Annotated in this window: 48 protein-coding genes and 4 pseudogenes (1 of these 52 running past the window's edge); 16 read left to right on the forward strand and 36 right to left on the reverse strand. The window is 56.4% G+C overall.

Annotated elements, in window-relative coordinates; genetic code table 11:
• Window positions 1-438: 438 nt before the first annotated feature.
• From BN903_RS05710 to BN903_RS05740, 7 genes and pseudogenes are all read right to left on the reverse strand, one after another.
• Window positions 439-975: pseudogene (locus BN903_RS05710) on the reverse strand (ABC transporter ATP-binding protein); the annotation flags it as partial.
• Window positions 976-1,034: 59 nt separating this feature from the next.
• Window positions 1,035-2,147, reverse strand: a complete 1,113-nt coding sequence (locus BN903_RS05715; RefSeq protein WP_048076820.1) for an iron ABC transporter permease — start codon at window positions 2,145-2,147, stop codon at window positions 1,035-1,037.
• A gap of 5 nt (window positions 2,148-2,152) precedes the next feature.
• Window positions 2,153-3,358 carry an ABC transporter substrate-binding protein gene (locus tag BN903_RS05720; protein ID WP_048076821.1) on the reverse strand — a complete coding sequence of 402 codons (1,206 nt, stop codon included), beginning with the start codon at window positions 3,356-3,358 and terminating at the stop codon, window positions 2,153-2,155.
• Between the two features lie 106 nt (window positions 3,359-3,464).
• A complete protein-coding gene (locus BN903_RS05725; protein WP_048076822.1) occupies window positions 3,465-4,331 on the reverse strand; it encodes a winged helix-turn-helix domain-containing protein in 867 nt (288 codons plus the stop codon).
• Between the two features lie 151 nt (window positions 4,332-4,482).
• Window positions 4,483-5,280, reverse strand: a complete 798-nt coding sequence (locus tag BN903_RS05730) for a polyprenyl synthetase (protein WP_048076823.1) — start codon at window positions 5,278-5,280, stop codon at window positions 4,483-4,485.
• Between the two features lie 4 nt (window positions 5,281-5,284).
• Window positions 5,285-6,766, reverse strand: a complete 1,482-nt coding sequence (locus BN903_RS05735) for an MATE family efflux transporter (protein WP_048076824.1) — start codon at window positions 6,764-6,766, stop codon at window positions 5,285-5,287.
• Complete coding sequence (locus BN903_RS05740; RefSeq protein ID WP_048076825.1) at window positions 6,766-7,365, reverse strand: TetR/AcrR family transcriptional regulator; 600 nt, start codon at window positions 7,363-7,365, stop codon at window positions 6,766-6,768. Before BN903_RS05740 ends, BN903_RS05735 begins: the two co-directional genes overlap by 1 nt.
• Window positions 7,366-7,537: 172 nt before the next feature.
• Between BN903_RS05740 and BN903_RS05745 the strand changes: the two genes are divergently transcribed.
• Window positions 7,538-8,155, forward strand: a complete 618-nt coding sequence (locus BN903_RS05745) for a TetR/AcrR family transcriptional regulator (protein ID WP_048076826.1) — start codon at window positions 7,538-7,540, stop codon at window positions 8,153-8,155.
• Window positions 8,156-8,878: 723 nt separating this feature from the next.
• Window positions 8,879-9,181, forward strand: a pseudogene (locus BN903_RS05750) (helix-turn-helix domain-containing protein); the annotation flags it as partial.
• A gap of 243 nt (window positions 9,182-9,424) precedes the next feature.
• Here the strand turns inward: BN903_RS05750 and BN903_RS05755 are convergent.
• From BN903_RS05755 to BN903_RS05800, 10 genes are all read right to left on the reverse strand, one after another.
• Window positions 9,425-9,799 (reverse strand): RidA family protein, encoded by a 375-nt coding sequence (locus BN903_RS05755; RefSeq protein ID WP_048076827.1) that lies wholly within the window; start codon window positions 9,797-9,799, stop codon window positions 9,425-9,427.
• A 90-nt stretch (window positions 9,800-9,889) separates the two neighbouring features.
• On the reverse strand, window positions 9,890-10,549 hold the full coding sequence (locus BN903_RS05760; RefSeq protein WP_052334921.1) for a carbohydrate-binding family 9-like protein: 660 nt from the start codon (window positions 10,547-10,549) through the stop codon (window positions 9,890-9,892).
• Window positions 10,546-11,388, reverse strand: coding sequence for an SDR family NAD(P)-dependent oxidoreductase (locus tag BN903_RS05765; RefSeq protein WP_048076828.1), 843 nt, complete (start codon window positions 11,386-11,388; stop codon window positions 10,546-10,548). Before BN903_RS05765 ends, BN903_RS05760 begins: the two co-directional genes overlap by 4 nt.
• 100 nt (window positions 11,389-11,488) lie before the next feature.
• Window positions 11,489-12,655, reverse strand: a complete 1,167-nt coding sequence (locus BN903_RS05770) for a mandelate racemase/muconate lactonizing enzyme family protein (RefSeq protein ID WP_048076829.1) — start codon at window positions 12,653-12,655, stop codon at window positions 11,489-11,491.
• A gap of 42 nt (window positions 12,656-12,697) precedes the next feature.
• Window positions 12,698-13,837, reverse strand: a complete 1,140-nt coding sequence (locus BN903_RS05775; protein ID WP_048076830.1) for a hypothetical protein — start codon at window positions 13,835-13,837, stop codon at window positions 12,698-12,700.
• 64 nt (window positions 13,838-13,901) lie between these two features.
• On the reverse strand, window positions 13,902-14,747 hold the full coding sequence (locus tag BN903_RS05780) for a carbohydrate ABC transporter permease (protein WP_048076831.1): 846 nt from the start codon (window positions 14,745-14,747) through the stop codon (window positions 13,902-13,904).
• Window positions 14,744-15,682, reverse strand: coding sequence for a carbohydrate ABC transporter permease (locus tag BN903_RS05785; protein WP_048076832.1), 939 nt, complete (start codon window positions 15,680-15,682; stop codon window positions 14,744-14,746). The genes BN903_RS05780 and BN903_RS05785 overlap by 4 nt, the downstream gene beginning before the upstream one ends.
• Window positions 15,683-15,690: 8 nt before the next feature.
• Complete coding sequence (locus BN903_RS05790; RefSeq protein ID WP_048076833.1) at window positions 15,691-17,043, reverse strand: sugar ABC transporter substrate-binding protein; 1,353 nt, start codon at window positions 17,041-17,043, stop codon at window positions 15,691-15,693.
• Window positions 17,044-17,115: 72 nt separating this feature from the next.
• Window positions 17,116-17,919 (reverse strand): creatininase family protein, encoded by an 804-nt coding sequence (locus tag BN903_RS05795; protein WP_048076834.1) that lies wholly within the window; start codon window positions 17,917-17,919, stop codon window positions 17,116-17,118.
• Window positions 17,920-17,929: 10 nt separating this feature from the next.
• Window positions 17,930-19,027, reverse strand: coding sequence for an ABC transporter ATP-binding protein (locus tag BN903_RS05800; RefSeq protein ID WP_048076835.1), 1,098 nt, complete (start codon window positions 19,025-19,027; stop codon window positions 17,930-17,932).
• A 153-nt stretch (window positions 19,028-19,180) separates the two neighbouring features.
• On the opposite strand from BN903_RS05800, the gene BN903_RS05805 reads away from it, so the two are divergent.
• Window positions 19,181-19,957 carry an IclR family transcriptional regulator gene (locus BN903_RS05805; RefSeq protein WP_048076836.1) on the forward strand — a complete coding sequence of 259 codons (777 nt, stop codon included), beginning with the start codon at window positions 19,181-19,183 and terminating at the stop codon, window positions 19,955-19,957.
• Between the two features lie 871 nt (window positions 19,958-20,828).
• On the opposite strand, the pseudogene BN903_RS05810 reads toward BN903_RS05805, so the two are convergent.
• The 3 genes and pseudogenes from BN903_RS05810 to BN903_RS05820 form a co-directional block, all read right to left on the reverse strand.
• Window positions 20,829-21,564: pseudogene (locus tag BN903_RS05810) on the reverse strand (IS630 family transposase).
• A gap of 564 nt (window positions 21,565-22,128) precedes the next feature.
• Window positions 22,129-22,410, reverse strand: a complete 282-nt coding sequence (locus tag BN903_RS05815) for a helix-turn-helix transcriptional regulator (RefSeq protein ID WP_048076838.1) — start codon at window positions 22,408-22,410, stop codon at window positions 22,129-22,131.
• 154 nt (window positions 22,411-22,564) lie between these two features.
• Entirely contained in the window at window positions 22,565-22,798 is a 234-nt protein-coding gene (locus BN903_RS05820) for a hypothetical protein (protein ID WP_048076839.1), read from the reverse strand.
• Between the two features lie 226 nt (window positions 22,799-23,024).
• Between BN903_RS05820 and BN903_RS05825 the strand changes: the two genes are divergently transcribed.
• The 3 genes and pseudogenes from BN903_RS05825 to BN903_RS15610 form a co-directional block, all read left to right on the forward strand.
• Window positions 23,025-24,197 carry a tubulin/FtsZ family protein gene (locus BN903_RS05825; RefSeq protein ID WP_079890588.1) on the forward strand — a complete coding sequence of 391 codons (1,173 nt, stop codon included), beginning with the start codon at window positions 23,025-23,027 and terminating at the stop codon, window positions 24,195-24,197.
• The gene (locus BN903_RS18425) at window positions 24,194-24,349 is read left to right on the forward strand and encodes a zinc-ribbon domain-containing protein (RefSeq protein WP_154018052.1); all 156 of its coding nucleotides are present in this window, start codon (window positions 24,194-24,196) and stop codon (window positions 24,347-24,349) included. The genes BN903_RS05825 and BN903_RS18425 overlap by 4 nt, the downstream gene beginning before the upstream one ends.
• Window positions 24,350-24,439: 90 nt before the next feature.
• Window positions 24,440-24,782, forward strand: a pseudogene (locus tag BN903_RS15610) (hypothetical protein); the annotation flags it as partial.
• 215 nt (window positions 24,783-24,997) lie between these two features.
• Here BN903_RS15610 and BN903_RS05830 read toward each other — a convergent pair.
• Window positions 24,998-25,498, reverse strand: a complete 501-nt coding sequence (locus tag BN903_RS05830; RefSeq protein WP_048076840.1) for a hypothetical protein — start codon at window positions 25,496-25,498, stop codon at window positions 24,998-25,000.
• A 240-nt stretch (window positions 25,499-25,738) separates the two neighbouring features.
• On the opposite strand from BN903_RS05830, the gene BN903_RS05835 reads away from it, so the two are divergent.
• Window positions 25,739-25,969 carry a hypothetical protein gene (locus tag BN903_RS05835; RefSeq protein ID WP_048076841.1) on the forward strand — a complete coding sequence of 77 codons (231 nt, stop codon included), beginning with the start codon at window positions 25,739-25,741 and terminating at the stop codon, window positions 25,967-25,969.
• A gap of 76 nt (window positions 25,970-26,045) precedes the next feature.
• The gene (locus BN903_RS05840) at window positions 26,046-27,041 is read left to right on the forward strand and encodes a hypothetical protein (protein ID WP_048076842.1); all 996 of its coding nucleotides are present in this window, start codon (window positions 26,046-26,048) and stop codon (window positions 27,039-27,041) included.
• Window positions 27,042-27,135: 94 nt separating this feature from the next.
• Here the strand turns inward: BN903_RS05840 and BN903_RS05845 are convergent, their stop codons facing one another.
• Entirely contained in the window at window positions 27,136-28,881 is a 1,746-nt protein-coding gene (locus BN903_RS05845; RefSeq protein ID WP_048076843.1) for a hypothetical protein, read from the reverse strand.
• Complete coding sequence (locus tag BN903_RS05850) at window positions 28,874-29,689, reverse strand: ABC transporter ATP-binding protein (protein ID WP_048076844.1); 816 nt, start codon at window positions 29,687-29,689, stop codon at window positions 28,874-28,876. Before BN903_RS05850 ends, BN903_RS05845 begins: the two co-directional genes overlap by 8 nt.
• Window positions 29,690-30,073: 384 nt before the next feature.
• Here BN903_RS05850 and BN903_RS05855 point away from each other — a divergent pair, with 384 nt between their 5' ends.
• Window positions 30,074-30,748, forward strand: coding sequence for a sigma-70 protein (locus tag BN903_RS05855; RefSeq protein ID WP_048076845.1), 675 nt, complete (start codon window positions 30,074-30,076; stop codon window positions 30,746-30,748).
• On the forward strand, window positions 30,745-31,440 hold the full coding sequence (locus BN903_RS05860; protein WP_048076846.1) for a nucleotidyltransferase domain-containing protein: 696 nt from the start codon (window positions 30,745-30,747) through the stop codon (window positions 31,438-31,440). The genes BN903_RS05855 and BN903_RS05860 overlap by 4 nt, the downstream gene beginning before the upstream one ends.
• An 87-nt stretch (window positions 31,441-31,527) precedes the next feature.
• On the opposite strand, the gene BN903_RS05865 is transcribed toward BN903_RS05860, so the two are convergent.
• The 8 genes from BN903_RS05865 to BN903_RS05900 all read right to left on the reverse strand — a co-directional run bounded on the left by BN903_RS05865 (window position 31,528) and on the right by BN903_RS05900 (window position 40,175).
• Window positions 31,528-31,800, reverse strand: a complete 273-nt coding sequence (locus BN903_RS05865; RefSeq protein WP_048076847.1) for a hypothetical protein — start codon at window positions 31,798-31,800, stop codon at window positions 31,528-31,530.
• Between the two features lie 256 nt (window positions 31,801-32,056).
• The gene (locus tag BN903_RS17955; RefSeq protein WP_052334922.1) at window positions 32,057-32,806 is read right to left on the reverse strand and encodes a DUF6339 family protein; all 750 of its coding nucleotides are present in this window, start codon (window positions 32,804-32,806) and stop codon (window positions 32,057-32,059) included.
• Between the two features lie 31 nt (window positions 32,807-32,837).
• Complete coding sequence (locus BN903_RS05875; RefSeq protein ID WP_048076848.1) at window positions 32,838-33,908, reverse strand: hypothetical protein; 1,071 nt, start codon at window positions 33,906-33,908, stop codon at window positions 32,838-32,840.
• Window positions 33,908-35,797 carry a hypothetical protein gene (locus tag BN903_RS05880; RefSeq protein ID WP_052334923.1) on the reverse strand — a complete coding sequence of 630 codons (1,890 nt, stop codon included), beginning with the start codon at window positions 35,795-35,797 and terminating at the stop codon, window positions 33,908-33,910. The genes BN903_RS05875 and BN903_RS05880 overlap by 1 nt, the downstream gene beginning before the upstream one ends.
• Window positions 35,798-35,935: 138 nt before the next feature.
• Window positions 35,936-36,409 carry a hypothetical protein gene (locus tag BN903_RS17250; protein ID WP_195155727.1) on the reverse strand — a complete coding sequence of 158 codons (474 nt, stop codon included), beginning with the start codon at window positions 36,407-36,409 and terminating at the stop codon, window positions 35,936-35,938.
• 1,049 nt (window positions 36,410-37,458) lie between these two features.
• The gene (locus BN903_RS05890) at window positions 37,459-38,235 is read right to left on the reverse strand and encodes a hypothetical protein (protein ID WP_048076850.1); all 777 of its coding nucleotides are present in this window, start codon (window positions 38,233-38,235) and stop codon (window positions 37,459-37,461) included.
• Between the two features lie 538 nt (window positions 38,236-38,773).
• Window positions 38,774-39,007, reverse strand: coding sequence for a hypothetical protein (locus BN903_RS17960; RefSeq protein ID WP_228841030.1), 234 nt, complete (start codon window positions 39,005-39,007; stop codon window positions 38,774-38,776).
• A gap of 52 nt (window positions 39,008-39,059) precedes the next feature.
• The gene (locus tag BN903_RS05900; RefSeq protein WP_048076851.1) at window positions 39,060-40,175 is read right to left on the reverse strand and encodes a DNA cytosine methyltransferase; all 1,116 of its coding nucleotides are present in this window, start codon (window positions 40,173-40,175) and stop codon (window positions 39,060-39,062) included.
• Between the two features lie 192 nt (window positions 40,176-40,367).
• On the opposite strand from BN903_RS05900, the gene BN903_RS05905 reads away from it, so the two are divergent.
• Genes BN903_RS05905 through BN903_RS05915 form a run of 3 tightly spaced genes read left to right on the forward strand, consistent with a single transcriptional unit; the run spans window position 40,368 to window position 43,997 of the window.
• Window positions 40,368-42,272: a hypothetical protein gene (locus BN903_RS05905; protein ID WP_048076852.1), complete on the forward strand. Its 1,905-nt coding sequence runs from the start codon at window positions 40,368-40,370 to the stop codon at window positions 42,270-42,272.
• Window positions 42,269-43,306, forward strand: coding sequence for a hypothetical protein (locus BN903_RS05910; protein ID WP_048076853.1), 1,038 nt, complete (start codon window positions 42,269-42,271; stop codon window positions 43,304-43,306). The genes BN903_RS05905 and BN903_RS05910 overlap by 4 nt, the downstream gene beginning before the upstream one ends.
• 1 nt (window position 43,307) lies before the next feature.
• Window positions 43,308-43,997, forward strand: coding sequence for a DUF6339 family protein (locus BN903_RS05915; RefSeq protein WP_048076854.1), 690 nt, complete (start codon window positions 43,308-43,310; stop codon window positions 43,995-43,997).
• Between the two features lie 335 nt (window positions 43,998-44,332).
• Here the strand turns inward: BN903_RS05915 and BN903_RS05920 are convergent, their stop codons facing one another.
• The 4 genes from BN903_RS05920 to BN903_RS16520 form a co-directional block, all read right to left on the reverse strand.
• Entirely contained in the window at window positions 44,333-45,220 is an 888-nt protein-coding gene (locus BN903_RS05920; RefSeq protein ID WP_195155728.1) for a phosphatidylserine/phosphatidylglycerophosphate/cardiolipin synthase family protein, read from the reverse strand.
• Window positions 45,217-47,166 carry a DUF1998 domain-containing protein gene (locus tag BN903_RS05925; protein WP_052334924.1) on the reverse strand — a complete coding sequence of 650 codons (1,950 nt, stop codon included), beginning with the start codon at window positions 47,164-47,166 and terminating at the stop codon, window positions 45,217-45,219. The genes BN903_RS05920 and BN903_RS05925 overlap by 4 nt, the downstream gene beginning before the upstream one ends.
• A 2-nt stretch (window positions 47,167-47,168) precedes the next feature.
• Window positions 47,169-50,876 (reverse strand): helicase-related protein, encoded by a 3,708-nt coding sequence (locus tag BN903_RS05930; protein WP_048076857.1) that lies wholly within the window; start codon window positions 50,874-50,876, stop codon window positions 47,169-47,171.
• 165 nt (window positions 50,877-51,041) lie between these two features.
• Window positions 51,042-53,507 carry a DrmE family protein gene (locus BN903_RS16520; RefSeq protein ID WP_154018054.1) on the reverse strand — a complete coding sequence of 822 codons (2,466 nt, stop codon included), beginning with the start codon at window positions 53,505-53,507 and terminating at the stop codon, window positions 51,042-51,044.
• A 294-nt stretch (window positions 53,508-53,801) separates the two neighbouring features.
• Here BN903_RS16520 and BN903_RS05940 point away from each other — a divergent pair, with 294 nt between their 5' ends.
• Window positions 53,802-54,830 (forward strand): Cdc6/Cdc18 family protein, encoded by a 1,029-nt coding sequence (locus BN903_RS05940; RefSeq protein WP_048076859.1) that lies wholly within the window; start codon window positions 53,802-53,804, stop codon window positions 54,828-54,830.
• A gap of 18 nt (window positions 54,831-54,848) precedes the next feature.
• On the opposite strand, the gene BN903_RS15615 is transcribed toward BN903_RS05940, so the two are convergent.
• Entirely contained in the window at window positions 54,849-55,316 is a 468-nt protein-coding gene (locus BN903_RS15615) for an SOS response-associated peptidase (RefSeq protein ID WP_255331276.1), read from the reverse strand.
• A gap of 95 nt (window positions 55,317-55,411) precedes the next feature.
• On the opposite strand from BN903_RS15615, the gene BN903_RS05950 reads away from it, so the two are divergent.
• Window positions 55,412-56,602 carry a restriction endonuclease gene (locus BN903_RS05950; RefSeq protein WP_048076860.1) on the forward strand — a complete coding sequence of 397 codons (1,191 nt, stop codon included), beginning with the start codon at window positions 55,412-55,414 and terminating at the stop codon, window positions 56,600-56,602.
• 67 nt (window positions 56,603-56,669) lie between these two features.
• A protein-coding gene (locus tag BN903_RS05955) for a DUF2254 family protein (protein WP_052334925.1) crosses the window boundary here: on the forward strand, window positions 56,670-57,671 show its 5' portion. 726 nt of this gene lie beyond the right edge of the window; 1,002 of the gene's 1,728 nt are visible here — the first part of the coding sequence; its start codon is at window positions 56,670-56,672; the stop codon falls past the right edge of the window.

A 57,671-nucleotide genomic window follows, 5' to 3' on the forward strand; every position in this document is an offset into this window, starting at 1 on the left:
GTTGGTTGGTCCGTTCCGTTCCGTCCCCTACCCGAACCGTAACGTACGGTAACGTTAAAACTTTAACCGTTTACGTTAAGTACGACTAACTAACTTAATTTAACGTAAACGGTTAAAGTTTAACGTAAACGGGAACGGGGCCCGGGGCCCGTCGGTCGGGTCGGGTAGGTACGTACGGACCCGTCCCCTTTTCGTTTAGGTAGGTCGAACCAAAACTAAGTTTAGTTTACGGTCCGGACTAAGTACGGTCGGTCCGGCCCCGTCCGTCGGACGGAAGTAATTACGTTCGGGTAGGGTAACGGTAACGGACGACCAACCCGGTTACCGGTTTGGTTCGTACCTACCCCGTTCCCCGGTCCGGAACGGTAAGGTCCGTCCCTTACCGTAACCGGACCGGCCGACTACTACCTACCTTACCGTAGGTTGTAGTGGGCGGGGGTCAAGGAACGTCGTCGGCTCGTCCAATAGGAGGACGTCGGTATCCTGAGCAAGTGCCATCGCGATCCAGACGAGTTGCGTCTGTCCACCGCTGAGCGTTCCAACCTCCCGGTCGCGGAGATGCTCGACGCCAGCCATCGAGATCGCATCGTTTACGGCTTCCTCATCATCCTCTGTCTGGGATTCGAAGAACCCTCGATGTGGGTAGCGGCCACGCTCGACAAGTTCTTCGACGCTGATGGTATCCGGTGCGGTGTTCTGTTGGGAGAGTCGGCCGAGTTTCCGTGCAAGTTCCTTCGATTCGAACGATTCGATGCGGCGACCGTCCACCAGCACATGACCGTCATCGGGTACCAGCCGGTTCGCAAGTCCCTTCAGCAGTGTCGACTTCCCGCTGCCGTTCGGGCCAATGAGAGCCGTCACCTCTCCCTCGGGTACGGCAAGCGTTTCCCCATCGATAACTGGCTCGTCGGTACTGGGGTAGCCAACCACGAGGTCGTCTGCATCGAGGGCTGTCTTTGATACCGTCTCGTCCATACCGTCACCCGGCAATTTGCGGCTCCTTTTACGCTCACGTGACTTCCCATTTCCCTGCATCACACTTCACCCAAATTTTCGGTCTTCCGCATCAGATAGAGGAAGTACGGGCCACCAACCAACCCCGTAATGATGCCGACTGGGAGTTGGATGGGGTTGAGTACAAGGCGCGCGCCGACGTCCGCACCGACGAGCAAGGCCGGTCCGAGAAACAGACACCCAAGCAGGAGTCGCCGCGAGTCGCCACCGACGACGTTTCGTACCATATGCGGAACAATGAGTCCAACAAAGCCGATAAGGCCCGCAACCGAGATGGCGGCCGCCGTCGACAGTACCGCGATGCCGGCGACCGCGAACCGCATTTTCTCGACGGGCATTCCGAGGGAATCTGCGGTCTCCTCGCCAAGCGCTAGCACGTCCAACTCTTTGGTCACTACGAACGCGAGCGCGAGTGCCAGCACCGTGAACGGAAGCGCGATACGGACCTCCCCCCAGTCCGTATTCAACAGCGATCCGGAGAGCCACGCCTGCGCGGACATCACAGTACTAAGATCGTCGATGAAGAAGAACAGCGCGCGCTGTACCGACCCGAAGACCGTGCCGACAATAACGCCCGCTAACACGAGTCTGACGGGGCTGGTGCCGTTCTTCCACGCGATGACATACACCAGCAGGAATGCCGCACCGCCACCTAATGCCGCGAGCACAGGCACGAACGGCAGCAGTTCGGAGAATGCTGTCAGCACGACCAGCACCACGAGGCCGGCACCGTCGCTGACGCCGAGGATGTATGGGCTCGCGAGCTCGTTCCGTGTGATGATTTGGAAGATAGCGCCCGAAACAGCGAGATTCGCGCCGACGAGCACGCCGACGAGGATGCGTGGAAGGCGGATGTTCCAGACAATATGCTGTTGCTGGGTGAACCACTCAGGGTTGGCAGAGCCGAGCAGGAATGCCCGCCACGCCTCGAGGCTGAACAGGATTTGGGGATCGAAGACAGCACCCCACGCGTCACCGAGTGTCAGCGGGAAAGCGCCAAAGCTCACTTGGAGGAGTGTTGCCCCGACCAACACCGCGAGACTCCCAAGCGCGACGCCTGCGAGCGTGGAGTCAGCGTACCAGCGGCTAGCCGCCGCTCGCCGCTCTCCAAGTCTGTCGAACAGTTCCGCCATCGGTCCTACAGATCCCCGTTGACAATGTCGAGGAGACGCTGGCGGTCGAAGAGCTGCTCGCTCTCCGAGACCTCGCCGACCGGGCCTGGCCACTCGCCAAATTCATCGGAATAGACCTGCTTCGCAACGGCCTCAGTAGAGAACATATCGACGATGGGACCCATGTACTGGCCGCCGCTCCGGACGACATTACCATTCTGGACGGCGCTGAGCTGCTGGCCGTTCTCGTTGTTCTCGAACGGCTCGATGACGTTCGTGACGAACTCCTCGTGTGTCGAGGAGGTGAGCGCGCCGACGGCACCGATGTAATCCGGATCGGCCCGGAAGAGTTCTTCGTAGCCGACCGGGCCGTCCGGGTACTGGCCCTCAAAGGCATCCCGCATACCGAGGCGGTAGTAGGACTTGGTGTTGTTTCCGAGGCGGTGAAGAGGTGCGATACGGAACCGGCCGGAGTCAGGGGCGACGCCGCGCCAGATGGCAGCGACCGTGGGCCGTTCGTCCTTCGGCGGCAGGCCGTCCTCGATGGTACTCATGAGGTCGTCATGGAATGACTGCCACGCCTCGAACTGCTGTTGGCGCTGAAAGACCGTTGCGACCTTCTCGAAGGCCTCGTACATCGTGTACGGATTGGGTTCGTCCTGGACCGCGGACTGGGGGGCGAAGCGCAGCGTGGTGCCAAGGAAGGGACCGGTCTGTGATTCGACATCCTCGAAGTCGGAGTCGTCCCAGCTGACGTAGCGACCGATGTTGTTTCGCGAGATGAGCCAGACGTCGGCGTCTGCGGCGTAGAAGTTCTCCTTGTCGTAGCCGGACTCGGCGTCGCTAGCAATCTTTGTGATTTGACTCTCGTCGAACCCGAGGTCAAGGAGATCGTAGAACTTTAGCGGGGCGCGTTCGAGACCGGTAGTTGCTGTCGGGTGGATGCCGAGAGCCATGCCCATGTCGATGAAAGGGCTGGTTCCCACACCGTACGTCTCAGGAATCTCTTCGAACGTGTACGAGTCGTTTGGTTCGATTTCAACCGTGTACGGCGTCGAATCCGATGTCGTAGATTCAGGTTCCTCCGTCTCGTTCGCGGTTTCTGTGTCAGTCTCAGTACTCGTCGACTGAGATGTACTATCCGTCCCATCGGCGGTGTTTCCAGCACAACCGGCGAGTCCGACGGCGATGAGACTAGCACTGCCTGTAATTATCTGGCGTCTGCGTGCCATATTGTTAGGTTGGCCTAAAACATTTTATTGATTCCCGCTGTTCAACTCGCGGAGGTGCGTACGATGTTCATGGTGTGTACAGAGAACACGCCGTGTTCACTTGCCGTCAATCCGCGTTGAGCATCCGCCGGCTGAGTGGGACCGCCCGATTACGGTGCTCGCTGATCACTCGGTCGGCCCACGCCACTACGTCGGGATGTGAGCACGAGATGATATCGAAGCCGGTCTCTTGTTCCCTGTCGATAGTGAGGAATACGGTCTCGTCGTCGATGAGATCGACGGTACAGGGGACCCGCTCGTCGAGGCTGTAATAGACCGTCGAGTCCGTGGCACTTTCGATCTCCTGCCACTCGGCCCGTAGTGACTGGTCTTCAAGCATCGTTTCGGTAACGCCCGAGTCGAAAACGACGCGTACGTCAGTGTCACCCCCAGCGCGGACGTCCTCCTTATACGCGTGCATTGGAAGCGAGGTAAACGTCCCGACGAGCGACTCACACGAGGATCCGTCCCTGACGGCGTTCGCGATAACGCGGGCTGCTGCGAGCGGGTCCGCGCTATTTCCGTGGACGTGCTCACCGTCAACGAGGCACTGAGGGTCGAAATCGAACCAGTCGGTCGGGAGTCGCGAGATCAGTTTGGGGTAGGTCTGCCCAATTGATATCGTGTCCAGTAAACAAGAGAGATCTCGGTGAACGAGTTCACCGAAGGTAGACAGCTCGTATTCGCTATCAGCGTTTCGTTGCTGAATGAACCCTCGATCTTCAAGATCGCTGAGGATGCGGCTCAGCGTTACTCGAGTTGCGTCCGTTCGGTCGCGCAACTCTCCACGGGAGTAACTGTCGTCGGCCAATAGATCGAGTATGTGAAGACGGTGCTCCGAACGGGCGAGGAATGCCACGGATTCAACTGCGCTCGTGGCCAGTCGGTCAGTCTTCCCGTCCGCCGTCTTCTTCTCTGAGTACTTGGCCACCATGATATGCTTATTTTTAGGCTGACCTAAATCACTTTCCAATCCAACATTTCCATAGTTCAGAGTGAACCGGCCGGATCGTGATCCGATCCTGACGCATTCACTGGATTTAACAGGCCAGAAGAGTCTGTAATTGGGCGTTACCTGTATTCAGCTAGTCTTGTTTCGAGACACCAGTCTCGACGAATGCTCGCAGAGTCGTCACGTCAACCGTCGCTGACAGTGTATCGAGAGCGTGGTCAGCGTCGTCCTGGCGCTGTTGGGCGTGCGTGCGAAGATGTGACTCCTTGAGTGTCGGTGGGATGACAAGCGCGCCGCTCGGGTCCGTTTCGAGGACCCAGTTAATCTGTCGAACGGTACTGAGTCCGTGTCCGAGTCGCTCGAAGTGTTTTCGATTCGATTCATCGACGCCGGCGAGTGTGGCTCCCAAGACAGCAGCGGCTTCACCGAGACTTCCTGCCGTCTCGTCGAAAAATACAGTCGAATCGCTGTCTGCCGACCCGGCCGACGTGTAGGAACGGGCAAATGCTTCTGTGATAGATTCGAGAACCGTCGTCAGTATCTCGAAACAGTCGCTGGATGAGGTTTCGGGTGCCGAGTGGAGTGAAGAGAACGCGGCGGTATACAGGTAGTTACCGCCGAGTAGTGCCGGTGTCGGTTCCAGCGTGAGTGAGTGCGGGTGTGTGTCCGCGAGTGTGGCGAGTAATCGACTCCGAAGGCGAACGTATCCACGGAGCAGTTCGGCACCTGCAGCGACGGGGAGGACGATCTCAAGGTCCGGGGTGTCTGTCAGTGAGACATACGAGTTCACCACCAACTGTCCATACCACCGATCGTCTGGTTCGTTTACCGTCTCACGGATAAGTGGTAGTCCGACCCCGTCTGTGTCACTGAGGACATTCTCTAGGTGACGGTCGATCTGCGACGAGGAGATCGTGTCTGGTTCAGTCATCGTGTTAGTCATCACCTGCTGTTTCAACACTGGTTTCGTCGAGATCAACTCTGGACTCGGTTAGGTCGCTTTCGCGCCACGTTCCACGGCGGTACCACGCGTAAGCGATGATCGCTCCCGCGACGTTCGAAATTGCGAACGACAGCCAAATACCCACTTCACCGAGCGGGCCCGCACTGATCCATGCGATCGGGAAGCGGATAATCCCGAGTGTCAGTACAGAGATCGCTGCTGCGGTGAGCGTCTTCCCAGCACCACGGAAACTGCCCGTGTATGCCCGCATGATGCCGATGAATCCGAACGTCAGTGCAACGTACCGGAGGAACTGCCCTCCAATTTCAACCACCTGGGCGGCATCGGCCTGGTCGGCACCGACGAACACAGAGACGATTGGCTCCGGGAACAGGAAGACGACAACTCCTGCGACTGAGAGGACGCCAAAGAGGAATTTCGCTGCAAGCCCCGCCGCCTGTTCGGCTCGGTCTGGTTTATCCGCCCCCATATTCTGTCCAGTCATCGTTTCGACCCCACGAGCGACGGCAATAGCGGGGAGGAAGACGACTGAGAAGACTCGCGTCCCGATACCGTACGCAGCGACGACCGTATCAGGGAACATCGCAACGATGACCAACAGGAGGTTCATCGACAGCGCTCGGCCGGTGCCTTCGATGGACGCTGGCAGGCCAATGCGGAAGAGCCGACGAAGGTACGAAAGGTCCGGCACCATGTCGCGAAGGTGAATCTGGACCCCACGGTTGCCACGGAACATGATCGCCAAGCCGACGACCAGTGCGAGCGCGCGTGAGAACACAGTAGCAATTGCTGCGCCCTGAATGCCGAGTTCGGGGAATGCGACCGTGCCGACGAGCGGGGCGTTCTCGACGACTGTCCACCCGAAGATCAGGAACGGGTCAATGATGATGTTCAGCACGACGGACCCGAACATCACGAGCATCGGCGTGATGGTGTCGCCGTATCCGCGCATCAGCGCGATGAAGACAGCGAACCCAAACATGAACAGTAGCCCCAGCGAGATGACTTCCATGTAGCTCGTCGCCAGTGGGAGCACGTCCTGAGATGCACCCATCAGGCTGAGGAATGTGTCGACACCAAAGTACCCGACGACACCAAGGACGAGTGAGGCAATGGCAGCGAACGTGACCGTCTGGGAGGCGGCGTACTCAGCCTCGCGTTCCTCGTCAGCGCCGGTGTACTGGGCAACGAGGACACTCCCGGCGACTGAGATTCCCATTCCCAGAGAGATGAGCAGGAACACCATCGGGAACGCGAAGCTGATCGCCGCTAGTGCGTCCGTACTGTACTGGCCAAGCCAGAACGTGTCCGCGAGGTTGTAGGCGGTCTGGAAGAGATTGGTGACGACGATCGGCATCGCCAAGAAGAACAGCGGCTTCCCGATTCCACCTGACGTCAGGTCGAACTCCTCAGGACCCTTGAAGAGCGACCTGATGCGACTGAACCGCTCCATTACTCTGCGACCTCCGTGTACTCGTCAGCGAGCAGATGTCTCTCGATGTATCTAGTCATCGTATCGTAAAGCCAATCAGAGGATTGGTTGATGGCGACGTGTCGCGTGTGTGCGCCGGTAATCACTGTTGTGAGGTACTCTGCAGCCCGAGGTGGGTCGATAGTTTCGTCAAACTGGCCGGTAGTCACACCCTTCGCGAGTACCTCTCGGAATTGTTCGAACAGGAACTCGTCAAATTTCGTGAGCCGTTCCTGAAGCGCAGGATTGTATGGTGCCTGTGCCTTCAGTTCGAGCATCGCGGTTCGGAACTCCCTTACATCCGGATGAGTGTCCGAAGTGAGTAACACCTGCAGAAGCGTGTCGAGCTGTTCATGTGGCGTCTCACCCTCAGGAGTGTCAATTCGGTTGATAAATCGGTCGAACAATTCATCGAGAAAGGTAACGAATAACTGGTCTTTGGAGTCGTAGTGGTAGTGAATTGACGACTTACTCATGTCTGCTTCAGCAGCGATATCCTGGAGTGTAAGATCTGCGTAGCCGTACTCGCAGAGTGTGCGATGCGTTGCATCCAGGATATCGCTAGCTGGTTCGTCCGCCATATGGTCGATATCGTACTTACTGACTAGTTAGTCAAAAGACTTCGGAAGCGCGAACCAGTCGAGGAACACCCGATATAACGGTCCGATATCCACGCTAACGGGGGATAATTCGACAGACGTTCTAACGCATAGGTCAAAACAATTATCTGGCACAGGGCGAAGATACGGGGTAATGGCCGAACCGCCGAAGGGGAGTTCCTCGGATCCCGACGAAGAGATTATGCGAGCGACCTATCGTGCGCTTCAAAAACACGGGTACGCCGACCTCACGATCAAGCGTATTGCCGAGGAATACGGAAAGTCGACTGCCGCTGTCCATTATCATTTCGACACGAAAGACGACCTACTTGCGGCATTTCTGGACTATCTCCTCGATCAGTTCGTCGATACGATACACAACATAGAGACAACCGATCCCGAGCAGCGACTTGAACTGTTGCTCGACAAATTACTCGTCGACCCGCAGGACCACCACGACATGTTGATCGCAATGCTGGAGATGCGGAGTCAAGCGCCGTACAAGGAGGCATTCGCCGACCGGTTCCAACAAAACGACGAGTACATCAGGTACATGCTCCAGACCCTGGTCGATCACGGTATCTCTGAGGGAGTATTCACTGACGTCGATTCTAAACACGTGGCACGAGCCCTGATGACTATCGTCGACGGAAGCCGCGCTCGAGCTGTCGTTCTGGACGAACCAGACTCCCTCGAAACGGCCAGACGAGCCGCTGACGAATACGTAAATGCCGTCCTCAGAGCAAACACAGACGAAGAAACAGACAACTAGTACGGGTATTGTATCACCCATATACATCGGTAGAATCGGGGTGATCTGTGACCTCAGGCAGCGGTTAAGACGGAACGGGAATCTCGTTCACTGCGATCGTCCATTGACCGGCAAACAGTATCGCGTTGTCTATTCCGTGGACGACAATCGGGACGAGGATATTATTCGTCAGTTCTGGTCAGTTTCGAGAAAGCACGATTCAGCCGGGATCAGGTCCATTTTGGGGAGATTATTTAAGAAAGTTAGACTTCAAAGAATCGCAAGACGGCTAGCCACCAACAATCTTCGCCACAAGAGTGTACGCTCGGAGCTGTTCTATGTTACATCGTTCCTAAATGTCAGGTACAGATAAAATTCGGCCTTGAAATCCATTCCACTGAGTGCTGTGTAAGCAGGAGACAATTATTCAGCCGAGATCATTGGACACAGAAGTCTCTTGACCGGAGGTGTACTTTCTACAGCAGACATCTTGTATATAAAAGAACCCATCTTTTTGCTGAGGCGCAAAAAGCAGTACCTTCTCGGCGCACTTTGAGATCAGTTTGTACGCGCTGAGGACAAGGATATATTCTCGATTTGATGGGTCAGCTAGTAAGACTTAGTGACCCAATCCCGCTCCTTCTGTGGATCCTCCTCTGAAAACGCTGCTACCCGGGTAAACCACGTCTAACAATAAAATATGGTAGCCAACAGAATTTTTTACTCAAAATTCTGTTGCTTGTAATGGATTACCTCAACGAGATCGCCGTCGAAGAGCTCCAAGAGGCGCTTAACAATGTTGACGAAAACAAGCCGACACAACGGTTGTTAGCTGCGATCGCGTACAAAAACGACGTCGCGCAAACCGAACTTGCCGAGTGGTACGATACAGAACGAAAAACGATCTATAACTGGCTCAAGCGGCTCGATACGGATGACCCACTCGAACAGGCCGTTACTGATGCTCACCGATCTGGACGAAAGCGAAAGCTCTCAGAAACACAGCAACGAGAGTGTGAGCAAACAGTCCACGAATCACCCCAAGAGAGTCGAAGAATGCTGGAGAGATCTCCAAGTAGCTCTCACTAACCGCTTCTTCGACTCACTCGAGGAACGTACAACAGCAATCGACAGTGCTCTTGAGAACTCTATTAGAAGAGTGAGTAATTATTTCTAATGAGTAGTACAAGTGAGTGTGGGATTGTTGACTAAAGAAGACGTTGAGAGATCGGGATTGGGTTATTGGGCTCTGTTGAAATAATCAGGAAGTGATATATTCGAACCGTGTGGTCACAGGCTTGCGACGACTTCGATCTCGACCGCGATCTCGATCGGCAGCCGGGAAACCTCCATGGCGGCCCGTGCGGGATACGGCTCGCTCATGTATTGGGCGTAGACCTCGTTGACAGTCTCGTAGTCGTCCATGTCGGTGACGTAAACATTCGCGTGGACAACGTTCTCAAGCGACGAGCCGGCCGCCTCCAGGATAGCATCGACGTTCTTCAGCGTCCGCTCTGTCTGCTCGGTCACGTCGTCGGAAACAACCTTACCCGTCTGCGGATCCACAGGTCCCTGCCCCGATACGTAGACCTGTCCATCGTCGATGACCCCCTGCGAGTACGGTCCGATCGCGTCCGGTGCGTCGTCGGTACTGATTTCTTCCATAATGAAGATAACTCCCACCAGTTGCTTGTATCTTTCGTCAGCGTATCAACGTTCGGTGGAGGGGAAAACCGTCGGAATCCAGATAATCCGTCACCGGAACCGGAGCTCTCCGAATGCCGCTGGACGGTGAAAATCTGGTTCCGACGCCTCTACCGGGTTCCAAGCCGCGTAGAACGTCTCGGGGCGCTTCCGGATCCGATAGAAGTTCCCGCGCCAACGCGTTCTTGGGGACGGGCGTACCTGGACACCTACAAGATCGGACAATATGTCGAACGGGAGTTCCACGGCGACCCACCAGCGCTTGTCGTCCGACCGCGGCCGCTTTGTGGGCCCGCCGATCGAGCCGCGAACCCGGATGTCGGCAGCGGCGTCCGGTGTCGCGAGCGTTCGGTTCGTTCGACCCGTTCCGTATCCGAGGTGGAACGTCCCGACGCAGTTCACCTCGAAGTTTAGGTACGCGTCGCTAATATCCGGCCGCGGGCTCGCAAAGAATTCGACGCAGCTGTCCTCCCACACCGGCCCGTTCAGCGTCGTCGTCTCTGCGTGGCTGTGTCCATCGTCGACCGTGTAGTGCAGGTACAGCGTCTCGTCGTCGTACAGTGCTCGAACGGTCGTACGCGGTCGGGAATCTGGTTGGGTCCAGAGGAATCGGTCGATCGAGACGCGGTCCGCACGCTCCCACGCAGTCCCCGCCGTCTCGCCGACCAGTGGGACTGAGTCGTCAACCCGCTGGATCCCCGTCCTCTTCATCGACCGGCCGGCGGTTCGTCTGCCTGGTAGATCTCATTCTCGAACGACTGCGGCAGGCCAGCCGTCAGGCCGCCGTCGACGACGAGGTTCTCGCCGGTGATGAACCCAGAATGCTCACTGGCCAGGAACAGTGCGGTGTCCGCAACCTCTCGCGGGCGCCCGAACCTCCCGAGGGGGTACTGGTCGAGCCATCGGTCACGGACGCTGGTCTCGCCCGACCGTTCCTCCGTGCTCTCCATCTCGTCCCGCCGGTTCTGGGTTTCGATGGTCCCCGCCGAGAGGACGTTTGATCGGATCCCGTACTGGCCGTAATGCGTCGCGATGTTCCTAGACAGCGCGAGGAGCCCGCTCTTGGCCTCCGAGTAGCCCGTTAGCCCGATCCCGAAGAGCCCGTTCACGGAGCCGACATGGACCATTGAGCCGCCATCGCCAGCGATCATCGCGGGCAGGACCTCGCGGGCGAGCAGGTAAGGCGCCTTGAGGTTCAACTCGAGCATCCACTCGAACTCCTCCTCGCTACACCGGTGTAGTAAATCCGCCGACTCTACTGAGCCGCCCGCGTTGTTGACGAGAACGCGGATGTCACCGAACTCCTCAATCGTTGTGTCCACGAGGTTGCGGACGGCTTCAGAATCGGTTACATCACACTCCACAGGAATCACCTGGCCATCGTGAGCGGCGTCAAGCTGGTTCGCGACGGCCGCGACGTCCTCGTACGTGCGTGAACAGATTGCCACGTCACCGCCGGCTTCGGCGAACGTCGTTGCGATCTCCTTTCCAATACCGCGTGATGCGCCAGTCACGATCGCCGGACAGTCCGTTAGGGACAACTCGACCATGTCAGGTGAGTCCACTGTAGGAGCGATAAAGAAGGTTCCGGCGTAGACAGCGACGGGAGGAGGATGTTGCGACCGGACGCCGAACGTGACATCCGCGCCACTAGACTTCGTACTGGTCGATCATCTCGCGATCGATCTCGATCCCGAGTCCGGGCTCCTCGGGCACCCGCATGTGCCCCTCCGTAACCTCGAAGGGGTCGGCGATGATGTCATCCTGCCACGCGTAGTAGGTCGTGTCCGGCGGGAGCGAGAAGCCCGGGATCCCGTGAACAGACTGGAGAATGGCCGCAGTCCGAATCCCCAGATCGAACGCGCAGTGGTGAGTGAACGGAACGCCGGCATCCTCAACGATAGAGGCCTGCTGCCGGAGTCCGCTGATCCCGCCTGCAGGCGTGAGGTCAAGCACGGCGACGTCCATCGCGCCGGCATCGGCAAGCGAGCGTAGATTGTTCGGGATGTAGGTGTCCTCATTCGGCGCGATCGGTTGCCGGAGGCGCTTCCTGAGCGTGGCCAGTGAGTTGTGTGCGTTGACCCGGATCGGCTGCTCCATATACTGGAGGTAGATCCCCGAGTCCTCGAGTGCCGCACCGACGCGGACGGCCTGATCGAGCGACCAACCCTGATTCGGGTCGAGCCTGAACTCCAGCGCTCCGTCGACCTCGTCGTGCATGGCTTCGATCCGCGCTACGTCTTGTTGCCAGTCGCGGCCGGCCTTAGTCTTGAGTACTGAGAAGCCGGCGTCGAGCGCTTCCTGGGCTTTAGCACGGGACTCGGCGGGTGAAAGGATGCCCAAACAGAACGCGAACTCGATGTCGCGGTCGGGCCCGAATTCGTGATCGGCCGCGTCCGCGTTCATCGCGGTGGTCTGTTCCGGCGCCGTCGAGCCGCCAAGAAGTTCGTAGACGGGCTTTCCGAGAGCTTTCCCCGCGATGTCCCAGCACGCGGTCTCGACAGCAGCAAAGAACAGTTCGACGTTCGTGTACTCGATGAACACCTGCCGGCGGAGGCGCTCAACTTCGAAAGGCGACTGCCCCTCGATCAGGGGGCCGATTCCGTCCTCGATGACGGACTCCGTGGCGTCCGCCGTCAGGAACGTCCGCATCTCGCCCCAGCCAGAGATCCCCTCGTCGGTCTTCACTTCGACGATAACGCGCTCCATCGAGTCGACCTGCCCGTGATTCGTCACGTACGGCCCGATCCCGAGCGGTTCATCGAGATCGACAAGTGGTACGTCTACAGTCGTAGCTGTCACGCCCGTAATTTCCATGTTATCTTGTGTACTGCCCCCGTAAAAGAAGCTACCGTCTCCTCACTGAATCGCCGACGCGATCCAGTCGAGGGAGCGATCAGGAAGCAACCCGTAGTTGTAGAAGGAGACGCGGGGGACGCCCTCCTCTCGGAGCCCGTCGACGATCCGCGAGAGCGTATTCGGGTCGTCGATCGCGGGGTGGCCGGGGAGCAGTCCTACATGAATTGGTACGTCGATATCGAGACTATCAACTAGCCGGTATGATCGGAGGACATCCTCGCAGGACGACTCGTACGCCGGGAGACAGAAGTAGTCGACATGATCAGAGAGCTGAGTAAGGTCGGCGCCGGCCATCCACTCGCGGCCGGCCTCCGGCATTCCGACGTAGTAGCCGAGCTCTGTCTCCCCCCCGGCCGACGCCAGGTCAGCGTAAAGATCCGTGAGCGTCCGCTGGCGTACGTCCACGTAGTCGGCGACTTCCGGAGACTGTCGGAGCCACTGTTCCGGAACGATGTCGCTCGGGAGACGCCCAGCGATGATATCGTCAAGCGCTTTGACGGACGCCCGCCGCACCCGGTCGACATCGACTCCTCGGTTCGTGGCGATATTGCGGCAGTGATCACAGAAGCAGAGGCCAAACAGGAACTCACCGAGCGTCCCGAGCTCCGCGTGGATCTTCTGGTGGTGCCAGCCGAAGCCGGTCCCGTAAAAGTAGTCGAACGTCTCCAACTCAATCCGGTCGAACGTCTCGCGAGATGCGAGGTCGGTAACGAGTGACCGCAGATACTGCTGGGTGTCGGGGTGTGACGGACAGAGTCCGAACACCAAGTCGTCGTCGTACGGCGATGTGAGTGTCAGATCAGGGTGGGCCATGCCGAGTCGAGAGTTGTGACAGCCGATCGTCCACGACGTCAGCTTGAGGTCGTCGGTCGCAGTCGCGATCGAGTCAACCCAGTCTTCGTCCATCCCTTCGTACGGTTGCGGTCGAAGCTCGCCGTACTCGCCGTCCGGGTAGAAGTACGAACTGGCGTGCGCGAAGTGGGTCTTCCGCACCGGGTTGTGCGGAGAGAACGCCTGGACAGAGTGGTAGTTCGTCGCCAGGTTCATCTCACCGATCCCGATCTCTCGAAGGCGCGACGAGACCGTGTCAATCCCCTCGTCGCGAACGTCCCAGGGATACGCCCAAGTTGCAAACTCCATAGCTACACAGACGTGGCGGGGCAATTAAAGCTCCGGTTGCGCTGAAACCCCCCGCGAGAAGCGGTTACTCCTTCACCGCGCCGGCCGTCATTCCTGCGACGATGTACTCCTCGAGGAACGCGAAGAGGATCAACAGCGGAATAATCCCGACGACCGAGGCCGTCAGCATCATCCGCCAGTCCGTCTGGAGCGCGCCCACCATCGAGAAGACACCCCTGGGAACGTTGTACTTCCCGGCGTCGGTGAGGAAGGTCAGGACGAACAGCAGGCGGTTCCAAGCGTACAGGAACGTGTAGGTGACGCTCGCGACGAGCGCCGGCTTGGTCAGAGGCAAGACGATCTTCGTGAGGATCTGCCACTGTTCGGCGCCGTCAATCCGTGCTGACTCCTCCAGCGAAACCGGGATCGTCTTGAAGTAGCCGTACAGCATCCAGACGTTGAACGGGAGCGTGAACGCGGCCGCCGGGATGATGACAGCGAGGTAGCTATTGAACAGTCCGACGGTCGTGATGACGTCGAAGAGCCCGACGATGAGCACGACAGGGGCGAACATTTGCACAACGAGCACGGACAGCAGGAATGTCCGCTTCCCGATGAAATCGTTCCGCGCACACGAGTAGGCGGCTGGGATAGCTAACGCAAGCGTGAGGACGACGGTACCGATAGAAATCAGGAAGCTGTTGGCGATCCATAGGAGGATGTCCGTCTGGCTCCACACCTGGAGGTACGCCTCGACCGTGAGATCCTCCGGCACGAGCGTGGCCGGACTCGAGAAGAGCTCCGACTCCCTTTTGAGCGTGCTCGAGAACATCGCGTAGAACGGGAACATCATCACACCCAACAGCGCAATGAGTACACCGTAGAGGCGAACTTTCCGGAGCCACGTCCGCTGTTGACCCGCCATCGTCATAGTTCCTCACCCCCACGTGTGTAGACACGCAGATACACGACTGCGAACACTAGGAGAAAGAGGAACCCAATGACGCTGAACGCTGCGCCACGGCCGAGGTTCCCGTTTTCTAGACCTACCTTGTAGATCCATATCACGAGCGTCGATGTGGTGTTGATCGGACCCCCGCGGGTCATCGTCCAGATCGTGTCGAAGCTGACGAACGTCCAGATAGTCGATAGCAGCGTCGCAATCAGGATGACGGACTTCAGCTGGGGTAGGGTGATGTACCGGAACTGGTGCCACCGCTCGGCACCGTCGATCGCTGCCGCCTCGTACAACTCCTGAGGGATGGACTGGAGCCCTGCCAGGAAGATAATCGCCATAAACGGCGTGCCGATCCAGATGTCGGCCACCACAACTCCGAGCCACGCAATGTCCGGGTTCCCAAGGATACCGATGGCCTGATCGGTGATTCCGAGCTTCAGCAGGACGGCGTTGATGTAACCGTACTGCGGGTGCTCGATCCAGCGGAACACGACCGCGGAGATAGCGTAAGGGATTCCCCAAGGGATTAGGAACGCTGTCCGGAAGAACTTCCGGCCCTTGATGTCGCCCTTCAGGTGAACGGCGATCAGCAGGCCGAGCAACGTCTTTCCTGCCACACCGATGACAACCCAGCGGCCGGTCTGCCACAGTAGCTGGTAGAAGATGTCGCTGCCGAGTATCTCGACGTAGTGTTGGAGACCGACGTACGTCTCGATCGACGAGTCGGCGGGCGATTCGTACAGCGACAGCCGGAACGTCTCAATGATCGGGTAGCCGACGATGCTCAACAGGAAGATTGCGGCGGGGGCGATCAGCAGGTACGCGCGGCTGTTGTGACGGAGGTAGTTCATTCCCCGCTCAAGGCGTGAATCGGCCGGCGTCTCGGCGTACTCTTCTGCAGTGCCCATTTGTGTAGTCACTCCATCGCGTCTTCGAGATCGGACTGCGCGTCGTTGAGAGCCTTCTGCGGGGATTTCTGTCCACCGAGGGCCTCTTGAATCGCTTGAACCATGCGGTTGTTAAACTCATTAAAGTTCGAGATCTTCGGTCGCGCACGAGCGTACTGGCCGGCCTCGATATAGGGCGCCCAGTTCGACGACTCCTGGAAGTAGTCGCGCTCACCGACCTCCTCAATGGTCGGCATGAACCCCTTGTTGGTCGCGTACTCGAAGTGACGGTCGGGCTCGAAGTAAAACCTCAGGAGGTCCTCCGCCAGATCCTTGACCTCGGTCTGGGCGAAGATCGACACGGCGTCGATCGTGTTCAAGCTGTAGCGACCCTCAGGGCCGGCAGGCACCTGAACGATGCCATAGTCGAAGTCGACCTCATTGTTGTCCTTCGCGGCGTCAATGTTGATACCCGTATAAACGTGGGCAATAACCATCCCGAGCTCGCCAGACTCGAACAGCTGACGGATATCCTGTCGAGTCGACGAGAGCGGCGAGGTCTGGGTGATCCCGTACTCCTGGTGCAGGTCGGAGTAGAGAGTGAGCGCCTCAACGCCCTCGCTGGAGTTCACGACAGGAAGCCCCTCGTCGTCGATCAGGTCCGCGCCGTGTGACCAGTGGTAGTGGTAGTACTGCGAACCCGTCTCAATGGCGGCCGCACCGGCGAGTCCCAGCGCGGGCGTGTCTGTCTCGTCTCGGATCTGTTCGCCGGCCGCAACCATGTCGTCCCACGTGTCGAGCTGAGGATTCTCGGGGTCCAGCCCGGCTGCCTCAAATACGTCCTTATTATAGTAGAGGCACTTATTGGAAGCGGCCCACGGGGCCCCGTAGTACGACCCCTGATACATACAGCCGTCCGCCATTCCCTGGTAGAACCGGTCACCGAACTCGCTTTCCATGAGTTCGTCGACGGGCTCGAGTTCGTCCTTGCCGACGAGCTGGGGGATCCACCGCGCGGGCCAGCGAGCGACATCCGGCGCCTCGCCGCCGTCGACGCGGTTGTTCACTGTCTGCTGGGCGTTATCCCAAGTGACGCTTGTGAACTCGAGGGTTATGTCATGTTCCTCCTCGAACTGCGCGTTGTTCTCTTCGAAGAACTCTTGGATGTTATCCCCGACGCCCATCGTCAGGAATTGAATTGTCTGTCCGCTGCTGCCGCCGTCGCTGCCGTCGCTGCCGTCGCTGCCGTCGCTGCCGTCGTTGGAGCCGCTATCGCCGCTAAGACAGCCGGCGAGAGCGATGATACCGCCGCCGCCCATCGCCTCGAGAACTTTCCTCCGCTCGATGCTTTCATCAGTGCCAGTAGTTTTGTCTATCGACATCTATGCTTGACAATCACTTACAATTATTAATACCTTTGGGTAGTCACAACTTCTCAGCCATCTAGTCCCATCTCATCTGTTATGCTCGTGGATAGCAGTGAACATTGCGCCCAACTCGTCGGTGACAATGTCGTAGATCAGTTCGCCCTTACCCCTACTAGCGAGTTCCGGGGCACCAATATCGCCCGTGTCGGAGTACTCTTCAAACGGCCGGTAGACCGAGAGCTGCCCACCTTCAAGAAGGTCCCCCCCACCCCAGTCATAATGCTCGTCCCAGCGCGTCCCATCCTCGATCATCGGCTCCGCCACGAGATCCGGACGGAGGTACAGCATGAGTGATGTCTCGTACTCACCCCCATGAGCCATACCACCCGGCTCGCTGTCACGGAGGTCCCCGATCTCTGGTGCCGCAAGATTAAAATAGGTTGTCCCGAGCACCTCCGCGTCTGTGGTCTTCCCGAGCGTGCTTACCGTCGCATCAATGAGGGAGGCGTTCCCGCCGTGACCGTTCACGAAGCAGACTGCATCGAAACCGTTCTCCAGTCCCGTCCGGCCGATGTCCTCGAGCACACGTCTGAGATGCTCGAACTCCAGCGAGAGCGTCCCGCCGAATGAGAGGTGGTGCGGCGAGAAGCCGCTCCAGACTACCGGCGTGACAAGCACCGGCACGTCGTCCCGCAGTGACTCCGCTCCGCCGTGGACGATCGCATCCACGAGGAGCGTGTCAGTGATGACTGGGAGGTGATGGCCGTGCTGTTCCACGCTCCCGACGGGGACAACAAGGACGGACCCGTCCCTCTGAGCGATGTCCCGGATCGCTGCGTACGGTTTTCCAGCCCATTCCCACTCGTTCGTACCGATAGTCTCGTAGATCATTGAGTCGTCTTCACGCCGTCCGCTCCGCGGTCGCCTCAATCGAAACTCGGTCGCCCGACTCGTCGAAGAAATGAATATCCGCGACGTCGAAATCGAGCGTGACCCGTTCGCCGGGATCGGGTCGGAACTCGTTGTCGACCCGAGCGATGATCTCCTCGTCTCCATCCGTGGAAGGTTTGAAGTAGAGGTAGTTATCCGCCCCCATGGGTTCGACGACGTCCACAGTGACCGAGAGCCGACCGGTACCGTTGGCCGTATACAGGTCCTCGGGGCGGACGCCAAGCGTGTAGCGTCCCGGCGGAAGCGACACGTCGAGGTCGGTCTCGAAGCTATCCCCCTGGACGGCTATCCCGTCGGAAGTTGACTCGACATCGACCTCAAAGAAGTTCATGCTGGGAGAGCCGATGAACCCGGCGACAAACCGGTTGTTCGGTTCGCTGTAACAGATTTCAGGCTCCGCGATCTGCTGGAGCTCCCCATCGTTGAGGATCGCGATCCGGTCACCCATCGTTATCGCCTCCGTCTGGTCATGCGTAACGTAGATCGTTGAGACTCCGAGCTCCTCGTGTAGGCGCTGGAGCTCCGTCCGCATCTGTGAGCGGAGCTTCGCGTCAAGGTTGGAGAGCGGCTCGTCCATCAGGAAGACGTCCGGATCGCGGACAATCGAGCGACCGAGGGCGACTCGCTGTTGCTGTCCGCCGGACAGCTGCTTCGGGTACTGGTCGAGCAGTTCCGGGATTTCAAGTAGTTCGGCCGCATCCTCGACTCGCTCATTGATCTCGGCATCCTCGAATTCACCCGAGAGCCGCAGGCCGAAGGACATGTTCTCCCGCACGGTCATGTGTGGATAGAGCGCGTAGTTCTGGAACACCATCGCTATGTTCCGGTCCTGTGGCCGCACGTCGTTGACAACCTTCGAGCCGATCCGGATTTCGCCGCTAGAGATTGTCTCTAGACCCGCGACCATACGGAGCGTCGTTGACTTCCCACACCCGGACGGGCCAACAACAACGAGGAACTCCCCGTCGCGGACGGTTACGTCGATCCCCTTGACCGCGCGGAGGTCGTCATACATTTTTGTAACGTCTGACAGCTGTACTTGACTCATATTTACCTGTCGGCATCTTTCCAGCAGGATACAAAAATTTATCGGCGGAGGACGCGACAGGTGACTCAGTCCTTGTTTACAAACACTCGCATTGGGTCGCGAGATATTTGACAATACCAAAATATAAGCCGACAGAGACACGCATTGGTGTACATGACCGAAAATCGAACTCCGAGGCGGATCAAATCGGTGGGTATAGCGTTTGACATACTCAAAATTCTTCGAGACGAGGAAGGTGCGACAGTAACCGAGGTCTCCGAGGCGATAGATCGTTCCCCAGGAACGACACACACGTACCTCGTGACGATGGAAGAGAAGGGATACGTGCGGGTCGAGGACGGTGAGTACCAGGTGGGGCTCTTCGCGCTCCCGTTGGGGGAGTACGTCCGGGCCACTTCCCGGTTATACCAGATTGGAAAGTCTGAGGTTGATAAACTGGCACAGGAGACCGGGGAGGCGGCACACCTCGTGGTGGAGAGTCACGGCCATGAGATCCTCCTGTACGAACAGTTCGGACACAACGCTGTCGGTGAGGACCTGTACACACAGATCAAAGGCTACCCGCGTCGAAATCTCCACTGCTCGGCCGCTAGCAAGGCGATCCTCGCACACATTGACGAATCTCGCCGCACCGAGATCCTGAACGGCTACGAGTTCGTCGCACGTACGCCGAACACGATCACCGACGTGGGTACGCTTCGCGCGGAACTAGAGAGGGTCCGGCAAAACGGCTACGCGATAAACGACGAGGAACAGATCACGGGTGTGCGCGCGGTTGCCGCACCGATAATTCACGAGGACACGATCTACGGAGCGATCAGCCTTTCGACACCGGCGAGTCGGATGCAAGAAGACGAGTTTGTGAACACGGCGCCGGAACGAGTCCTCGACGTTGCAAACGTCATCGAAGTGAATATTCAGACGCCTTAGCTATCTGAATGAATTATTCACTATATATAACAATAAGTAAAATTAAAATCGATGATTTAGTATAGTTGAGGGAAAATAATATTTGTCTCAAATTGTAGTTTGGTAAATATAGAGAAATCATCCGAATAATAATGTGCTGTTCTCAGAACTAAATACCGATTTTCCGAGACATGCGGTTGACATTGTCAAACTATAGGGTCGGTGGCCAGAAATGGAATTACACTCGTACGTTTGTAATTTGGTGGTTGGTAAATAGGTCGCGTAAAGTTAGAGAATGAGGCGCTCAACTTCAGTCGACTAGCACAGACGGTGACGCCCACAAAGAGTTCAAGCAATTGGTCGCCAAGGCTTTCTCTCGGCTCGGATATACGGCGAGCTGGATAGAAAGGGGTGGCAACACCGACATGGAGGTTCGATCATCCGAACACATCGTCGTTGATGTGAAAGCTCGAAGTAACGGCAGGTAAACTCCCTCGAAGTCACTAATGTCGATAAACACCGTCGGTAACGCGGGGCTGACAACGCTATTGTCGTCGCCCCAGGATTTGCCCCGAAGGTCATCGGAAACGCCGAGACGACAGACCTGATCACTATTGCCGTCAACAAACTCGTTGAACTCTTCAACCGTGCGACCAATATGGGGTCGCCCGCAAAAAGACACTGGATGGGTACGTTAAGTTGCGAATGATACGAAACGTTCATACATTCTTCTAATAAATTAGAAGAGAAAATTAACGTACTGCGTTCTTCCGGGTCCGAACTCGTCGTGAAACCGCTTGAATTGCGCTTCCATATTCCTTTACCACACTGCCCCAACTGCCGTATGAGGCGTGGTGTGAACACGCCGATCACTTTCCCGGCTACAGTAACATTAGAAATAATTACTCAATACGTGTATCGAGAGTTGGTCAAGAACGGTGTTGATCGCTATTATAAATTCGTTGAGCGAATCGAAGAAGTGGTTGCTGAGACCTGCTTGGAGCTGTCTCCAGTATATCTCAACTTGGTTCAACTCCGGTGAGTATGAGGGAAGAGTCACGAAGGCGAGACTTGGACAGATCTCTTGGTTTGATCGATACACACTACTGTGGCGTCCATTTCCCGCCGCTTTTTTTGACCTCGTCGTAGAACTCTTCTTGTTCATCTACGTCGGATTCAGCGGCTGAACGGCGTGGTTTCTGATAACTTAATCCTACCTCTTTTAACAGCCGCCGACAGCTCGGGACTGAATACTCGACGCCGTACGTTTCTTCAAGATATTCTTGCGCGAGCGCCGGCGTCCACGCCGGCGCGTCGAAGCCGATCTCTTGGGGTGATTCGTGGACTGTTTGCTCAAACTCTTGTTGCTGTGTTTCTGAGAGCTTTCGCTTTCGTCCAGATCGGTGAGCATCAGTAACGGCCTGTTCGAGTGGGTCATCCGTATCGAGCCGCTTGAGCCAGTTATAGATCGTTTTTCGTTCTGTATCGTACCACTCGGCAAGTTCAGTTTGCGTGACGCCGTTTTTGTACGCGATCGCAGCTAACAACCGTTGTGTCGGCTTGTTTTCGTCAACATTGTCAAGCGCTTCTTGGAGTTCTTCGACGGCGATCTCGTTGAGGTGATCCATTACAGCGAACACAAGTCTCTGAGTAAAAAATTCTATCGACTACTATAGTTTTTCGAAGAACTTCTGTGCGAGATACGCACTCAATATCTTGTACGACAAACCCTCATAATATCCAAGCTGATAGCCGTTTCACCAGATGAGGCAAGATCTCTTAACAACCCAGCGAGTGGATCCGAAGATAACCACTGGTTTCGGCGCACCGACTGCGTCGATCGTCGGACACATGTTGCTGAACCAACTCTCATCGGGTGATCGATTGTAGTGCCCCATTTCAGGGTTGCGGCCCCTATCTCGACATGTGGTCCGGCCGTCCCAAAGATATGATTGCCGGGACGTGTACGCCGGCGTCAATAGATAGATCACGACGACCAACGCAGAGAGCCGAATGAGCTACAAAGATCCCAGAGTGTATGTTGTGCCGGTCTGATCACTTTCCCTCAGACTTGTATCTACGCCTCTGTCGAAACCATATTCTTCAGACATGGGGTGAAGAGGGTGTCAATCACTCAGAGCCGCACTACAGCCCCAGATGTTACAGTCGGACTATGGAAACTGCCGTGGGTGTCAGTTGGCGTGATCGATGTACTGTTGTTCCCACTCGCTTCGAGCATCAATCTCTCTGGTACCACGGCGAGTAGTAGTGTACTCGTTAGTCCGTCGATCACGTTGACTTTTCTCGACCAGCCCCTTCTCCACGAGAGTGTCGAGATTGGGATAGAGCCGACCGTGATGGATTTCTTTTTCGTAGTAATCTTCGAGCTCGTCTTTGATCGCGAGCCCGTGTGGGTCCTCAAGCCCTGCAATAACATACAGGAGATCGCGCTGAAAGCCAGTGAGATCGTACATCGTTCTCGTTTCGAGTTATATTCATGAAATACTATCGATTTCTGGCATATCGGAAGTAACGATCCACCTGGCGGGAGACTGTTGTATTTGGTACAAGCGTGAGCTATGCGATAGTAGAGAGAAGAGTCCGATAGACAACAGACGTATCAACTCGTCACGAGCGTGGTGGAATCCGAATTTCGTCACCAACCTCATACAGATAGCCCTTCAGGAGTAACTGTTCGATAATATCGCGCGCATCAGCAGGCCTGATTTCCTGTTCTGCCAAGTATGTGATCGCCATCTCACGGGTAAGCGGATCGGTATCGCCCAGCTCCTCGAGATACGCCTCAAGATGATCGAGGACATCTTCTTCAGCTGGTGCGATGGGCCGCCGCGAATTCGCCATTGCCAGTACCTATGAAACGCAGACAGTAGGATATTGGGGTCCTCACCAGACCCCCATCCCCACACCGTTTTTCCAGTGTTTATCGTGCTAACGACTCGCAGAGACACCACACCGATTTTCCAGTGTTCTCACCAGATTTCACTATTCATCGACCCCCACACCGGTTTTCCAGTGTTCTTCGAACCTTTATCTATCCTCCTCGTGTAGTGACACGTGGACTATTCACATGAAACTCGCATTGATCGGGGTTGGACAGGCGGGCGGGAAGGTGGTCGACGAGTTCTTGGCCTACGACGCACGGACGGGTGCAGATATTGTTCGTGGAGCGATCGCCGTCAACACGGCAAAAGCAGATCTTCAAGGCATGGACCACCTCTCGACAGACCGCCGGATCCTGATCGGACAGTCGCGAGTGAAGGGCCACGGTGTGGGTGCCGATAACGAACTGGGTGCAGAGGTTGCCGAAGAAGATATCGGCGAGATCCTCGGAGCGCTTGACTCGGTACCAACCCACGAGATCGACGCGTTCCTCGTTATCGCAGGGCTCGGTGGCGGGACCGGATCAGGTGGGGCGCCCGTGATCGCCAAGAACCTCAAACAGATCTACACCGAACCCGTGTACGGGCTCGGAATTCTCCCCGGCAGCGATGAGGGTGGGATCTACACGCTGAACGCCGCCCGATCGCTCAAAACGTTCGTCGACGAGGTGGATAACCTCATGCTGTTCGACAACGATGCGTGGCGCAGCTCTGGCGAGTCCGTTGAGGAAGGGTTCGACGCGATCAACGAGGAGCTCGTCCAGCGGTTCGGCGTGCTCTTCAGTGCGGGTGAAGTGGTCAAGGGAAGCGACGTCGCCGAGAGTGTGGTTGACTCCTCGGAGATCATCAACACGCTCAAAGGTGGCGGGATTTCCTCGCTCGGCTACGCCGACGTCGCGGTGGACGAGCCAGAGCGGAAGGGGTTGCTCTCGCGGCTCCGCGGTGATTCCGATGACGGGATCGACAGTACAGAGGCTACTAATCGTATTACGAGTCTCGTTCGGAAGGCGACCCTCGGTCGGCTCACGCTGCCGTGTGAGGTGAACGGTACCGAGCGGGCGCTGCTTGTCGTCGCTGGCCCACCGGCGTATCTCAACCGAAAGGGGATTGAGCACGGGCGCAAGTGGCTCGAAGAGCAGACCGGATCGATGGAGGTCCGCGGTGGAGACTATCCACGACGTGGGGGAGGAACGGTCGCAGCGCTCGTGTTGCTCGGCGGTGTGACGAACGTTCCACGGGTGAAAGAGCTTCAGCAAGTTGCGATCGAAGCACAGCAGAATATCGGTGAGATCACCGGCGAAAGCGAGGACAAGTTCTCGGAGCTGATAGATAGCGACGGGGAGTTGGAGTCGCTGTTTTGAGACGTAAACAGTTCATTCAGCAGATCGTCAGACTTGAGCCGTCATCGACAACGCACCACGAATGTCGTCACTGTGGATACACCGTGGAGAATAACGCCAATGAATGTCCACAGTGTGGCTCTCACGAGATTGCAGCCTACGATCTCGAGTAATTTCTGAAGCGCTCACGGTTGGTATAGTGAGTTCAAATTCTTATGTATCAACCGAGCGCTCAGATGGCTCCAACTGTCACATAAGGGACGGAGCAGCCGTCACCACCCACCTCACTACCGACGTATCTCGCAGAGGGGCTTCCAAAACGAGATACGAAACACTCGAAGAGGTACAAAGCTACGTCGAGGCGCTCATCGAATACCGTGACCAGTCGGTCGACACTGATGACCTCCCCGGGACTGCTGAGCTCGTCGACGAGCCCGATAGCATAGGTAACGGAACCGTCGTCAAAGAGAATATCACCTGTGGCGACGGCAGCTGAAGTGCGCCAGTGGGAACCTCGCTGATATGCACGGGCCGTATCTCTATCGCTACTCTCGTGAGAACGGGACGATAAAATCTGAGTACGTCGGCAAGCCGGGAAGTGAGTAGTGGTGAGTCAGTCGACATAACGAGGAGAATAGACACGCCACGGTCGACGTCGACTAGCGAGCATCTCGGGGAGAGATACGCTTTTCACTGTACGCACACCTAGATAACAGTATATGATGAACTGGGACAGTGAGCGAGAGATGGCGAAGGACGTCGAGGAGAACGAGGAACTGTACGAGGCGCTCGCAGACAACGACAACGACGACGACGAGTAGTCAGCGATACTCTTCAGGAAGGACCTCGCAGAAGAACTGAAGCCAGACGCGATACAGTTCGTCCTCTTCGTACAACCCGTCGAGATGGATCGGTGGTATCTCTCTTCGAACGTCGTGTGACTCAGACCGTACCCGTTTGACCCGCTCCGTCGGCCATGCTCCCGGTTTAATCCCATTGTCACGGAGCAGCTTCCGCAGCGTGACGATCGCAGTACGGTGATTCGCATCCGGAAAGAAGTGTTTCCCTACGAGCGCGTGTATCCAGAGCGCGCATTGTTCGGGAAGCGGTCGATCGGTTGGAAACTCTTCGAGAACCCGTTCGATATCTCCATTTCTCACTCGCCAGATCTCCCTTCTCTGTTCAAGGAACGACTCGTCGTGTGGATTATCGTAGTGATGACCATCCGCTCTCAGAAACTGCGTATTCCGGAATTTGAAGTTCTCCGGCTCGATCGACGAAAGATCCGTGATACGAGGGTCTGGATCCGTCGAGTCTACCATTCGTTACACCCCCCAACTCACTCGATCTACATTACTTGTGGGGAGTGACGTGCGCATTCGACTCCTCTTCAGACCAGATCAAGATGGTCGTAGACTCGCTCATTCGTTTGGATCGTCGCGTGTCGCAGCCAATTCTGTACGTCGTAGAACGTGTTCCTCCCTGACGTTGAAGTTGAGAAGAATGACGTAGTCCGCGTTTTTTGGCATACTCACTTCCGTAGCCGGAACAAAGCTGTTCGTATGAGCAACGACGTCTCAGATGAACAAACAGCGAGAGAACTCGCAAACACGTACGCTGACAGCGAGTGTGTCGGTCAACTTGGAGACATTATCGATATTGAAGAATACGACACTGAATGGCTTGTCGAGTTCGAGACCCACACACTCTCTGACACCTATACACACCACGTTCGGATCACGAAATCCGTCGGGAACGTGATTTCACACGACCGCTCAAGTCGATTCGAGTAAGCTACCACGCCCTGAAGGGCGTGGCATTCAGCGTGGACTCCCGAACACATTTCCTCCACACGCCTCTAGTCGGACTATGGCTCACGAGTGCGACGATTGCGGGGAGTCGTTCGAGACACTCACTCGTCTCCGCCTTCACGACTGTAGCGATGTCCAATCGGACACGTTCTCTACCCCAACCAATTCAGATCGGTCTGAATCCACAGATTCATCACCAACTGAAGAACGAAACGCAGCCGTTGCCGAACTCGATAACCTGCTTGACCGTTTCTCGGATGGTAACGTGGATGCCCTCCACTACGCAGTCGTCGAATTCGAAGCAGCACTCTCGGCCGCAGTCGAGGAAGACAGCAGTGGAGATACGTTTCGGGACGTGTTCTGGCCATACTATGAGCGCGTCAGCGACAAACTCGATGACGTAGCGAGAGTACACGGTTGGCCATTCCTTGCGGATATAATCGATGCGCATGAGCCAACTGAGAAGGACGAATTTCCGCTCGTCACGCCCACAATAGCAAACGCTGTCGGGCGATATCTCATTCGAACGCGGATAACCGATGGTGTCGAAGCGATTCCGGTCAAGGCACTCGAATACCTGAACACTGTCGCGGTCAACGCCCCCGAAAGCGACGACGTCGCACGCGAGGAAGTCCACGCGTACGGATGGGGAATCGGACATCCAGACCACTCGGTCGTCGACCGACTCTGCGCTCGCGCGCCGGAGGATATCTTCTCGGTCAACCCAACAGTCGAACACGCCTTCTACGCTGACCAGTACGCTGCCGTCGACCTGCTCGAACAGCTGGTACGAGACGAATCGATCAATGGGACGCTCCCTCGCGTCACCCGTGACGATATGCCATATCGTCGCTACCTGCTCGACTGCGTCTACGGACTGAAAACAGACGACTACTGGCCGGGGATGCCACGGTACTACGACTGGTACGATGAGTTCGAGTATGCCTTCGAGCTCGACGAGACAGTCGAACAGCGTATCCGCGACATCGTCGAAGAGATGGGCTTCGATGCCGATCTCTCGAATGACTGGACGTTCCGCGATCTCGGTATTTGAGGGAATTAGGCTTTGTTGAAATCCTCACTAGTTGATATTTTTACACCGCAACTACTCAGTACAGCGGTGGCACCTGTCCATATCTCACGCATGATCAGTGTAGTTCGTGGGTTTCGAACCGTCGTAGCGCTCCGCGATAGGCACGTTGAGCAACCAGTAGTCCAGCGACAATCAACAGCCCGCCGAATCCACCCCGGAAGGCAGTGGGCGGGAGTCCCTGGATTGTCGTGCCAGTGTCGTTCAACGACGACGCGAAGGTGGTGAGCACGCCGCCATTGGCGATCGACTCAAGGATAAATCCCGGAACGTAACCGATCCCCGAAAGCGCCAGCCGCACCAGCTCCGGTGCTGCCACGAGTCCAACCAGTGCCGCGCCGGGAAGCCACACCAACACAACGTGAAGTACGCCCGCGATCAACCTGGGCGGTCGTACTTCGTCGCTGTTGCCGATCCGGATGGCGCTGTAGCGCGGGAACCACATCCCGATCATTGGCGCGAGTGCCGCCCCGACGACGGTGAGGAAGCATCCGATTAGTGTCAGTGCTATCGCCGATAGTAGTCCGTAACCCCCCACCAGTGCCGATACAAGCGTGACGACGGCGACGACAGGCGCGAACAACAGACTCGGGGCGATGAGTCCGCTGACGAACGCCCGACCCGACACGGCGGTCAGGGTCGCCGGCAGGACGGCCCCCTCATCGCCGAACGGGTTGAGACCGAACGCCGCACCGGCGATCCAGCCCAGCAACACGGCAACGGCTGGTCCCAGTATCGTGAGCGAACCGGATCCCTGTAGCATCATATTCACCAATGCTGAGCCGCCACCGAACACCGGGATCAGCAGGAAATTCAATCGCTGGGGTTCCCGTCGAGCCCGCAAGAGAGACCACTCCGCAACGGACCGAGTGGAGCCGGTGACGAACGGCACGCTAAGGGGGCTGATGGCCCGCGTGAGCGCTCGCTGATCACCCCTCGTGTGGGTGGAGACAGTGCTCTCGTCGGTGTCCGAGACGTTGACCGGCTCGCCGAACCAGAGCGAGGCGGCAATGCGCTCGGCCAGCCAGCCTCCACCAACGATCGCTACGCCAACCGCGGCCACTCCCCCGAGAGCATGTGTCGACGACCAACCGATGGGTGTGCCAACTGCCAGTAGGTCGGCAAGCCACCCGATCGGAATCACTCCAAGTGTGGCTGGACTAACCGAAATGGGAAGCTGTGGTACCTGAAATATGAAATACCCCCCGAAAAACAGCATCACAACCGTCCCGCCTAGCACGCCCTTGTGACGAGCAACGAACGGCACGGTGGCCACAAGCCATGCGGCGATGTATCCCAACACCCGACCGGCCGTGACCGCACTAGCGACGTACAGACTGCCGACCAGTGGGACTGCCAGCAGGGTCAGTGGCGAACTAAATGCGTACGTCCCGGCAATGGCGAGTAGGAGTCCAACCGGGAGCGCATACGTTAGCGCTCGCAGGCTCTCTGCGACGATGCCCCCGATGACGGCGGTTCTAGGTGAGACGGTTGTCAGCACGAACGTATCGGCGACCGGTTTGCTGTGGGCCGTCGTCGTCCGCTGTGCGAGCATAAACACCCCGAACACCCAGAGCATGGCGAGCGTTCCTCTAACGATCCGATTTATTGAGAACTCGGGATCAGTCCCACGGAGTTCTGGAACGAACAGGGCTGTAAGTCCAGCTAGCAGTAATGTCGGGAGCAGCACGCCGCCAGCCATCAAGACCAGTCGACCGGTATCCTCCCGAATCGCTCGAACGGAACGCCGGTAGTCGAACCAGCCCATCCGAACGGCGTGCCCGAGCCAGCCGGACTCAGCCATCGGTGTTCTCCTCGACAACGCTTTGGTTAGTGGTGTCGGCGGCGCTGACCTCACCGTCCGACTCTCCTGCGCCACCGAACTCGTCGGTCGTGAGTTCAAGGAAGGCATCTTCCAGCGAGCGCGTCTCGCCAGTCTCCGCGCGGCGTTCGAGGTCAGCGGGCGACCCTTCAGCGACCAACTCACCGTCGTAGAGGATCCCCACGGTGTCGGCAATCTCCTCGACGACAGGGAGGATGTGCGTCGAGAGGAAGACGGTCGTCCCCGCATCGGCGAGGTCCGTAATCATCTCCCGGAGCGTCCGCGCAGCGCGTGGGTCCAGTCCGGATGTGGGTTCGTCGAGGAAGACGACGTCGGGCTTATGGAGGATGGCCTGAATGTAGGCGGTCTTCTGGCGCATTCCTTTAGAGTAGTCCGCAATCCGTGTGTCGGCGTCTGCCGTGAGATCGAGTTCGTTGAGGAGTCCATCAATTCGTTCCCGTGTCGCTTCCTCAGGGAGGTCGCGGAGGCCGGCGGCGTATTCGAGTTGTTCGTAGGCGGTCGCTTGTTCGTACAGCGGTGGTTCCTCGGGTAGGTACCCGATGTGCGTGCGAAGGGCGTCCCGATCTGTGATCGAGATGCCGGAGACGGAGCCGGTGCCACTGCTCGGCCGCGTGAGCCCGGTCAGCATTCGCATCGTTGTGGTTTTCCCCGCGCCGTTGGGGCCGAGGAAGCCGTAGACGACCCCCTCCGGAATCGAGAGGTTGAGATCGTCGACGGCAAGTGTATTTTCGTAGCGCTTCGTCAGGTCGGTGATGTCGATGGCAGTCATGGTGGAATTGAATTGGATCGGAATAGGACGCCATCTCGCCTGACGTTCCGCTCTTGTCGCTCAATCATATGTCACTATTAGAAAACTGCTTGAATAGCCTTTGCCACTCAATCTGTTCAGTTCGCAATCCTTCCTAGCGGTTGTTTCATACGTAAAGTAGTGAATAGAATATGTGGGTCAAATCCATCCCCAGAGATTCTGAGTAGTTGTGACAGTACAATCACCCATCCTGTTATTTTGATTTAGCACCAAAAATACCAATAGTAGCTAGTAGGACCTCAGTTGTGATCTACTGAGTTACCTTCAAGACGAGTGGAGAGATCGTGGCTCCATGACTGATCGAGTAAGATTTTTATCTGTTACCAGATTATTGGTAACCATCAAATGAATGAGATAATTGACGACACGGCGGCACAGGTCATCCTCGCTATCGAGAGTGGTGACTCCATCCGTCGTGTCGCACAGCACCTCCACACACCGTACGAGACGGTGAGGCAGGCCGTGAACCGTCTCGAAGACGCAGGGTATGTCAGCTATGACGACGGCCTCTCTGTCGTCGACGAGCGCGTAAGGGACGCGGCAAGGGAGCTCCTCGCTGCCAGCGCCGGCGTCAGTCCGCCTTCGATCGAAGAGGCGTATGTCCTCCCACAATTCGGTGACTGGCCGTTCGCATTTACGCGGATCGACGCCGTCTACGTATGGACCCAGGGCGGCTATCAAGTCGGTCGCAACCCCGATGACTATCCGCTGTTCCTGGCCGTCCACGAGCAAGACGTCAACGCCTGGGAGACGTTTTTCGAGTTGTTCAACCTCCCCACCGCATTCGAGCGACAGCCCCGACACGAGTTGGACGGACCGCTACAGATCGTGCTTGAGCCACGCCCGTCACTCGACGTCAATCACGTCGAAGGGTACCCGGTAATCCCGAGAGCTGAGACAATCGAGTATATGTGCGAGAACTACGCCCAGTTCCAATCGGCGCTGGCGATGCTCAACCGGATGTACGAGGACCTTGACCTCGGCGTCACGTATCGAGAGACTGAACGGGCACAGACATGAGCTTCAACAACCGGAGTGACGCACTCATCGAACTCCTCGAGGAACTCACGCAAGCGGGGCACGAGTACGTCCTTGTCGGCGGCTACGCTGTTTCGGCGTTTAACGCACGCTTCTCGACAGACCTCGATATTGTCGTCGCACCGGACTCCAAGGCTAAATTCGCCGAATTCCTCGAAGGACAGGGCTTCGAGGAAACGGACAGCCACACCAAAGAATGGTTCTACGATACCGAAGTGATCGAATACGAAAAGCGACTCACGCCGCAACAGCCGATCGGCTTCGATCTCTTGGTGAATGGCCTCGGGTGTCGCCAGACCGAGGCACAATGGTCGTTTGACTACCTGTACGACCACAGCCACCAGCAGGAGGTGAGCGGGGGGACAGTGACGACGAGGGGCAGAGTCATCGATGGGGCGGTCCTCGTCGCGGCAAAGCTCCACAGCGGCCGTGAAACGGACCTTCGGGACGTCCTGGCAGTGGCAGAAGAGATCGACCTCGACGCTGTCACACCCCACCTGCGGCGAGGAGACGACGATGCGCTGCGAGATCAGCTTGAGCGCGGACTGGAAATCTTGGAGAGCGACGAACTCAAGCACGGGTATCGGAGTGACTTCGGGGCCTCAGCTGTCTCAGAAGGAACGGTCACCGCCCTTCAAGAGTATCTATCTGCGCAGATTGACCACCTGGGCTGAAGCGGTCGGAATGCCGTTGATCGGAAGCAAATATACGGCTCGCTTCAGCGGTGCTTGCAGTCGGTCAAGAAATTGGAGGGGACGGTATTAGTCAACCGTCGCTAACACGCGGACGTCCGTATCTGAGTGACGTTCCCGTTCGGTTCGCGCACCGCGTTCACGAAGGAACTCATCGATACGGTCGGCAAGGGATTCTACATTCTCCCTGTCAACGTGGACGATCAGCGTCGGATGCTCCTCGTCGCTGTTCTCAATAACGAGTGAGACATCCTTGAACTCGTCCGGTTGTCGATACGCCTCGAACTCATCTGCAACCTGGTCTGCCAGGTCGTCAAGCACCTCAATTGGTTCCTTTGTCATAGATTGAATTTCGAGCTTCGAAGGTTGTGCCATCACGAGCGGTGGAGAAGACGTACCTTTCAGAACCACCTCAACAGACTAACTCGAACGGAGCCTTCTCACACCGATGGTTTACCGAGAAAGAAGCTTGCTCATCAAGAACAGTTAGGCCACACGCGGGTCGCTATTAACGTACTCGCAAACCTGACATTCACCTGAACTTGTTTAATTTCGACGGTTGGGTCATCGCCGGTTCGACTCCGCGCGCTTCTTGGCGCTAAGACCAGCCGGCCTCTCCACGCATCACGTCGTCACGTAGATCCTCAATCGTCTCTACGATATCGTCTTCTTCCATCATCTCCACACGTCGGACCGTCAGTTCCTCTCGGAGCAGTGTCGTCGTACGGCTCGCGATGTTACTATTCGATGGTGGATCATCATACGTGTCCTCTTCCTTGATCTCGTTGAGTGTGTCGTGGCAAAGGAGATCGCCGCAGGCGTGAGTAACAGGGATATACCGTGCGAAATCGTGATCAAGGATATCGTTTGCAAGCTCCTGGAAACCGAGAACCTGCTTCGTTCGACTGTAGTCCCGATCCTCAACCTTCCCTGATTCACCCTCCTCATAGGTGAGTTCAGCACCCCACCATATCCGGTGTAGTGCATTGGAGTAGGCGTCCGTACCAGCCTTTAGGAACTTCTCCTCCATGTTGCTCGGGCTCTCCGGATCGAAAACATGATCCCACCGGTAGTGAACGAACTCTGGGAATCGGACGACGCAGAGGAAATGCCACAGCCCAGCGTCTGCCGCTTCATTACGTGTCAGATCGAGAGTACGGTGGAGTGTAGGTGCTAACTCAGCATCGATCAATGAGTCCTGAGCATCAATGTCATCGTCAGCCCGGATCTCCTCAATTCGCTCGTCTACTGGACTTAGGTCTATAGAGCGACCTAGCGGCTGTAGGTACGGACGGAGATCATCCTTCGTGAGCTCACGGTCACCCGCGAGAAATCGGTTGTCAATCATCGGATGGGCTGCACTCTGTAAGTGGTAAAGCTCAGTTGTCACTTTGGATCGCCTCCTCAATTAGATTCGTGGTGTCCGACGGGATATCGTACTGCTGGTGGACCGTACGTTCGATCCGTTGAACAAGATCCGGGATATCAACGTGACTCCGAACGTCCTCCGCAAGCTGAATCGCCGCCTCGTCATCACCAAGATTCGGATACAAATCCTCTAAGAAGATATCTAATATGTCTTCCTGCCAGCCATACTCTGGTTCGCCGGTGTCTGGGCTCGTATCGCGTGCTGTCTGCAGCAGGAGCTGCGTCCAAACGGAGTGCTCAATGTAGTCATAAAGTACGTCTCGAAGTCGAGGAGGTCCACCCGTGTATCCCGTATTGTTCAGAACCTCGACTACTTGTGGATGTTCCCTGTTTAGGTAGAGCTGCGGATTCCGAGGCGCCTCTAGGCTGAGATAGTGGATGTGATTCTCGTCGGGGAAGCTGTCGTAGTCGCTGAAATCCTCAATAATCGGCATGAGAAGGCTTCCTCCGTCATCCCTTTCATCAAGTCGGACGATCCACGAAATGCCGTCAGCGACTCGCGCCCCAACCTTAGACGCGTGTTTTGATCCACCAGATCCACCTTCCTCAGTTCTAGTGAGGAACGGCTTAATCTTCACCCGCCCACGGTAGTGGTCACGATTGATGGATAGAGTGAACTCGTAGGTACCTCCATCAAAGGGCGAGTCAGTGAGTATCTGCCGATCTCGATTCATTGCGAGGGGGTTCTCTGTCACTAGTGCTAGGCGACCTGGCGTCTCCTCCCACTCGTCAAACGGGAAGACTTCCTCAACAGTATCCTGATCTACGGTAACCGTACCTTCCAACTCCAACGTCTCCCAGCTACCCTCGTCCACCAAAGATAGGAACTGATCATCCTTGTCCAGCTCCCCTCTATCACCGAGAGGAGATCCATCTAAACGAAATGAATCAACGTTGAATTCAAGCGCATCTTCTTGGTACTCATGCGGGAGAGACTGGCTGACTAAGCTACCAGTCCGGACATCATCTTCTCCTTCTTCGTCCGGTTCTGCTCCTTCAACTCCCTCGTTGACAGTCGCCATTATTCCTCCCTCCGTTCTGCCACGTCAACCGAAACTTTCAATCTGGTCTCGACCTGTCTGTAGTCTTCTATCGAAACGCCCTCAAAGGAAATTTTTGATGTGCCAGGGGCTGGCTCCAACCGGCCCACTTGGACTCCATTCTGCTTCGGGAGCGATATCGAAACACCGGCCGTATCTGAGGAAATATTCTGTACTGGAAGGCGGTCCGATGTCGCTCTTTCCTCAGCCATCCGAATCAGTGAGACGGTGACAGCCCGTATCTCGTTTCGGTCACTCAATGGCTCTACTTCACCATTAAACGACCAATGTGTGTACACTTCGTCAAAGGAGATGTTCGTGTTTCCGGTAACACGCTGACTACTGGGTGACTCACGATCAGCTCGACCACCTCTAGCTTCGTTTCCAATTTTGAACCGGTTACCCAGCCGCTGAGGTCCAGTCGTGCCTCGATCAACGTCCGGTGCGACGAGTCCACGTAATGTCTCGGTCACATCGGATTTGATACCCTCCACTGCAGTCCGGAAACCTCGAGAGTAGGAGTTCGCCAGTGTCTCCGTCCGCACCCACTCATCGTGCTGAGGCGGCTCTGCAGCGGTCAAGAATTCCTCTACGATAGCGTCTGCATCTCGGGGGCTTTCATCAGTTCCCCACGAACGCGCACGGCCACCGAAGAGAACGGCGTGGAAGTCTTGGTTTCCGACCACAACTCGATCTCGGTCGTAGTACTCAACGACCATACCCGCGCCTCGGACGAATGCTACCTCGTTCCGATGCTGATACTCGCCCGAATCTGCATATCGAACTAGCAAATCAAGTTGGCCGTCTGCACCGTCACCGCCGTCACTCTTTTTGGGCACGTTCAGCGAGATAGTCTCCTGCGCGACATCTTCTGGTTCGTCCAGCTGGCTAACCGAGTCATCCCGGTCGTCTAGACAGCTCGTGAAGGGTTCATACTGAGGATATTCGTCGATACTTGCTTGCTTCGTCCCCCCTTCGACTTCGACTGCCACCTCTAGATCACCACGATAAATAGCAGGCCAGAACCATTCGATTGCCATCTCCGTGATCTGGTCCGCTAACTCCTCGTTATCCAGTCGCTCTTCCGCTGTTGGTACACGGAAATCCACGACTTGGATGCTTGTCCCCGGTACGTCCGGACGGCTCAAGTGGAGGGCGTCCGCGATTGATTCGGCTTCATCTCCCCAGATAGACTCGGGCCTCGCGCCTTCCTCGTCGCTGTTCAGACTACCGTACCAACCGTGTCCTTGGTAGACTGTATCTCCATCCTCGGACTTGTGTGTCGGCAACCGCGTGCGACCAATCAGTCGTGGAGACCGATATTCCGGGTCGGACTCGCTCAGCGTTGAGCTGAACATGACGAGTGACAGGCCCGAGTACAGCCAGAGGACAGCCTTCCCCAGACCATAACTCCCTCCGGCAGCATCCCCGGACTTACTGCTGAATAGAACGTCTCGAACTAGAGCAGTAAAGTTCGACTCGTCAGCGTTCTCCTCGCCGAGGAGACCCTCTGTATTCTCGTCCTTAATAGTCAAGACACGGATCTCCTCGTCGTTTTGGATGCGTTTGATCGCCTCAGCGATGTGCTTCCCGCTCTCCGTGTCTGTCGCTAGATTAGCGTGCTCAGACCACCTCTCGATATCGAGTGCTCTGAGATACTCGATTGCCTCGTCGTTTTGTAAGGATTCCAGCTTGAACGTCACCCGTGCCGGTTGGTCGTTGTCCAAGCGTGCGTCGTTCGAGTTCTGCAGTACCTCCCGAACGAACGTCTTCACCCCGGGTTCACCATGCGACATCGCGTACTTTGCGACATCGTCACCGTATCGGGCATCAGTTGGCCGAGACGTGGTGAATCCCCACTGACCGCCCATCACGACACCCCACCGGCGTTAGCAGAAATGACCGGAGATATATCGGAGAAGTGTGCGATACGATTCACAATGGGCACAAAGTTCCCCAGCCGACATAAATATGTGCGGTGTGTGTTTGAGGAAATCGTCTGATTGAAGTCAGAAATGTGCCTCTGGGGGAACGCCAGTAGCCAGGTAGTGTGCGCCAGTGAGGTCGTGGCGGACTTCATTGAGCTCACGCGATCGACGTTGTGTGTTAGAGCTTAGCCCGTCAAGGTCAACAACAGAGAAACGCACGTCCTCTCCGTACTCGTTCTGGAGTGTGAACAGGCGACTCGATATCGATCCGGTTGTACCCATCTCTTGGATTGTTCGATCCCATCGTGCTTCTGTTTCATCTTCTCGCCACAGTCGGAACGCATGAACTCCACTACTATTGACCACGTCTCGCTTAGAGAGTGGACGAGCCTCGGTCCAGTCAAGTCCCAACCAGTGCGGGGCAGTCACGTCACGCCAGGGCTGCCACGTCGGTACGGTGTATGAGGACCGCTCAGCGATGTCCTTTAGCTCTTGATCCAACGCGCCATAGGAGCCGGTCACGTGTTCAGCAGGCTCTCGGTTCAGCTGGACCATAGGAGTCCACCCAACCTCTCGACGACTAATAGCCACTAAAGTCGACTCGATAGCACGGCGGTGTCTCCGATTTGAGGATATCGGAGGTGTCGTAACAGAAACCTCCATCTTCCCGCCTACAATGTCAGTAATTTGTCGAAGAGGACGGGCGGCACCGTGTTTGTCTCCAGTCTGTCGATCTGACTCGTTCACCCCGGCTGATAGACCAAGCGCTACGCGCTGTCGAACACCTCCTTCCGCTCCCGACTCCCCGATGTACATCAAACCCGGGAGTTCGGAGTGTCTAACTCTGTAAAGGCCTGGTCGGCGGGGTAGTTCTCTTCGAAGCGTTTCCCGGTCTCGAAGGTCGAACCACCTCGACCAATCGAGCCCCATCCAAGTCAAGGACTGAGGGTCTGGTTCGAGTTGAGTAAGTGGTCCAGGGACATCAAGAGTTCGCGTCTCCTCCACACTACATCGTGTAATCCGGTCAACGGTGGCAAGATCCGACTGAACAATAGATTCGGGAACCGAGAGTATCCGAGCAATTGCGTCACTACCTGGGACATACTGTGAGAGGACCCACATCGTTGCCTGTCGATTCGTCAGTCGTGTCTTGTCCACCACCGCAAAGATGTCGTTAATCGCGTCCGCGGGAAACTCCGAGCAGGAGACAACGAACCCATTACTGCCTCCCTCTCCTTTGTCACCGACCACCTTCCTGACCTGTCGGTCATGAGCAGTCGCGATGGCATTTCGACCGTCTTCGGTAAGTCCGATTTGACCGGCGGCCGCGTCCCAACATCCGTCTGCCTCGGCCTGTACGTACAACAGTCCATCATCGTCCCGTCCAATCGGAAGGGGGTCAAACCCTATGAACAGGGTCCCAGTGCCAATCAGAGATTTATTTCGTACTTCTCGTAGTGCCCTTGCGAGTGAATCAGCTTCAATAGAATTCTGAGCAGCGACAGATTCAACGATGTCACGGGATATAGGAACTCCTACGAACGGATCCCCGACGTACGACGTGTTAGACTCTCGATCTAGATACACGTGACATTCGTTGTCGCTCATCGGAATTCGTCCAATTGGCGATTGTCCTCACTTTTTCGCTTAGTGTCCATACGTTCGTCGTAGTCGGAGTAGTCCACTCGACCCTTCGATATTCCTTGCTCGTCTTCGTATACCATCAACCAAAGCCGAACCAAGTAGTAAATGTACGGTGCAGGGATCGCATTCTTTGCCAGGTGGCTCTTCGGATATGGGCCCGGAGGATAATTTTTGACTGCTGCCCACCACTCCCTAGAACGTTCGGAGAAGAAAAACGAAGACGTCTCCGCCTTGTCAGACGGTCCATCTGTGGTCAGAAACCGTCGCTCACGAGGGGGCTGTGATACCTTAAACGAGCTTTCGAAGGCGCGCTCATACTCTATGGGCATACCAAACATCCGACCGTTCAGAACGACGGGATCGTTGAGCGGTGCGCGCGGGACGTTTTCGATGATGTAGTGATCACAGAACTTCCTCGCGAGTATCCGGGCACTGGGGATCATGTTTTCGTGCTTGTCTGGGCTCCCCGAGATGCTCGTCGTTGCAGCCCACCGTGAGCAAACAGGGTGGAACAGTCCGAGATCAAACGTTACGTCGTCCTTGATAGGGAAGTTCCATTCCTTATCCTCTATATGGGCGTCTGCTTTGATCGGTGTACTTTCGTTCGTGTCCTTGGGGTCAATCCCGACACGAATTACGTTCCCGAAATCGCTGAGGACCTCTGATTCCGTTCCGTAGTCCGCGAAACAGTGGAGGATGAGTGGTTCTTCACGTGTGGTACCTCCGTTCGAAGTCATACGAGAACACCGGTCTCATGTTCAGCACTCTCGGGCGCGCCAAGATAGATCCCCGTAGAGCACACCGGTGTAGAGTACGCGTAGAGTATCACTGTTATGCGCTTATACGGCGACTCGGTTTAAACTCTCCATCTGAAACCGATACTTAACCATAGCCCTATCACGTATCTCCATTAAGAAAGCTAGACCCGGCCTACCGATTCTTGGAAGTAGACACAGTACTCGCTAGCGAAACACTACTCACACAACGGCTCTGTTTGACAGACTAACGCACCGAGGTCAAGTAGGGCAAGATTGTACGCACGGGCCTCGTCAGGTACTAGCCTCTCCGTGAAAGCCAGCTGCTCTGCTCCTGTCTCGGGCCACGTATCTCGAAATACCCGACAGTATACTCTCTCAACGTTCCTGTCAAGTACTGGTAACTGATCACCACGAGCGAAGCACAGCGTGGCGTTGGCCACGAACCGACCCACCCGCGGAAGGTTCATTAAGGATTCTGGCTCGGTAGGTAGATGATCGTGTTTAGAGACGAACTGCTTCAGTGCCTCTGCACGTATATTTTGGAATCCAGAGGTTCAATAGCTTCCACAAGTTCATCCTCGCTGGCCTTTGCCATTGTGTCCAACGTGGGGAACCGTTCCAGGAACCTTGGATAGACTACTACGACGTTGTCGGCGGGTGTCTGGGTGAGGAAGAACTCCGCTACGAATACCTCAGACAGTGTTCGGTTCGATTCCCGCCACGGGTACTCGCGGCGGTTCTCTTCCCCCATTCAAGCAGATCTACCCGAAATCGGCGCTCCGCCTCAGACGACATCTATTCTCTCAATCGTCGGCAACAGTAGACTCAACAGACGGTACTGCCGCCCCCACGTGGGAGAGGATTGCCTGCCCCATGTACTCACCGAGCTTCGGGGGGACCGCGTTACCGATCAGACGGCCCAAATTCGACACGCCGACATCCTCCCAGTCGTCGTAGAATTCGTAGTCTTCAGGGAACGTCTGAAGCAGAGCTCCTTCAAGGATCGAGAGTGCCCGATTCTGGTCTGTATCATAGTGTCCAAATCGACCACTGCCGTAGTTGTAGAACTGCGTCGTGATCGTCGGTGAGGGTTCATCGGGCCGCGTCCGACTATAGGGCGCTTTGTACGAGCGTCCACTCGCCTTGCGGTGGCAGTCTGCGAGAAGATGGTCAAGCCCCTTCTCCTCCCAGAGAGTCCAATCTCCACCGGGCTCCATGTTATCGATACGCTTCAGGTTCTTTTCCGAAAGAGAACGTGCTCTGTGCACGTCGTTCTTGTCACAGACTTCTCCTGCTTCGATTGGAGGCAGGTGATCAATCGCGTCTTTGACGGTGGGGTAGTCGTCCTCATTCTGTATCGGTGGGTCCGGCAGAGAGAGAGGGCCTCGCTTGGAGGCCATAACCACCCACCGCTTGCGCTTCTGTGGAATCCCGTATTCGGGACAGTAGACGTTCTTGTTCTCGTCACTGTTGACGTGGTAGCCCTGGGATTCCAGACTCTCTATGAACGAATCGTAGACGCCGTCTTCTTGTTTCACCTGGAGTACGTTCTCGGTGACTACCACGTCCGGTTGGACGTACTCCACGATCCGTGATACCTCGTTCAATAGTCCCCACTTTTGATGGTCCTCGTGGTCTTTCCCCTTCGAGTGTCCCATTGTGGAGTACGGTTGACAAGGTGCGCACGCCGCGAGGATCTTTAGATCCGCGTCCCACGGGTACATCTGCGCGATTGGTTCGGGGTCCCGGGCCAGTGCGTGAACGTCCGCTCTGACGTATTCACCGTCGATATTTTGTTCGTACGGGTACTTACAATCCGGATCCTTATCGATCCCTGCGACGACCGAGATACCGGATTGTTGGAGCCCATAACTGAGTCCGCCAGTTCCGCAAAATAAATCCACGGCAGCAACCTTCATAACTCCCTTTGCTGCGTATCGTCACATAAGCGTTCGGCAACGACACCATCCCCGCGACCTCTCACCGCGCGGGGAGCACTTGGGTGACACCCGATTAGAGCTTCTACCCGTTCCTACCGATGGGGCCATCGACGCGTAACAGTAATACTAACTAGGTAGTGGTGGTTTCGTACCAACATACCGGTTTATAGCATGGATCAGGAACAGATTCAGATTAACGAAGCGGTTGAGTGGTTTTTCTTCAGTGGTGGACCAGGAGCACCACGTTACGGCGACGACCCGACCAAACACGCCGTCGACCACGACTCCGAGTCGTTCGTCCGTGAGGTACTTCAAAACGCGAACGATCAGGGCCTCCCAAACGGCGATCCAGTCGAAGTAACATTCCGTTTTGTCACGCTCACCGGTGACGAGAAAGTGGAATTTCTGGAAGCACTCGGCTGGGACGATGGACTCGGCGAACGTACGCGAGCGGTCGCAGACACTCATAACGGTCGTCGCTACGAACGGGTTGTCGAACGAGTAAACGACCCGGATGCTGAACTTCGTCTCCTCATCGTAGAAGACAGAAATACCACCGGGCTGACCGGAAGCTGGGATGACGACTCAAACTACGCCGCGCTAGTCCGCGACGAACTCTACAGCAGCAAGCAAGACGATACCGCCGGCGGCTCGTACGGGCTCGGAAAATCCGTACTCTGGACGTTCTCTGGTGCTTCGACGGTCGTCTTCAACTCACACCTCGCTCACGGTGAACGTGAAGACGACTCGCCGCGACTCATCGCTCGCTCTAAGTTCCCCACGCACCAGCTCCCAGAAGACGATACGACTTACCAAGGTGCGGGGTGGCTCTGTCAGCCTATCGATACAGACGATGGTCCCCGTCCAGATTCCTTCTGGGGAGAACGCGCGTCGCGACTTGCAGAACAGCTGCACGTGGAGCGGCCTCCTGTTAGCGGAACGAGCGCTATGGTCGTAGAGTTCCAAGATCCGACACGGGATGAGCGACCAGACGTCGAAGACCTTGCACAGGAGTTCGTTGATGCCTCTGTGAAGTACTTCTGGCCAGCCATCTACCGGGGGGACATCGAAATCACGGTCGAAACTCCCGACGATACACTAACGGCCGACGTCAAGAGCGTCCCATCAATCCGACCGTTTGTCCAAGCCTACGAGGAGAGAGCTACGGAATCTCAGACGTTGGTTGACGCCGGAGACGTCGCTGGCCTCAATATTCCGGTTGATCTCCCACCACGTGCCGATGGTACCGAGACTCCGGATGGCTCGGTTCGGTTATCGGCTCGCCTCGCATCCCCTGCGGATGACGATACGTACCTGAACAACGTAGCGCTCTTCCGGGGAGCGGGGATGGTCGTCAAGTACTACGACCAGAGTCGTGTCGCCTACGGTGACCGGAACTTCTTCGGTGTATTGGCAGCCGGCGAAGCACGGTCGGCAGGAGCTCCTTCAGATAGTGATCGGGAAATCGACCGGTTCCTGCGGTTCGCTGAACCACCTGAGCACGACGAGTGGGAATCCACCGAGAACCTCCGTGAGCAGTACCAACGAGGATTCCGGATGGCACTCGACGATATGTTCGGAACGTTGCGCGACGGGCTACGTCACTTGGTTTCGAAGGGGAACAATGGCGACTCTCTCTCAGACAACGTTCTGAACAGGTTTCCGATTCACGGGGGCGGGAACCCCCGATCCACGACATCGCCCGCCGATCCCGTCTTCGAGATCGACAGTTCGTCTCACTTTGACGGCGACGCGTGGGAGATCTCTGGTCGAATTAAAGTACTCACAGAAGAGTTCGACGGGTGGAGTGCCGACATCACACTCACCGGTGTTGGCGAGGATGGATCGCGTTACGACGACATTCCCATTGATTACGTCGAGATCGAACAATCCGACGTGACCGTGTCGTACGACGAGGGATGTGTTCACCTCGTTGTGAATGATGCGATAAACGAAATCTCGTTCTCTGGTCGATCTCACTCAGACGAACCTGCGGACTTGGTACACGGTGATGTCGGTGCGACAGAATTAGAGATACTCGCAGAGTTAGAGACAACCGAGGAGGGGCAAGCGTGACCAGACGCTCTCAACGACACCGTACTACGACACTCCCCTTCAGCTACCGAAATAAGGGGATGGATTTTGATCTGGATTCGTTCACTGTTGACGACGGGGATCGAACAGCACTCGAACTGAACCCGTCACAGACCGAGATTGACCTCGCGTCGGCCGTGTCGTCGCCTGACAGTGGTGACGAATCAGATTGGTCCACGATAACTCTCCACGGTGAACTTCGCCTACCTAAGGAGACCGTCCAAGCAGTCTTTCCAGAAGACGAACGAGCACAGCCACCGGCCAAACTCTACGTCGCCATTCGCTGTCACGAGACGATCTACCGTGACCGGATCGTTGTCTCCGAAACTCCCACGACACCAGGTGAATACAACGTTGAGTTAGAGATTCCAAAGGACACTGTCCGAGGAACCGTTGAGCTACGTCCGTACCTCGTTCGCACCGAAGCTCACCCGGGAGAAGAACCGAACGATTACGCCGACCAGAAGAACTTCCGCGTCGCCAGTGGGACGCTGTACTACGTCGTCGTTGACCGCGACGAGGAAGAGGAGCGAGCCGCCATCGATGGTGAGCGAGTCCGGTTCTCACAAAATGCTCACCTCCCAGATGGGAACAAGCTATACTACCTCGACTTCCGAAACGAGGGTCGTCCTAAATTGTGGATCAATTCCGACCATCCCCGTATTGCCGAGGTGTTACAGAATAGAGGCTCTGTCGGGGCCGAAGCGCGGATGCGTGACGTGATACTCGACCAAGTGAGCTACGGGGTGTGGGTACAACTGCTTGTTCGTGCTGGGAGCGCCGTAGACGCAGAAGGAGAGGTTGAACACGAGTGGCAAGAGATGGTACTCCAGACGTTTGCCCGTAATCTCTACGATACGAGCGACATATCGGAAGCGACTCACCGGCTCAGAGACGACCTCTCTGACCCGCAAACACTACCTCACGTCATACAGCGGATCGATAGCGAACTTCAAGAGTACATAGACCCCCGAGAACAACTGATCCACCTTATGGAGGAGGGCCTCCAGATCTAACGTGACCGAGACAGAATTACACCGACTGACGGAAGACGGACGTCGTCTCGTTGGCGAGTCGTTCATGAAGGGCGAGACGACGCTAACCGACGAACAGTTGAACGAGTACGTAGAGCCTATGGCGGGTCGTCCGACGGCTGATCTCAACAGGATCGATTCCACGGTAAAGGAAGTCCTGGAAGAGTACCCAGAGTACGAGACCGCTATCGATGGCTCACTCGCTGAAGAGATTCACCGTTCCCTCAACATCACGAGGCGAACCGCCGGCGATCCAGGGCTCTGGCACTGGCTAGCAGTCGTCCAATACCCCGATCTCGTCCGGTACCGTTGGGAGTATCGCTCTGAGGAGGCGATGAGAGAGAAGTTCCTCGGTGCGGGATCCGACTTGTACTCAAACGCCATCCACCGACTCTGGTGGATTGCGGAGCTCACGTCGCGTGGCGACGATTACTCAACGACTGACGCGGTCTTTGCCAACCAGACGATGGTCAACAAGGTGTTTGACCGCTGGTTCGCGCGCTACCAACCTGCCGTTCGAGCCATGTGTGACGAACTCGCAGACGAACCGTCGCGTGTCATAGACGAGACGACACGACGGTTCAATCACGCACTGACAAACGTGCAACTCGAAGGACTGTCAGAAGACGAGGCACGAGAGATGATTAGGCAGATTATCGCCGGGTCTCGGTAAGAGCCCGTTATCCAACCTCAATAGCGAGAAAATTGTCTATGGGTAGGATCTATAACGCGGCGTCAGCATCGTAGGACTCACGATCTGGTCATTGATTCCCTCCGGTACTGATTTCTTCTCTGATCCCAAGAAATCCGCAAAGGAGTCGGGGAGACTATCACCACTCTCATCCGCGTTACCACTTTCTGCGGTACTTCCTGTATCCCCGTCGCTTCCCGAGAGATTTTCAGTATCTCCAGTCAGAAATGTACTTGAGCCGCCGTTTCGGCTTCACACGGCTACATCACAGAGAACTCTGATAGCGAGTGAATCCACAATACAAGCACCAACTCCGATTATAACGGGAGATCGACTGGGTACGAGTACTCGAATACTTCGTCAAACACCGTCACTGCATCCTTGATGATATCACCTTCAACAACGACACCGAATTCGAAGTTGGTTGTAAGGCTCGTATCGGTCAGGTTCGCGCTTCCGACGTAGCAGATCCGATCATCCACGATTACAATCTTCGCGTGAGTCGCAAACGCTTGGGACCCTTGACCCTCGTCCCATCGGTAGAGGTCTCTCACCTCGAAGTTGTCCCGGTGTTCCTCGTCAATCAAGTTCCACATCTTGTTGAGTGTCGTTCGTGTATCACCTTCCTCATCTGTGGTTTCACGGGTCAATAGTTGTGTCTCGACACCCCGCCGGGGGAGACTCGCAAGGTCGGACACGAGTTCGAGTGACGGGTCGAAGTATGGATTGGCGATCCGAACCGACGAATCGGCGTCGAACACTTGATTACGGATCGTAGAGGCGATGTCGGGAATCGAATGGACTCGTGCAGAAGTCGGTTCGAATCCACCCGGGAGTGTGGCCACGAACTCTACGGAATCGTCCTGATCTGTCTGGGAGGAACGACTGTCTGCGGCAATCACCGCAGCTTGTTGGGTCAGTACTCGATCTACTTCGGGAGGATCGACTTCGAAAGTGTAGGATGCAAAGCCCCGCTCGTCAACCTCCGATTGGGTGGCTGCCCCGTTCTTTTGAAGACAGGTGAAGAGGGCAGCTGCTTCACGGGTCGTTAGCGGCGTTTCTAACTCTCGGTCTACGTCGGCCCGAGTTACGTCTCTACGGTTAAGTGCCAGGATAGCATTCCGGATAGCGAAGACACGGTCGAGAGCGTCGAACTGGCGGACCACCGCGAAATTCGTACAAATAGTACTGTAGTTACCAGTCACACGTACTCTGACTCCCAGAACGCGGGTATTCGATCTCTGTCGCCGCCGACTAGATATCGGCGGTCAAGGTTCCCATTGGCGCTCTCGCAAGCGACTTCACTCATGTGGAGGCACGCGTGGCAGGCACCGTCCTCGTGTTCACACACGGGGTCGTACACGCACTTCTGGACGTCCGCAATCGTCTCATCCACCCAAGGGTGAATTCTCGTCTTGAACAGCGTGTGCATCCCTCCTAAGGAGAAGTGTTCGGTACTGCTCGCGTAGAGGAAGATCGCCGGGATGCTCGGCATCACGTACTCCGAGATGCTGTTGCTGTCGAGGCCACACTGACCACTCGCCGTTCGCATCAGCGCGTGACTCATCGAGTGAAGGAGGGTGTACACTTCCCGTGTGAGGTCGTCTTCGATAGGCGAGTAGTGGTCACGAAGTTCGTTCGTGTCTACGTTCTCCAGGAACCACTCCTTAAGGTCACTCTCATCGTCGGTATCGGGACGTTCGACATCACGCAGTGATCCCTTCTCGTCCAGCCACTCAATGATCGCGGCTCGATCTACTTGGAGGACGACGGCCTCAGAGGGGGTCTGGTCAACGTACACGGGGGTGCTGTCCTCACCCCGAGGATGTGGGAACGGCTGTAGGTCCGTCCGCGATCGTTCGGGGCGGTCGCGTGTGAATCCGAACGTGTAATTCAGCAGGGGGAGATTGTCCACGACCCACGCCGACGCAATATTCACTTTCTGGAGTTTTTCCGGGTATACCTCTGCCTCCGGATTCGATTCAAGGAAATCTTCCTGCTCCAAGAGACCGTCTAGAGACAGAGGAGTGGGTTGCCGTTTCATTCCATCCGTGGCGTCTAGATTCCCTTCGTATCCCTGAGTCGAGCGAAGGTAGGTGAAGAGTTCGTGAGAGAGCGTCGAGTATGCCTGATCTACGTCGCTATCGCCGCCTCGCTGCGAGGGGAGCTTCACACGTTCGCGGTTCTCTTCGACGACTTCCTCCCGCGTCGAACCCTTTATCGTGTCCTCCGCGACGTCGAAGACGTCCCCGAGATCCACACCACTCTCGATCATCCTTTCGACCTGCTCTGCACCCACTTTCTCCTTCAACTCCTCTATCTGTTTCTCCCGCCGTTTCGCGTCGCGTTCGTCCGTCGTCATCCGGCCGAGTTCCTCGTAGGTCTTCCCCTCCTCTTCAACGACGTCGTCAAGGTCACCGAGGTGGGCAGCCATCAGTACGCGGGCCCAGCTCTCTCCGTATTCGATGTCGTCGCTGTATCGCTGGTCGATTGGGAGATTGACAAGAACGTCGCCCTGGGAGTAGTAAACGGAGTTGCTCGCTATCGGCCGGAAGTACACTCGTTCCTTGTTGCACTTCGTACATCGCTTCGACATATTCCCACAGAAGTCACCACACTCGCCACAGTAGAAGTACCACGAGAGAGGATCGTTGATGTTCTGCTTGTTGAGGTAGATGTGGTCGTACCCGTGGTTCGGATCGCTACAGGGCTGCGGGTTGATCGACATCATGTTCCCGCAGTCGTGGACGAGGACGAAGGCGAGTTGGCGGAGCTCACCGCCACACTCGGGGCACTCCCCGTTGGTGTAGACGAAATGACTTGGCTCTTTCTTACTCACGACCCGGTGACAACTCCGGTTCTGACAGTACATGGTCAGGGGGTAGAGCGAGCCGACGACGCGATTCGGTCGGCGGAAATCCACATCGTCCACCGTGAGGTCTACCCAGGGGTCCTCGTCGTCGTTCCGGAAGCTGGATGCGTGAGTAGCGATCTGTTCCGCGACGTAGTTCGCGTCGAGGGAGCTTACCTTGTCGGTCTCCCACCGGGACACCTTCATCGACAGTCCCCGTCGCCCGTAGTCGAAGAGCGAATCGGGACCGAATCGGTACATCACCTGCGCCAGACCGCGTTTCATCTCTGAATCTGCCATGGTCACTGCCTCCTGTCGAACATATTCAGCACTTGTGCGGTACCCGTATCGATGTCAATCGGGAGCTGCTCGTCAATGTCTCGTAGACTCCGCATCGGTCCTCGGTCGTCCTCACTACGTTTGATCATGTTACCGATCCATCCCTGGTAACCGTCCTTCGGGTGTCCGGACATACATCGTTCCCAGATGTCCTCAAACTCCCGCTCAACTTTCCGCTCGTAGAGATCGACTGTCCGATCCTCCGCCCACTCGGGACGCTGTTCGGGCGTGACGCAGTAGGACCGCTTCACGAATTCGAGGAGTTCGTCTTTGTCGAGATCGCCTGCACGCTGTGCCTCTCGGAACGAGTCGTAGAGGTACACACGGCCGACCGAGGATTCGAGTTGTTCGTCGTAGTACTGAAGGAGCGTCGCAGCGAAGATACCCGGCATCGTACAACTCACCGCGAACTCGGCCCACCGTTCCAGCGGAGTCGCTTCGACAAGAAGATCCTGGAAGTCGTGGTACCGGTCGAACCGCGTGTAGTGTGAGCGGTCGCGGACGTGGACCGGATTAAACAGGTTGAAGACAGTACCCGTGACGTGACGACCGACACGGGAGTACGCCTGGATATACTCCGCCGTCTGTCGTGGCATCCCGAAGAACGAGATGAAGTTCAGCGTGTCCACGTCAACGCCGTGAGAGATCATACTCGTCGCGTTCACTATGTCCACGGGGTCGTCGGAGTCGTCCGATTCGAGGCGTTCCAACACGTCTCGAACGACATCGAACCCCGTCTCACCGCTCATCACTACGGAGTTCAGCGCGTCACGCTCCTCGTCTCGTGTCTCCAGCCACGGGTTGATCATGGAGGGAACAGCACGCTGGAGACGGTCGCTGTCTACCTTCTGGATGTTGTACGCGACCTGCGTATCGTAGTACTCCAAGATATCCAGGACAACGTTCCGTCTCTCCGAATCATCGTCGGGGAGATCAAGGTCAACGACCTCCCCGTACGGTGTCGTTCGGTGGTGTTCCCGTTCTAATGCCGTCGAGAGTTTGTCTGGGTTTCGCTGGTAGTGCTGGATGATGTCCGCGTACTCACGAAGAACTTCGACCAACGCGTACGTCCGCGATACGTTGTGAGGGACCGAGCCGACGATACGACGACCGAGTCGGTGGGGATCTTCGTACGCGTAGAACGACTGTTTGAGGAGCGGACCTGGAGAGGGGTAGGTGTTCACGTCCTTCCAGTAGAGGGCGTGAACCTGGTTCTCGGCACCCTTGATCGTCGCCGTCGCGGTGACGTTCTTGATGTCCCAGCCGTCACCGACCCTGTTGGCCCACTCTTGGAGGAACGTCTCGTAGTGGGAATCGAACGCGCCGAACTCCTCACGGAGCAAGTGGAGTTCGTCCTGAATCAGGATAGAGGGTGGGTCTACTGGATCAACGTCCTCTACGTCGTCGTCGCAGCTGTACCGTGAGTATCCCCGATTCGCCACTAAGCATCGGTTCTCTCCCGAGAAGCCGTGCTTCGGACAGCGTTTCTTCAACCGTCCGAAGAGAGTACGGAACCGACGTTGCATTCCGACGACCGCGATCTTGTCGATAGTGCTCACCACGAAGGTCGGGGCGTACCGGTAGACCTCTCGATCCGTCACGTAGATGGGGAGCTCCTCTTCGTCGCAGTCGTCGTTCGTACAGATGTGTAGGAGGCGCATCCGGTCGTAGTCGCCGTCCAGTTCAACGGCGTCCTCCCCACAAAACGGACACGTCGTCACGATCTTCCACTTTTCTGCGTATCGACTGTCTTCCTCTTTCACCAGACGGATGTTGTCGGTGAGGTTGTCGTCGTCATCCGTCTCCATCAATTGGTTTGGAGTGTTCCCGCTCCCGACGAAGTATCCGAGGCTGAACTCGTCGGTGTCTGGACACTCACGACGGCGAATCAGCTCCGCCTGCGCGAAGACATCCACGATACGCTGGAGTTGCTGTAAGGAGAGCAGCCGGAGAGGGAACTTCGTGAGGGCCGTCGTCCCGTGAGCCTTCCCTCGAAGTCGATCACGGAACGTGGCAAAGACCACGAGGCCGAGATACGCCTCGGTCTTCCCACCACCAGTAGGGAAGTAGATCACGTCAACCTCGTCCAAACAGTGGTTCTCCGCGTCGATATCTTCGGTTTGAGCTACGATGTCCGGGATGGCCATAACGATGTAGATGATCTGAAAGAGGTACCACTCCTCGTACTTCTCCCCCATCTGGTCGAACGTCTGGTTCATGAACTTGAACGCCGCTCGACTGTGGCCCACGTCGTCCCGGATGAGCTTCCGACCTTGGTCGAAGCGCCGTCGTTCCTTCTCGAACGCCTCCAAGTTCTCGTCGAACTTTTCGCGTGCTTCGTCGCTCCGGTCGGTTAGGACTTCGGAGCGCATCGACTCGTACTGTTCCCGGGCTTCTTCCATCTCCCGAGAGATACGGTCCAAGTGCGTCTCGATAGTCCCCCACGCGAAGTCACTGAACGGGGCCGAAAGTGTCTCTCGGCTACGGTACTTCCGCTGCTCGTGAATCGGAACGGTCACCGTCTTTATCGTGGTGGGATCGGTCCGTTCGACGCTACAGTTGCGTCCGAGACCGTCCATCTCGGGGTCGTAGTGGTACTCGTTCCTGATCTCGTCTGAGACGAACGGCTCAATCGGGGTCTCCTCGACAGAGACGTCGGTGTTGACGTCGAAGAAGAACGCCCGCCACTCCTCCCCTTTCGGGTCGAGCGCGTCGGGGTACTCGATACCGTGTTTGTTCACGAAGGAGACGGAGACGATGATGTCGTCCTCGTCGTATTGGGCTGTGAGTGATACCTCGAAATCCCACACCGGCGTCGGGGTTTCTCCACTGAATCGTTGTTCTAAGAATGTCTCGAAGGTTTCCTCGTCTTCGAGAGCAGTTTCGGGGATCTTGTCCGCGTTACGACGGTCTACCTCTTCTGGCGGGTCGGGCTCCCGGTACCGGCGCTCGTCTTGCCGGTAGGTCTCCATCGCATCCATCACCGCATCGTCGTCCGTGAGTGGGGGTAGCTCACCGTCGGATTGCGCCGCACGCTTCAGTTCACCCGCAGTGACTGTAAGAGGGCCGACGTCAATCTGGACTCGTTCGTACACCGGTCGCAGCTCCTCTAGCGATGCGTCGTCTCCAGCGTATCCAGCGGAGTCTTCGTCCTCGTCGTCTTCCGCCTCGGAGCCTTCGTCCTCCTCAGTTGGCGTGAGTGCGTCGTCCTCGGCTATCTCTGGATCGAACCCGACCGGCCCACCGAACTCCTGTTGCTCCTCGTAAGTTGGTAGACGGCGATAGTAGACCTTCGCAGTAGGACTGATCTCCACCGTCTCGTCGTCCGGAACTGACCCGGGGAGCTTGAACTGAAGCCCCATAGTGAAGGGGGCGACTCGTGTGGCGATGTTCCCGAACGCGTCGTCGGATTCCTGAGCTTCGCGGTACTGGAACTGACTCGCTAACGCACCTGCGAAGAACTGATCCTTCGGGTTAACGTCGTAGACTGTTTCACCGTACTCGCCGCGGCCAGTAATCCGTTCGACGAGCCGTTCAAGAAGGACGTTGTTGACAGCTTGGTGCTGCTGGTACTCCTTGTCGTCTTCTGTTATCTCGTATGCGTCGTCCGGTGGTCGAGCGTACTGACGAGAATCAGATTGAGGTGGAATTTCGCGCGGCCCGAGTCCCATATGCTCCCGTCATGGCAGAGTGTCATAAGTTTAGTGAGGGAGACGAGGTTAGGGAAGTTACAGAGATCGTGAGAACCGATCGATGACCCTATTTATAGTCCTATTTGCTGACGAAGGGTGAGCGGATTGGTATACGTACAGTAACTATGTATCTCACCAACTCCGTCAGAGTCCACGTAACCGACCGATCTGGGAACTCTTGGCCTCAACATCTTCCTCTATCGAGTGGACTTCCAGCCGATAGAGGTACTTCCCGATCTCGAAGTCGCTGAGACGGATATCTGGACTCTCAGAAAGCATTACGTCGTCAAGTGTCCCGTCGGCGGCAGATCGAAGTGCTGTCTGCCGGAGTGCTTTCTTCAGACGACTGTATATCGTCTCCATCTCCTGGACGGCGTTCCATACCTGGTTGAAGTTCTCTTTCACGCCTTCGAGATCGTACGCTTCGGCGATGGCCCAGAAGCTCTTCTTCGACCGCGTCCGATGGACTTCCATCTTGTACCACCGCTCGTAGGTGCCGTGTCCCTTGTCAAGACCCTGTTGTTTCATCTTCTCCATGAAGTCGTCAAGGTCGTCACCCGTCTCCTCCAAGGCGGCTTCAAGATTGACTTTCCACAGGTTGGCGTAGTAGTACAGTCCGACGTCCCCACGTTCACGGATCAACGCGTACAGTTGCTCACGCATCTCGTCTGTGTCTTCCAGGTGGACGACGACATCGTGTTTCTTGAGGCGTGAGGCGTTCTTCTTGAACAGTTTGTCGTGGCCCTCGCGTACCGAATACACTTCGGTATCCTTGCGGAAGTACATATACAGTCCATCGTCAAAGTGGACGTCAAGACAGTCGGTCTCAGTCCATCCGCCGGAGGTAGTCGTCTGTTTCGTGGAGGACGTCTCGTACTCAGTCGGGTCAAAGTCTTCACTGTCCTCGTAATCTGTCTCGTACCCTCGAACGATTTCACCCAGGTCTTCTCCTTCGGCCTCGTCTACGGAGATATCTCCACCGAGATCGCTCGTACTGGGTTCCTCATACTCGGGGAGGTCAATGTTTACACGTTCAACGTCCGCGGGTTCGTCCGTAGCGAGACGGGTCAGCTTATCGATCACCTTCCAGAACGAGGCATCCGCAATTGATTCGAAAGAACTCTCCACGGCATCAACTTGTGAGTGGAGGAGCCCCATCTCAATCGGATAGGCCAAGACGACAGCGTCAGTTGCGACATCGGTCCGGAGGAGATCGCGGTCAGCCCACCGGAGTGCACCGTAGAGAACGACGTGGTCCGTGGGGTCGGCTGAGCGAATACTGTGAGTGTCGTGTATCGCGAGATCGTCACCCAAGTCGCGATAGAGAGAAGCGTGCTCAGACTGGAGAAACATCGTGAGTGCCTGCTGTTGACTCTCTGTCGCAGTCACCACGGAAATCGAGTCTCCTCTGTCTAGCGCACCGTAGAGAAGATTGTTAACTAGTACGCCCTGCTTTTTGGCACTCGCAGGCGCATCGTCCCAACTATCCTCCAGCTCTTCAAGAGCCGAGACTACGTCACGGAACGTACCAGTTGCGGGATTAGCTTCTGGGTCAGACGCAATGCGTCCCGCGAACCGATCAAGTTGCGCAAGCCGGCTCGATATTGTTGTCCGCCGTGCATGAAAGTCGGCTACGTCGAGAGGGGTCAAGAGTTCGCGAAAACTCCCCAGAGCGTACCGTACGAGTTGCTGCCCGCGCTTGAGGATGTCCACATCCAACTCTCGTGTCAAGTACTCGAACTTCGCTCGGCGGTTGTTCGCTCGTTTTAGTGCCGTGAGAAGGTCTCCGTCGCCACATGTATGGACATCGATAGAGAGTCCCGAAACACGGTTCTGCTCCCGCCTAGCGACGGCCTGAGAACGTTGAGTCGTTGGACTCACTTCCTCGTCGGTACGTATCCACTCGCTCCCACTATCGCGGTCACTTTCGACCACAGCGGACAACAGCCGAGGTGGCCACGTCCACAAGAATGCCCGTCCCCGTAGTTTCTCCACAAGGTCTGACGTCGGATTACTCGTGAAGTAGATTATCGCAGGCACGTCATTTCGCTTTTTCCACTTCAATAATCGGAGGAGGCGTTCTTTGTCGTACTTCACAGAGTCGTCATAGATTACACATCGAACTCGGTCTCCGACATCGTCCGAAGGAATGCGCGTACTCGTGTACGAAAAGAGGAACCTGGCAGGCTTATCGGGATGGTTGAGGTTCTTCGTAACCGTCGCTAGGGATCCATCTTGCGTTACGTTAGCTATCGGAGTTTCCTCACGCGCGTAGCATGATTTATCGTGCGGTGGCCGTATCGACGTCGGAGACAGCTGCCGGAACCGTTCGCGGAATGCCGTGTTGGAGCTGAGGAGAAACACCGCGTTACGGCCATCTACCTTGGGTCCAAAGAGGGCTTCAAGCGCGTGGAGGTGTAGAAACTCGGATCTATCAGACGGTGTTACGATGACCAGATCCTGACCACGCTCAACCATCGCGTTGAGGAGGCCTGCGTGTACTCTCGTCGTGGCCGGGAAGTGGACTAGTCGCTCTTCATCAGCGAGGTTACCGGACGAGATGAACGGTGACTTAACTGCTGGCGTATCAAAGAGCACACTGAGCGACACACCTCTGACGGAACGAACAAGATTAGAAATAGTTTACTAAAGATCTCGTAATCCAGACGTACCCGTTTTGGTGAAACCTACTCCAAGCAGTCGGAGAGTGAATCTCTCAATGAGCATCTAATCGGTATTGGGAGATGAGTTCCCGGAAGTTTCCGGAAGCCTTGATTTTCCTCAAACACAAACCGAGAGACAGCGTAGGGTATCAGACCCAGAAGATGGTACTATGCGAAGGTTTCCGGAAACAACCCGGTTACGCTTTTATGACTAGACGGGAAACAAGTTGAGCAGTAACAGATGATCCGCGATGCTCGCGTTCTCCGCGCCGGGTTCGTCCCTCGGGAAGTTGAGCATCGCGACGCCGAAGTCAACCACCTCTCTAGCGTCCTCAAGCCCATCACGAACGGAGAACCAGCCGACACGGCTATCGTCACCGGACCCAGCGGGACGGGGAAGACGTGTATCTCGCAATTCGTCACCGAACGCTTGCGTGAGGAAGTCCTCGACGTCGAGGCCATCTACGTCAACTGCTGGCGAAACTACACCCGGTTCCGCACGCTCTACCAAATTCTCGACAACCTCGGCGCCACCATCGACATCCACCGGCAGTCGACGCCCCACGACGAACTCGTCGACCGGCTCCAGCAGCACGACGGCCCGCGAACGGTCGTCATCCTCGACGAGGTCGACCAACTGGAGGACCCCAGCGTCATCTACGACCTCCACAGCCTCCCGCAGTTCGCGATCATCTGCATCGCGAACAAGGAAGAGGAGCTGTTCAGCCGCGTCGACGACCGCCTCGTGAGCCGCCTGCGCTCCAGCGAACACGTCCGGATGGACAAGTACCACGACGAGCAGCTATACGATATTCTGAGTGCGCGGGCAAAGTGGGGCCTCGACGAGGGCGTCATCACCGACGACCAGCTCTACCGGATCGCCGATGCGGCCGCCGGCGACGCCCGCCTCGCAATCGGTATCCTCCGAACGGCCGCCGGCAAGGCTGATCGTGAGAACCACGAGCGAATCACCGACGACATCCTCCTAGACGCCGCGGAGGATGCTCGGGCCCAAATCAAGCAGAAGAGTCTCGACTCGCTCACGCCGCACCAGCGCGTCGTCTACGACATCGTTGGCGAGCACGGCCCGGTCGGGCCGAGCGAGATCCACGAGCGCTATTCCGAGGACGTCGATGATCCGCGGACGAAACGGACTATCCGCACGTACCTCTCGAAGATGGAACAGTACAACCTCCTCGAGGCGGAGGGGACGAGTCGGGACCGAAAGTACTCGCTCGTCGATTCGGCAGCGGCGTCGCCGATGCAGTGACCGTTCCGCCGTCAACTGTTAGGAACTGAACTCGCCGAGGCCCGATTGCTCGTGGTCCAGTAGCTCAATGACCTGGGGATCGTCGTTGCCGGGGTTGTTGACCCGCGTCGAAATCTCGTAGGCGTCCAGATCGTCCTTCGGGTACGGCTGGCACAGTTCCTTGCGGGTGTTCGGGTCTGCGGCGAGCCAGTCGGACTCAGCGTCCTTCGGGAGGACGACCGGCATCCGGTCGTGGATTGAGTTCATGAGGTCGTTCGGCTCCGTCGTGAGAATCGTGACGCACGAGATCGTCTCGTCGTCGCCCTCCCAAACGTCCCAGAGCCCGGCCATCGCGAATGCGGGGTCGTCCTCTCTGTAAATCCGGTAGGGCTGCTTCGACCCGCCGTTCGGCGATTTCCATTCGTAGAACCCTGACGAGGGGACCAGACAGGGCCGGGACTCCCACGCCCCTTCGAAGTTGGCGTCGTGATCTACCGTGCCGCACAGAACGTGCTACAGATAGCGATGAAGGGGATGTAGCAGAGAAAGCGTCCTACGGGTTGCGAACCATTTTGTCACCGGGAAAGCAAACTAAAGAGTATATGGACGACCTCGAATTTGCCCTCGCCAATCTCCGAGGCTATCCTTTCGAGAAATTTGCTATGGCATATCTACGTGAACAGGGATACCAGGTTCACGAAAGCGGGAGCTCCGGCCCTGATGGAGGATGGGACGGCCAAGTCGAAATCAGTGGTAGAGAAGGTATCGCCCACGCCAGCGTCCAAGAAACCTGGAGACGTAAGCTCCGTAGTGACGCCGAAAAGGTCAAACAACTGGAAGAGGAGAGAGGAGAAGACTACGACCTCTTCGTTTTCGTCACTAACCAAGATGTGGGCGGCAGGCAGGAACTGGATCTGCAGGATGAGATCCGAGAAGAGTACGGTTGGAAACTGCGGATCCATCACCGAGAAGAGATTCTCGGAGAACTACGGCAAAACAGTCAGGACTTGGCCGAAGAATTTCTAGATGTCGATCTACAGAAGGATCACGACCACATCCAAGAAATCGAAGAACTATGCAGCGACCGACTTGACAAGTTACAGGCCCGTGATGGATACGCAAGCGAGCTAATCGAAGGCCCAGCTATTGCACTACACATCATCCCAAACGGCGTATTGTCCAAGAGCAAGAACCGGTCAGGCGATCTCCCGAACCCATCCATTATTTTCGAAGAAAGGGAGAACTACGGCGAATCTAAAGGGAAGCACACGATTTCATACGGCAGAGGTGGATCTCCCGGAGAACACCACGCCTACGCTGTCCTGAGGAACGATGGTCTATATGAATCTGCCTCTGTCTCCGCTTTCCACGAGAAATACGAAGATCTGTGGCTGCAAGGTTTCATCCAAGACGGTGTCGGGATAGGCCTTGATGCTGCGATTATACTGGCAGCGAGAGAGACGATGATGGACCTGTCTAAGATGGGTTTCTCGGGAACAACCTTCGCATTTGTTTCACTCCTTGATGCAGGAGACGTACAGCTCGTAACGCCGGACCATCTCGGCAGTAGTTTACATCGTTCTCCGAAGACTATTGACACCGACCGTTATACGACGGAGTACGCTACTTTACAGATCGGCAGTGAACAAGTAATTGAAGGCCTTGAACCAGTCCTCGACGAATTATGGAGACAGTTTGGGGATGATGGAAGTCCGAATATCGAGGACGGGAAGTGGACACGACAATCTTGCAAAGTCCGAGATGGAATGACAATAGAGGAAGGGGATCAGTGATATCCTGCTCATTTTGCTCCCCAAACCCCGTGTAGATAAGACAGGCCGGTAACATTGTCCCGATTGAATGAAGGAACCGCTCCGCTGGCCAGTCCCAGCAATCTTCGCTGTCGTTGCTGGGGTATCTATACTCGCAGCAGAACTCACGAACTATGATCTCTCAGGTAACGGCCAGCAAGTCCTCTCAACACTGGCGTCAATTCAGGCAGCGGTCTTTGCCATCGTCTTCTCCGTTGTCATCCTCGGAATCCAACTCTCAACATCAAGATACTCCACCAGGTTAGCCGACTTGTTCAGATCCGACGGAGCATACAAGAAAACAGTCGGTGTCTTCGCAGCCTCACTCGCAGCCGACATCATCGGCCTACTCGCATTCACACACGTCTCACGATTCACACTCAGACTCTTGACCTCTGTCGCTCTCGGCCTCGCATCTGCCTCATTTGCTTTGCTGTACTTCTTCGTCGACAGAACCCTGGAACAGACCACACCCGAGGGAATCATCAAACGAGTCAAGCAAGAGCTCACACCAAGTCAGATAATAGCCGACGCCGAAGCCGCTGACAACGACCCATCCGAAACAGATCCCTTCCTCGTTCCAGTATCCATCGTCAGATCCGCGATCGATGACAGGGACGTACCCGCTGCAACACGAGCTCTCAACGTCATCGACAACCAAGTCGAAGAGCTTCTGAAACAGGTATCGACAGATCAAGTCGAGGACGACAGCCCGGTAGGTGACTCTCTCGAAGAACTCTGTACGAATAGGCTTCCAAGTGCTGGAGAGAAAAGCGTTGACGAAGACCTGGAAGAAGCCGGCTCCGAAGCCGTCGACACGCTATCCTCGATCGGAAACAACTCGGTTGAACAAGAACTCGAACCCGTCGCAATACACAGCTCGCAAGGCCTCGGTAAACTCGTCAGCAACGTAGACTTCAGCACAACCGGGGAGAACATTCGGAAGGAAGCAGTCGATGATTCGGGGGAAGTTCTTAAAGAGGCAGCTGAAGCTGAGCTGTGGGACACCGCCGGGACAGGAACCAGAATCCTTGGCTGGCGAGCCGCACAA

The organism is Halorubrum sp. AJ67 (assembly GCF_000513435.1).

Excerpts from the sequence above, each read along its gene's own strand:
- BN903_RS05840 (WP_048076842.1), top strand. The coding sequence starts at position 26,046 with ATGGCTCACGAGTGCGACGATTGCGGGGAGTCGTTCGAGACACTCACT.
- BN903_RS05765 (WP_048076828.1), bottom strand. The coding sequence starts at position 11,388 with ATGGTCGAGTTGTCCCTAACGGACTGTCCGGCGATCGTGACTGGCGCA.
- BN903_RS05740 (WP_048076825.1), bottom strand. The coding sequence starts at position 7,365 with ATGGCGGACGAACCAGCTAGCGATATCCTGGATGCAACGCATCGCACA.
- BN903_RS05770 (WP_048076829.1), bottom strand. The coding sequence starts at position 12,655 with ATGGAAATTACGGGCGTGACAGCTACGACTGTAGACGTACCACTTGTC.
- BN903_RS05730 (WP_048076823.1), bottom strand. The coding sequence starts at position 5,280 with ATGACTGAACCAGACACGATCTCCTCGTCGCAGATCGACCGTCACCTA.
- BN903_RS05825 (WP_079890588.1), top strand. The coding sequence starts at position 23,025 with ATGAAACTCGCATTGATCGGGGTTGGACAGGCGGGCGGGAAGGTGGTC.
- BN903_RS05780 (WP_048076831.1), bottom strand. The coding sequence starts at position 14,747 with ATGACGATGGCGGGTCAACAGCGGACGTGGCTCCGGAAAGTTCGCCTC.
- BN903_RS05865 (WP_048076847.1), bottom strand. The coding sequence starts at position 31,800 with ATGACAAAGGAACCAATTGAGGTGCTTGACGACCTGGCAGACCAGGTT.
- BN903_RS05855 (WP_048076845.1), top strand. The coding sequence starts at position 30,074 with ATGAATGAGATAATTGACGACACGGCGGCACAGGTCATCCTCGCTATC.
- BN903_RS17250 (WP_195155727.1), bottom strand. The coding sequence starts at position 36,409 with ATGGTCCAGCTGAACCGAGAGCCTGCTGAACACGTGACCGGCTCCTAT.
- BN903_RS05835 (WP_048076841.1), top strand. The coding sequence starts at position 25,739 with ATGAGCAACGACGTCTCAGATGAACAAACAGCGAGAGAACTCGCAAAC.
- BN903_RS05760 (WP_052334921.1), bottom strand. The coding sequence starts at position 10,549 with ATGAAGAGGACGGGGATCCAGCGGGTTGACGACTCAGTCCCACTGGTC.
- BN903_RS05775 (WP_048076830.1), bottom strand. The coding sequence starts at position 13,837 with ATGGAGTTTGCAACTTGGGCGTATCCCTGGGACGTTCGCGACGAGGGG.
- BN903_RS05725 (WP_048076822.1), bottom strand. The coding sequence starts at position 4,331 with ATGGTGGCCAAGTACTCAGAGAAGAAGACGGCGGACGGGAAGACTGAC.
- BN903_RS05795 (WP_048076834.1), bottom strand. The coding sequence starts at position 17,919 with ATGATCTACGAGACTATCGGTACGAACGAGTGGGAATGGGCTGGAAAA.
- BN903_RS05815 (WP_048076838.1), bottom strand. The coding sequence starts at position 22,410 with ATGTACGATCTCACTGGCTTTCAGCGCGATCTCCTGTATGTTATTGCA.
- BN903_RS17960 (WP_228841030.1), bottom strand. The coding sequence starts at position 39,007 with ATGGGGGAAGAGAACCGCCGCGAGTACCCGTGGCGGGAATCGAACCGA.
- BN903_RS05875 (WP_048076848.1), bottom strand. The coding sequence starts at position 33,908 with ATGGCGACTGTCAACGAGGGAGTTGAAGGAGCAGAACCGGACGAAGAA.
- BN903_RS05950 (WP_048076860.1), top strand. The coding sequence starts at position 55,412 with ATGGACGACCTCGAATTTGCCCTCGCCAATCTCCGAGGCTATCCTTTC.
- BN903_RS05930 (WP_048076857.1), bottom strand. The coding sequence starts at position 50,876 with ATGGGACTCGGGCCGCGCGAAATTCCACCTCAATCTGATTCTCGTCAG.
- BN903_RS05940 (WP_048076859.1), top strand. The coding sequence starts at position 53,802 with ATGATCCGCGATGCTCGCGTTCTCCGCGCCGGGTTCGTCCCTCGGGAA.
- BN903_RS17955 (WP_052334922.1), bottom strand. The coding sequence starts at position 32,806 with ATGATTGACAACCGATTTCTCGCGGGTGACCGTGAGCTCACGAAGGAT.
- BN903_RS05785 (WP_048076832.1), bottom strand. The coding sequence starts at position 15,682 with ATGGGCACTGCAGAAGAGTACGCCGAGACGCCGGCCGATTCACGCCTT.
- BN903_RS05850 (WP_048076844.1), bottom strand. The coding sequence starts at position 29,689 with ATGACTGCCATCGACATCACCGACCTGACGAAGCGCTACGAAAATACA.
- BN903_RS05900 (WP_048076851.1), bottom strand. The coding sequence starts at position 40,175 with ATGAAGGTTGCTGCCGTGGATTTATTTTGCGGAACTGGCGGACTCAGT.
- BN903_RS05860 (WP_048076846.1), top strand. The coding sequence starts at position 30,745 with ATGAGCTTCAACAACCGGAGTGACGCACTCATCGAACTCCTCGAGGAA.
- BN903_RS05880 (WP_052334923.1), bottom strand. The coding sequence starts at position 35,797 with ATGGGCGGTCAGTGGGGATTCACCACGTCTCGGCCAACTGATGCCCGA.
- BN903_RS05925 (WP_052334924.1), bottom strand. The coding sequence starts at position 47,166 with ATGGCAGATTCAGAGATGAAACGCGGTCTGGCGCAGGTGATGTACCGA.
- BN903_RS05805 (WP_048076836.1), top strand. The coding sequence starts at position 19,181 with ATGACCGAAAATCGAACTCCGAGGCGGATCAAATCGGTGGGTATAGCG.
- BN903_RS05845 (WP_048076843.1), bottom strand. The coding sequence starts at position 28,881 with ATGGCTGAGTCCGGCTGGCTCGGGCACGCCGTTCGGATGGGCTGGTTC.
- BN903_RS05890 (WP_048076850.1), bottom strand. The coding sequence starts at position 38,235 with ATGACTTCGAACGGAGGTACCACACGTGAAGAACCACTCATCCTCCAC.
- BN903_RS05735 (WP_048076824.1), bottom strand. The coding sequence starts at position 6,766 with ATGGAGCGGTTCAGTCGCATCAGGTCGCTCTTCAAGGGTCCTGAGGAG.
- BN903_RS05790 (WP_048076833.1), bottom strand. The coding sequence starts at position 17,043 with ATGTCGATAGACAAAACTACTGGCACTGATGAAAGCATCGAGCGGAGG.
- BN903_RS05800 (WP_048076835.1), bottom strand. The coding sequence starts at position 19,027 with ATGAGTCAAGTACAGCTGTCAGACGTTACAAAAATGTATGACGACCTC.
- BN903_RS05905 (WP_048076852.1), top strand. The coding sequence starts at position 40,368 with ATGGATCAGGAACAGATTCAGATTAACGAAGCGGTTGAGTGGTTTTTC.
- BN903_RS05715 (WP_048076820.1), bottom strand. The coding sequence starts at position 2,147 with ATGGCGGAACTGTTCGACAGACTTGGAGAGCGGCGAGCGGCGGCTAGC.
- BN903_RS05755 (WP_048076827.1), bottom strand. The coding sequence starts at position 9,799 with ATGGAAGAAATCAGTACCGACGACGCACCGGACGCGATCGGACCGTAC.
- BN903_RS05720 (WP_048076821.1), bottom strand. The coding sequence starts at position 3,358 with ATGGCACGCAGACGCCAGATAATTACAGGCAGTGCTAGTCTCATCGCC.
- BN903_RS05830 (WP_048076840.1), bottom strand. The coding sequence starts at position 25,498 with ATGGTAGACTCGACGGATCCAGACCCTCGTATCACGGATCTTTCGTCG.
- BN903_RS05745 (WP_048076826.1), top strand. The coding sequence starts at position 7,538 with ATGGCCGAACCGCCGAAGGGGAGTTCCTCGGATCCCGACGAAGAGATT.
- BN903_RS05820 (WP_048076839.1), bottom strand. The coding sequence starts at position 22,798 with ATGGCGAATTCGCGGCGGCCCATCGCACCAGCTGAAGAAGATGTCCTC.